The sequence below is a fragment of the Arthrobacter sp. KUASC02 genome (assembly GCF_059739395.1).
Genome location: NZ_AP046053.1, coordinates 3750787 through 3806536, shown reverse-complemented (window position 1 = coordinate 3806536; position 55750 = coordinate 3750787). Strand labels below are relative to the sequence as shown.

The window sequence follows — 55750 nt, the reverse complement described above, 5'->3', positions numbered from 1 at the left end:
CCCAGCCCCACTCCGGGGATGGACGTGTTCCGCACGTTGCCGGTCCGGAAGAACTTCGTAAACACCTCGGCCTGGTCCTTCGCGCTCATTCCCATGCCTGTATCGCTGACCCGGCACACCAGGTCCGGTCCGTCCGAGTCCAGCGACACCACAACGTCGCCACCGTTTGGCGAGTACTTGATGGCATTGGACACGAGGTTGTCCAGGACCTGTGACATGCGCCCCGAATCGACGTGGGCATCCAGCCGGTCGGGGGCGTCGGCGACGAGCCGTACCTTGGCGGCAGCGGCGCGGGGGAGGGCGGCACTGACGCTGCCGCGCACGAGCTCGGCCACATTCACGGCCTGCGGGCTGACGATGAGTTGCCCGTTCCGGCTGGACAGCAAGTCCGATACAAGCCCCAACAGCCGCTGGGAGTTGCGGCGGATGATCATGAGCGCCTCACGGTGCGAATCGGGTACACCGTCGTGGTCGTCCAGCAGGAGCTCCACGTAGCCCAGGATCGAGGTCAGCGGAGTGCGGAATTCGTGGGAAACGTTGGCCACGAAGTCGTCCTTGGCGGCAAGGGCGTTGACCAGGTCGGTGACGTCGCTGAACACGATCACCGAGCCGGCGAAGGTGCCGTCCTGGTCCCGCATGGCGCGGGCGCTGGTGGTGATGGCCCGCTGGTCACTGCCGCTGCCAAGCCACACCAGATTGTCCGTGAAACTTTCGCCCATCACGGCGCGGCGGACCGGCCGCTCGTCGACCGGGACGGTGGTGGTCCGGTCCGCTCGGAACACCAGGAGCTGGGACTCGTTGGGGTCGCCGTTTCCCGCCGGCGCGGCGAGCCGGTGGTTCTCCCGCTGTTTGCGGTTCATCAGGATGTCGTGCCCGTCGGCGTCCACAGCCAGCACGCCCAGGTGAACCGTCTCCAGCACGGAATTCAGCAGTTCTTCCTGCCGTTTGCTCTCCTTGAGTGTGACCCGCAGCTGAGCGTCCTTCTCTTCCAGGTCCCGCTGCTGCCGGACCATGCTCAGCGTCAAGACGCTCACCGAGACACCGATCCCCAGCATCATCACCGGCAGCAGCAGGGTCCGCGCCAGGTCCTGCCCGGTGACGTCGCCGCGAAGGAACAACGGCACCCAGATAATGCCCAGGGGGCCGAGGAGCGAGACCAGCAGCGAAGCCCGGGGGTACAGCCCTGAGGCGCATAGCCAGATGACGGGAAAGACCGCCAACAGGCTGATGCCCGTCAGGCTCTCTTGCCCACCCTCCCGGCCCAGCGCGATCGAGATGAAGTCAAGGATGGGAATCACCAGGAAGCTGGTAAACGGCAACCGGTCCCAGGGAGTGAAGTAGCACAGCGCAAGGATCAGGACCTGCGTGGCCAGGAACGCGAGGAACAGGGGATTGCCCAGTGTGACCGGAAAAAACAACAACATCAGGACGGCCGTGAGCGCCGCCGTGATGGACAGCGGCATCTGGCTCAGGGTGACCCGTCCCCGCAGGGAGTACTCGTGAAAGGGCCGGCGGAAGAACAGGATCCGGCCAGACTTGATGTCCCAGGTGACGTTGCCGCTCATGGCAGGCTAAATTTCGACGTGCGGTTTACTGGACGCATACCCCCACGATATCCGGCGGGCGCTATACTTCTGACGGTATCGAGCGGACTGAGGGGGCTGCGATGAGTGAATCACGTGTGGGTCTGGTTATCGAGGATGATCACGACATCCGTGAACTGGTGCGGGTTGTGCTTGTCCAGGCCGGGTTCGATGTCCAAGTGGCCAGTAGCGGGGCGGCCGGCGTGGTTGCCGCCAAGGAGCTCAATCCCGCAGTCATCACCCTGGACCTGGGCCTCCCTGACATTGACGGCTTTGAAGTCGCCCGCCAGATCAGGGAATTCTCCGACGCCTATATTGTGATGCTGACCGCGCGGGCGGAGGAACTGGACACCCTCATCGGCCTGGAATCGGGCGCGGACGACTACCTGACGAAGCCCTTCCGTCCCCGCGAACTGCGCGCACGAGTCGCCGCCATGATGCGCCGTCCGCGGTCGACGTCGGACTCCGCCTCCGGTGGCAAGGCACCTGCCGTGGCTGCCGGCAACGGCCGGACGCTGACGCACAACGGGCTTGAGTTCAGCTACGACGCGCGGACCGTGAGTGTGGACGGACGCGAATTGCATCTGACCCGCACCGAGTTCGACCTGCTGCACGCGCTTCTTGAGGCGGGCCGGATGGTGCGGACCAAATCCGAACTGGTGAAGCGGCTGCGCGACGAACCGTACGACGTCGGGGGCTACATCTCCGAGGCGGACGAGCGGTCCGTGGAAGTGCACATGGGTAACCTCCGCAAGAAGCTGGGCGACAGTCCGCAGAACCCGCGCTGGCTGCAGACTGTGCGCGGTGTGGGTTACCGCCTGGCTCCTGCCGAGCGCTGATACGCGGAGCTGGACCCGGGTGGCCGCGACTGTGGGCTGGGCCAGGCCGCTGCGGCGGGTGCTGGGTTAGGCCGCTGCGGCGGCCGAGAGGCCGGCCACGGTCTGGTCGGTGCACGCGTCCATGCTTTCCAGGAGCGCGAGCTGAAGCCGGGGCGGCTGCTCCGGCACGGCTTCCGGATGGGATTCCAAGTGCTTGAGGATGGTTTCGAGCTCATCCGCGAGCCGGCCCAGGTATGCCGCGCCCACCATCATGCTGGAGGTTTTCACGCTCAGGACGGCGTCCATGGCTGCGTCGAGGTCCATGGCTTCCACGGCGTGGCGGAGCCGGTCGAGCCGCCGGGGCAACTGCTGGATGTAGCTGTTCACGAACACGGTGCAGTACTCGGCGTCGGGCTCGAGTTCACAGCGGAGTGTTTGCAGCACGGAGGGGTCGACGTACGGCTGGCCGGCGCCATCCTGTCCATCCATTGGACACCCCTTCCCTTGGGCCTGCACAACCGGGATAGCGGGTGCGGGACACATCCTTGCCTCTTTTACAGTAGGGCTCCCACGGAGCTGGAATGCGCTTTCCGGAAAAATTTGCGCCAATCTTGATCGGGGAAGGCCGGTTGAGCTTTAGGATCGGGACAAGTGTCTGCCGGCACTGAACTGACCTGTGGCTTCTCAGGCCACCAGCCGATTGCGGGGACGCTGTGTTCAGGATAGTGAAAATGCTCGTTTCGGGCCTGGCGGTGGCACTGGGCCTCAGCTTGGCGGCCATTCAGCCCGTCCAGGCAGCACCGGCTGCCGCCCAGGTGTACCTGAACCCCAATACCGGGCCCGTCGGATCGGCGGTGACAGTGAGCGGAACAGGATTCAAGGCTTCCACCACGGGAACCGTGATAATAGGCTCCACCACGTTTTCCTTCAAGACGGCGGCAGCGGGCACCTTCAGCACCTCAATCACCATCCCCGAGGCGGCCACGGGGGCGTTGACCATCACAGCGAAAACCTCCTCCATCAAGTCCTCGGCAGTGTTCACCGTGACTTCTTCGGCCCCGGCCATTCCTCCGGTGAGCACGGCGGCGCTCCGCTTTGGGGCGGCCACGCCGGGCGGCCCGCTGGCTGGAGCCGAGCTGGACGAAGTGGCGCGGATATCGGGGGAGAGCCCGTCCACCGTGTTGTTCTACAAAGACTTCCTGCAGGCACCGCCCATCGCGGAGTTGAATGCAGTGCGGTCCCGCGGAGCCGTCCCCTTGATCACGTGGGAACCGTGGGCCTGGGGCGGCGGCCTGGCGCAGCCAACGTACGCCCTGGACAGGATCGCCGCGGGCGACTTTGACGCCTACATAACGCAGTGGGGGCAGGCGCTGGCATCGTGGGGTCAGCCGGTCCAGCTACGGTTCGCCCACGAGATGAACGGCAACTGGTACCCGTGGGCGGAGGGTGTGAACGGCAACCAGCCCGGCGACTATGTACAGGCGTGGCGGCACGTGCACGACGTCGTTGCAGCAACCGGCGCCAGCAACGTGGACTGGGTATGGAGCCCGAACGTTCCGTACTTTGGCTCGACCGATCTTGCCGGACTGTTCCCGGGCGCCGGCTACGTGAACGTTGTTGCCCTCGACGGCTATAACTGGGGGACGTCGGCGTCGTGGAGCAGTTGGATGTCGCCGCAGGATCTCTTCGCGCCAGGCATTGCGCAATTGCGGACACTTGCGCCCGGACTCCCGATCCTGATCGCAGAGGTTGCGTCGGCCGAAGCCGGCGGCTCAAAAGCGCAGTGGAATACCGACCTGGTGAGCTATCTGGCAGCCCAGGCGGACGTGGAGGGCTTCGTCTGGTTCCATATGCAGAAAGAAACGGACTGGCGCATCAACAGCAGCGACGCGTCGGCGGCAGCGTTCAACGCTGCGTTGGCAGCCCGCCGCGCGTCGTAGGGCGGTTTATGGGGCGGGGTAGGCCCGCGTCAGGCGAGGAACTGCTCCAGCTGTTCTTCCAGGGCAGAGGCGTTCTTGAGTTCGCATTCCCAGACGGTGAGTACTTTCCAGCCGGAGGCTTCCAGGAGCCGGCGCTGTTCGGCGTCGCGGTTCCTGGTGCGGGTCCGTTTCGCCTCCCAGAACTCCGCGTTCGCCTTGGGAGCGTGTTGCCCGGCCTTGCAGTCGTGGAAATGCCAGAAACAGCCGTTGACGAAGATGACCTTATGCCGCCCCGCGAACACCAGGTCCGGATTGCCCGGGAGTTTGCCGCCGCGGGCGCTGCCGTGCAACCGGTAGCGGTAGCCCTTGGCGTGCAGGAGGCTCCGCACGAGCAGCTCCGGTTTGGTGTTCTTGCCCCGGATCCTGGACATGTTCCAGCTGCGCCGTTCGGGAGTCAGCTGGTCAGCCATGAATTAAGTCTAGGCGGCTGCCGTCCCTAGATTTCGCGCTCCGGATGTTCCCCGAACTGGAAGTGCCGTCCGCTGACCGCAACTGGCTCAATCTCAACGTAAAAGTCCTTCAGCGTGGGCACCCACGGCTTCAAACCGAGCGATTCCGCCACCGCGATGTCGGCCGACTGGTCCAGGACCCGCGCTGTTCCGCGAAGCACCACGGACCAGGCCTCGTCTGACATGATGCCGTCCGTCTCAAAGAGGACTTTGGCGTTGATGGTCAGCTCTGCAAGCTTGTTCCCCGGAGCTGTCCGGAGATACAGCTTGCGGCCGCCCACGGCGTAGTTGACCGGGAAGATATCCGGTTCGCCGCCCACGGTCACAACCAGCCGGCCGTGCTTGGTGCCCTCCAGGAGCTTCCACGACTGGTCATCGTCAAGGTTCAGAATGGGATTGCCGTCTTCGTGTGTGAACATCATGAGCCCTATTGTTCAGCCGGCGGCAGGCGATGGCCAGTGTCTTAAGGACGCATTCTCATTACGGTGACGCCGTGCCGGGAACATTCCGCGGTCCAGCCGAGCGGTGTCACCTGCACCTTCATGCGGCGCCGGCAGGCGGCGCAGTAGCGCGGCGGTTCCAGCGTGAGCCGCTCACCGCAGCGGAGGTGAACGTCCGACGTCGGGCCGGCGCCGTCGTCGGACGGCTCGCCGCAGTGCCCGCAAAACTGTGCCGGATCGCTGGTTGGGCTGGTCGAAACCCCGGTGGTTAAGTTCGTCTGCACGGCGGTCATAGTGTCTTTTGGAGTTCCTTGATGGGCATGTTCAGGTCCACGAGGAGGTTCAGGTCGGCGTTGGCGGGGCGGCCGAGGGTGGTGAGGTAGTTGCCGACGATTACGGCGTTGATGCCGCCGAGGAGGCCTTCGCGGGTGCCGAGGTCGCCGAGGGTCAGTTCCCGGCCGCCGGCGTAGCGCAGCACGGTGCGGGGCATGGCGAGGCGGAACGCGGCGATCGCGCGGAGGGCGTCCTTGCCGTCCATGATGCCCTGGTTTTCCAGCGGGGTGCCGGGGCGGGGGTTGAGGAAGTTCAGCGGGACTTCGTGGGGTTGGAGGGCGGCGAGCTGGGCGGCGAGTTCGGCCCGCTGTTGCAGGGTTTCGCCCATGCCGATCAGGGCGCCGCAGCACAGTTCCATGCCGGCGGCCTTGACCATGTTGCAGGTATCGAGGCGTTCTTCGTAGCTGTGGGTGGTGACGACTTCGGGGAAGTAGCTGCGGGCGGTTTCGAGGTTGTGGTTGTAGCGGTGCACGCCCCATTCGGCGAGCTGGTCCACTTGGCGCTGGGTGAGCATGCCCAGGGAGCAGGCGATGTTGATGTCCACTTCCTCGTTGATGCGGTCGATCGCGAACTTGATCTGGTTCATGAGTTTGATGTCGGGGCCGCGGACGGCGGCGACGATGCAGAACTCGGTGGCCCCGGTCGCGGCGGTTTCCTTGGCGGCTTTGACGAGTTCGGGGATGTCGAGCCAGACGCCACGGACGGGGGAGTCGAAGAGGCCGGACTGGCTGCAGAAGTGGCAGTCCTCGGGGCAGCCGCCGGTCTTGATCGAGATGATGCCCTCCACTTCGACGTCCTCGCCGCAGTGTTTCAGCCGGACTTCGTGGGCCAGCTGGAGGGCCGCGGGAAGGGCAGCGTCCGGGAGGCGGAGGATCTTTTCGAGCTGCGCCTGGGTCAGGCCGATGCCGTCTTCGAGGACCTGCCGGCGGGCGGTTTCAAGGATTTTCGAGCTTGTTTCGTCGATGGTTGGAACGGCTGCCTGAATCGTCATTGAGGGGTCCTTTTCGCGGGGACGGCTGGTCGCCTCTGACGCTAGTTTGGCTTTTTGTTGGCTTTTTTGTGGGAAGTAAACAAAGAGCAGGCGCTGAACTTGGGCAGCTGTTTTCGGGGTGGAGTCTGGGCGGTGTGACTTCCTAGCGGAAGCAGCGGGTGATACACCGGAGGCTGTGGATAACTTTGAGCGCCAAAGTGTGACCTCAGTTACCCTTTAACCATCGTCCGGATTTATTGCGGGCGTTCGGACGTCTTGAAACTATCGGGGGAATAGCTGCCCATGACATCTCGTACTTTGCCTTCCGCACGGTTGCGCTATTCCACCGCTGCAGTTTTCGTCGCTTCTGTCGTGGTTTTGTCGGCGTGCGACGGGGGCGGCACTACGCCTGGGAACGAGGGTACGTCGGGGTCCGCCTCGGCTTCCGCTTCTGCCTCGTCCACGCCAAGCCCGACGCCGACTCCCACCGCGGCCTACAAGCCCGCCGACGCCAAGGGAAAAGCCCAGAACGTTCCCGTTCCGGTGCTGCCCGAAGCCGCCAAGGCGGAGACGAAGGAAGGGCTGGAGGCTTTCGCGGCTTATTGGTTCAAGTTGCTTAGCTACGGCTACGAAACTGGCGATGTATCTGGGCTGGAGGCTATTACCAGCTCGGCGTGCAGCTCCTGTGAGCGAGCAAAGAAGGTGATTACTGGTTGGCACGAGAACGGCAGGTGGATCGTCGGAGGAAAAGTGGACACTCCGGCGATAAGTACTACTTTTCGGATGGCTGCCGATGGTAATTATCAAGTGCCCGTCCAGGTCTCCCAAGGCGCTCTTTCCTATTACAACGCCGATGGCACCTTGCACAAATCTGACCCTAAGCCTGATGACAAGGGAAATCTGATGCTGGCAGTTTTCAAAGACGGTTCCTGGTACGTCAACAACATCCAGCCCATAGTTGGCTAGCGAAATGAGGGCGCTCCATCGAGCTGCGCTAACAGTTGCCCTGTGTTTCGTAGCCATCCTCAGTGCCCCGGGGTTCACTTTCGCAGCTGAGCCAGAGCCGCCGATTACCGGCGATTGGGGAACTGACGAGGTCAAAGTCGGGGGTTGGTCTGTGGGCCCTAGCGGGGAATTTGTCTGGGCTGAACCGGGCACCTTGCCGGCTGACCCCAACCAGTACAAATACGAACTCCAGTGCCACTTGGGCGGTGCCGATTTCGATACACCTTGTTTATCGCGACAGTTGGAATGCAAGAACGGGCCCGACGGCAAAGATGGAATACCAGTCGTGTGGTTGAAATCGCCAATTGGAATTCCTAACCCCGCCTGGACGTTCCATTCGGGCCCCACCTGCCTTTTCGATCCGCGACCCGAGGACCTGCTTCCGCGCATTGCGGCATTGATTCAGAACGAGTTCCAGAAGCTTCCCGTGGCCGCAGGAACCGTCACGGCCCAACCGAGCCCGCATACCCTTCGCGGAGCCGAGACGAATTTCTTCACGGACTCGGCAGAGCAGACTTTCGACATCACCATCCTGGCTCAGAAGGTGCATGTTGTGGCGACCCCGGCCCAATACACCTGGAGCTACGGCGACGGAACAACACTTGGCCCCCAGCAATCCGCAGGCGGCCCTCTGCCGCAGGACCGCTGGGGTGAAAAGACCCGCACCAGCCACGTCTACACGCAGACCGGCGATTTCCAAGTGGTGCTCACGACGCACTTCCAGGGGACTTACTCCGTCAACAACGGCCCGCCACTGCCAATCCCTGGTCAAGGCCAGTTCAGTTCGCCGCCTCAGACCATCAGTGTGTGGCGTTCCATCACCCGCAACTACGCCGACGACTGCATCAAAAACCCGCAAGGCCAAGGCTGCCCGGGAGCTGTGCCGCCTACCCCCTAGCCGGTCAGCTCCTGGCTAGACCAACCCCCTAGCCAGCCCAGTCCGCCCCCGGCTAGGTCTGCAGTTCCCGGTCCACCCGCTCCATCCGGGCCCGGACCAGCTGAAAGCGAGGATCGCCGGGCCCGATCAAGCTGGCAATGGCCGCCGCGCCTTCGGTATCTGACGCACCCATGTCGCTGGCGCACCACTGCATGATGAGTTGTGCGTCGCCGCTGGAGCGGACCGACGCGCCCACGGCTTCATTCAGCTCGTCCCGCATCAGCTCGATGGACAGGTTCACCGAACGGTTGAGCAGCTTCGCAGGGTAGGCGCCCAGTGCCTGGGCCACCCGGCCTTCCCTCAGGTGGCCGGCAACGACCGATGCGTCCGTGACCACATGAACTGCCGACGAGAAGCGGTACGGGTTTGGTTCCACCACGTTGCCGAGGATCCCGCGGATTCGATGCATCTCGGTCCGGATAGCCGTGGCCGCGCCGTCCTCGCCGTGCAATCGGTACGCCAGCTCATCGGCACTCCACCCCTGGGACCTGGAGGCGAGCAGGGCCAGGATCTCTGCACGGCGCAGCGTCAGCGGAAGGCGGGTGCCGCCGTCGAGCTCGGCGCTGGGAGCGTCACCCAGCAACCTCAGCATCAGCGTCGAACGTACCCCGCCCATATGCGTGCCGCCGATTTGCTCCCTGGCCGCGGGAGCGCCGGCAGACTTCAACAACTCCTCCGCCAGCCGCACCCCGCAGCGCACCATGCGGAGGCTGTCCGGTGTCACCGATTCGAAGGGGCCGGAAACATCGAGTACTCCCACCACTTCGCCCGTGAACGGGTCGCGGATGGGTGCAGCCGTGCACGCCCAGTCGTGATGCGTGCGCACCAGGTGTTCGGCGGAGAATAACTGCGCCGGCGCGCCGGTCACGAGGGCCTCGCTGATGGCGTTGGTCCCGACGCCGGATTCGGACCAGTCGGCGCCCTCCACAAACTCGAGCGAGTCGGCCAGCCTCAGCGCTTGCCGGCTGCCCACCCGCCACAGCACCTCACCCAGCCGGTCCGTGACGATCAGCAGGTGGCGCCCCGCCGACGACTCGTCCGCCAGCAGCTGGGACAACGCCGGCATCACGGCGGCCAACCGGTGCCCGGCGCTGAGCGAGCGTGCCTCGGATACGTCGTGCCGGTGAACCGGCCTGTGTTGATCAGGGTCGATGCCCAGCGCCAGCGAACGCTGCCAGGACTTGATCAGGCCCGGAGAAATTGAGGGATCGGGGTTGCCCGAAATGGTGGCTTCGTGGGCTTTGCGCAGCGTGCGCGCATACTCCGCCGGAGCGGTAAACCGCAGGTCGCGAAGATGGGTGATCGCGCCGGTGCCCGTCCGCATCCGCAATCTCCCAACTCGTCATCGAATCGTGCTCGGACCGCCCGAAGAAAACGGGGAGGGGGCCGTGTCACTCGATTGTAACCCTAGGGGGCTTTTACTTGTGATGCGGGTCACGGCCGGGCGGGGCGACAAAACCGGACGCGGCCCACCGCAAGCAACGGAAAGAGGAATCATGCCTGAGACACCAAACGGCATCGTGGAGGCCTGGCTGGCGCAGTTCGATGAGGCGCTGCGCAGCAAGGACACCGACGCCGCAGTACAGCTGTTTGAAGACGAACCCTATTGGCGCGACTTTGTATCCTTCACCTGGAACCTCAAGACGCTCGAGGGCAGGGCCGAGATCAGGCGCATGCTGGATGCCACGCTCGCGGACGTTCAGCCCACCAACTGGGCGCTCGCCGAGGATGCCACGGGGGACGCAGCGAACACCGAGGCCTGGGTGGACTTCGAAACCTCCCAGGCGCGGGGCTACGCCCACTTGCGGCTCCGCGACGGCAAGTGCTGGACGCTTCTCACCACCATGAAAGAGCTGAAGGGCTTCGAGGAGAAAAAGGGCCCCAACCGCGAGAAGGGTGTGGCGCACCAGATCAGCAAGGGCCGTAAATCGTGGCTGGAACTCAAGGAGGAGGAGGAAGCCCGCCTGGGATACGAAGACCAGCCATACACCGTGATCATCGGCGGAGGCCAAGGCGGCATTGGACTCGGCGCACGGCTGCGACGGCTGGGTGTGCCCACCATCATCATCGAGAAGAACGAAAAACCCGGCGACTCCTGGCGGAACCGGTACAAGTCCCTCCACCTGCACGATCCCGTCTGGTACGACCACCTTCCCTACATGAAGTTCCCTGATGACTGGCCCGTTTTCGCGGCCAAGGACAAGATCGGCGACTGGCTCGAGAACTACACCCGGATCATGGAACTCAACTACTGGTCCAAGACCGAGTGCACCAACGCCCGCTTCGATGAAGCGTCCCAGGAGTGGATCGTGCAGGTAATGCGCGACGGCGAACCGGTCACCTTGCGTCCCAAACAGCTGGTCTTCGCCCTGGGCGTCTCCGGATATCCGAACGTTCCAACGTTCGACGGCGCCGAGTCCTTCCTGGGACAGCAGTACCACTCGTCCAAGCACCCGGGCGGCGGAGACTGGACCGGCAAGAAGGCCGTGGTGATCGGGTCCAACAACTCGGCGCACGACATCTGCGCCGACCTGTGGGAACACGGCGCGGAGGTCACCATGGTCCAGCGGTCGTCCACACACATTGCCCGGAGCGAGTCACTCATGGACCTGGCCCTTGGCGACCTGTATTCGGAGAAGGCTCTCGCCAACGGTGTCACCACGGAGAAGGCCGATCTCCTCTTCGCGTCCTTGCCGTACCGGATCCTGCCCGAAGCCCAAATCCCCGTTTACGAGGAAATGGCCAGGCGCGACGCCGACTTCTACTCGCAGCTTGAGGCTGCCGGTTTCGACCTGGACTTCGGGGTGGACGGTTCGGGCCTGTTCCTCAAGTACCTGAGGCGCGGCTCGGGCTACTACATCGACGTCGGCGCCTCCCAACTGATCATTGACGGCCGGGTCAAGCTCGCTAACGGGCAAGTCACCAAAATCACCGGGAACGCCGTGGTCATGGACAGCGGAGCGGAGCTCGAAGCCGACGTCATCATCTATGCCACCGGCTACGGATCCATGAACGGCTGGCTGGCCGACCTTGTCTCACCCGAGGTGGCTGACGCCGTCGGCAAATGCTGGGGCTTCGGCTCGGACACGCCCAAGGACCCGGGGCCGTGGGAGGGGGAGCTGCGCAACATGTGGAAGCCCACCAACGTTGAGAATCTCTGGATTCACGGCGGCAACCTGCACCAGAGCCGCCACTATTCCAACTACCTCGCCCTGCAGCTCAAGGCGCGGATGGAGGGACTGCCCACGCCGGTTTACGAGCTCCAGCCCACACACCACACGCGCTGACCAAACTGAGCAGGGGGGCCGTGACAACCACAGTTCCCCGGGACCACACTGGGGTGACGGACCCCTGCTGTGACAGTCCAACGACATGCCGTGGATGCGCCTGACCGGGTGCATCCACGGCCCCGTAAGCGAAGGAAAACACCATGAAAGCAGCACGTTTCCACGCCCGCGAAGATCTCCGGATCGAAGACGTTCCGGAGCAGGAACTGCGGCCCGGTGCCGTGAAGATCGCCGTCGCCTGGTGCGGTATCTGCGGTACGGACCTCCACGAATTCCTGGAAGGCCCCATCTTCACCCCGCCGCCCGGACACCCCCACGGGCTCTCCCACGAGGAAGCCCCGGTCACCCTGGGACATGAGTTCTCCGGAACCGTTGAGGAACTGGGCGACGGCGTTACCGGCCTGTCCGTCGGAGACAGCGTGGTGGTGGAGCCCTACTTCGTTTGTGACGAGTGCGGTCCGTGCCGGGCGGGCAACTACAACCTGTGCACCAAGCTGGGCTTCATCGGGCTTGCCGGCGGCGGCGGGGGACTCAGCGAAAAGATCGTGGTTGATACGCGCTGGGTCCACCCGGTCGGCGATATTCCGCTCGACGAAGCCGCACTCATTGAACCCCTCGCCGTGGCCTATCACGCAGTGGGCCGAAGCGACGTCGAAGCCGGGGACGTCGCCGTCGTCGGCGGTGCGGGTCCCATCGGGCTGCTCACGGCGGCGGTCCTGAAAGGGCTGGGAGTCACCACTGTGGTGACCGAACTGTCCGCCGCGCGCAAAGAAAAAGCCACGTCATCCGGCGTCGCGGATCATGTACTCGACCCCAGCGCCGTCGACGTCAAGGCACGGGTGCTGGAACTGACCGGGGGAGCAGGGGCGGACGCAGCGTTCGAATGCGCCGGTGTGAATGCGGTGCTGGACACTATGCTCGACGTCGTGAAGCCCGCAGGTGTGGTGGTCAACGTGTCCATCTGGGGACGCCCGGCCACCGTGGACATGCAGAAGATCGTCCTCAAGGAGATCGACCTGCGCGGAACGATTGCCTACCGCGGCGACCACGCGGCCGCCATCAAACTTGTCCAGGATGGAAAAGTCGACCTCAAACCCTTCATCACGGGACGGATTGCCCTGGACGATCTCGTGGACAAGGGCTTCGACACCTTGATCCACCACAACGACACGGCGGTGAAAATCATCGTGCATCCGTAGTGATCCGAGTCTCATCCGGAATAGTTGCAGGCGCCTCGCAGTTGGGCTCAGTGGACCCAATCCGCTTTGAAAGGAACTGCGCATGCTGTTTTCCCCGTTGACTCTCGGCGAGCTCGAACTGCCCAACCGCCTGGTGATGGCCCCGCTTACCCGTCTCCGCTCCGGCGAAGCGGGGGTACCCGCCCCCATCGTTGTCGAGCACTACCGCCAGCGCGCCTCGCTTGGCCTGATCGTCAGCGAAGGCACGTACCCGAGCCCTGCAGGACGCTCCTACCCGGGGCAGCCAGGCATCGTCACGCCCGAGCAGATTGCCGGCTGGAAAACGGTCACGGACGCAGTGCATGCCGAAGGCGGCCGGATCTTCGCACAGATCATGCACGGTGGCCGGGTTTCGCACGAGGACATCAACGGCGGCCACCAGGTGGTCGCGCCGAGTGCCATCGCCGTCGAGGCAGAGTCCCGCACGTACAAGGGCAAGCAGCCACACCCCGTGCCGCACGCCCTGACCACCGCTGAGCTGCCCGGCGTCCTCCAGGAAATTGTCCAGGGATCGCTGAACGCGATCGAGGCAGGGTTCGACGGCGTTGAGCTGCACTCCGCCAACGGTTACCTGCTGCACGAATTCCTTGCGCCGTCGTCGAACCAGCGCGACGACATCTATGGCGGCTCTCCCGAGAACCGGGCGCGCTTCGTCATCGAGGTTGTGCAGGCAGTGGTTGCGGCCATCGGTGCCGACCGCGTCGGCATCCGGATCTCGCCCGAGCACAACGTCCAGGGTGCCCTCGAAACGGATGCCGCGGACGTCCGCGCAACGTACTCCCGGTTGGTTGACGCCATCTCGCCGCTGAACCTGGCCTACCTGAGCATCCTGCACAAGGAGCCCGCCGGCGACCTGGTCCAGTACCTGCGTTCCCGGTTCAACGGACCCTTCCTGGTCAACACCGGCTTCGGCGTGATCACCACCCGCGAAGAGGCCATCGCACTGGTTGCCGACGGCCATGCCGACGCCGTGGTGGTGGGCCGTCCGGCCATCGCCAACCCCGACCTTGTGCGCCGCTGGCGAGAAGACCTGCCGGTCAACGAACCGAACCAGGCCACGTTCTACGCCGACGGAGCCGAAGGCTACACGGACTACCCGTTCTACGAGGAGTCCGCGAACTAGCCACTTAGGGCCCCGGGCCCTGGCATAACAGACTGGTACCACAGGCGGGCGCAACCCCTTTGCGCCCGCCTGTTGTGTTGTCCGCTGCTTTGTGACCGGCCGTGCAGGCCGCGTCGGAGGCTGGCCTATAGGATCTGAACATGCACCGTCCGTCCCAAAGCACCAGTCCCGGCAGTCGAAAAGGCAAGCCCGTGAGCCGTCAGGTGCTGGCCGACCACGTCTATGAGGAACTGCTGGAATCCCTGATGGACGGCCGGCTTGAACCGGGCGCCACCGTCAGCATTGACGGCACGGCGCGTGACCTTGACGTCTCGCCCACCCCCGTTCGCGAGGCCCTGGCCCGGCTGGAACACACCGGAATGGTCCGCCGCGTTGCCCTCAAGGGCTACCGGGTGGCGCCCGTCTTCACCCGCGAGGACTTCGCCGAGCTGATGGAAGCGCGGCTCGCCATCGAGCCGGTGAATGCCAGGCTCGCCTGCGCGCGGCTGACCCCGGAAAGCCTGGCCCAGCTGGAACAGGCAGTGACCGACCTGAAAACCGCACCGCGAGGGCCGTCCTTCGCAGAATTCCGTGACTACCTGGAAGCCGACGAGCGGTTCCATCGGCTCATCGCCGAGCAGACCGGAAACCAGTTCATGGTGGCCGCCTACGCGGCGCTGGGAGGCCAGGTGCAGCGGTTCCGGCTCTTCGGCGGCGTGGGCATCACGGATGCGGAGAACGCCATCGCCGAACATCAGGCCGTCCTTGATGCGATGGCCTCGGGAGACCCCGAGTCGGCTGCGGCTGCCATGGCCGAGCACGTGGGCAAGGTCCGCGGCCGCGCCATAGCTGACGCCCCGGAGGCCTGATCCCGGCACCCCCAACTGAGTAGCAGCAGGTGTCGTTTTGGAGCGTCAAAACGACACCTGCTGCTACCTAGTTGGGCCATAACCACCAGAAATGTGACCTTGACAACTTTGTGTCGATAGTAAATCCTATAGGAAACAGGATTCGCACAAAGGAGTGAACACCATGGCCTACACCGCCGAGAACTGGCCCATTACTGCGGCCCTGCTTCAGTTCCCGGGCACCGACGCCCAGGGAACCCACATCAACGACGCCGACGCATCGGCCTGGGCCAACGTCCTCACTGAGGTCAAGGAAGCCGGCTTCGCCCACGCGGACCTCACGGACAGCTGGGTGCGCCCCGGCGATCTCAGCACGGAGCGCCTGGCCGAGTTCAAGCAGACGGCAGACGCCGTGGGCATCGGCGTGCCGGTCATCTCCGCCATCCGCCGCAGCGTCATCGAAGAAGGCAACTGGGAAGCCAACCTTGCCTACAGCCACCGCACCATCGACGCCGCCGCCGAACTGGGCTGCGAAGTCGTCTCGTTCGGACTCCACCAGGCCATTACGCCCGAGCAGCAGAAACAGCTCTGGTTCTGGACCGTCGAAGGCTACAAGGACCCGGCCGGAAACAAGGAAGCCTGGGGCAACGCCGTCAGCCGCCTCCGCGAACTTGGCCGGCACGCAGCCGAAGTCGGCGTCCTGCTCTCACTCGAAATGTATGAGGACACCTACCTGGGCACCGCGGATTCCTCGGTGCAGCTGGTCCAGGACATCGGACTGTCCAACGTCGGCCTCAACCCGGACCTCGGCAACCTGATCCGGCTCCACCGGCCCATCGAGGACTGGCGCGAGATGGTGGCCAAGACCCTGCCGTACTCCAACTACTGGCACATGAAGAACTACATCCGGGATGAGGACGCGGCCCGCGACATGTACGTCGCCATGCCGGCGCCGATGGAAAGCGGCCTTATCAACTACCGCGAAGCCTTCAAGCTCGCGCTGTCCGTCGGGTTCCAGGGCATCCTCTGCACCGAGCACTACGGCGGCGACGGCCTCAGCGTGACGGCCAGCAACCAGGACTACCTCCGCCGCCACGTCCTCCCCAAGACGGACGGCTACGCGCTGGGCCAGAGCCAGGTGGCCCAGGGCCGGCAGCAGCCAGCCGCCGCACTCGCCGTCGTCTAAGCAGGCCGTCGCCCCAAGCAGGGCGTGAGCCCGACACCGCTTTTCCCAACACGGATTCGATGAGGAAACCATGACCCAGATCTTCGACAACCCCGCTGATTTCGCGGATGAGGCACTGGAAGGCTTTGTCGCAGCCAACCGCGGCTACGTTGCCCGCGTTGACGGCGGCGTGGTCCGCTCCACCGGGGTGCCCGCCGGGCAGGTGGCCCTGGTGGTGGGCGGCGGCTCCGGCCACTACCCGGCCTTCGCCGGCCTGGTGGGGCCGGGCCTCGCCACCGGCTCCGCCTGCGGCAACATGTTCGCGTCCCCGGCGGCCGGCCAGGTCTACCGGGTGGCCAAGGCGTCCAACGCCGGCGGCGGCGTGCTGCTGAGCTATGGCAACTACGCCGGCGACGTGCTCCACTTCGGCCAGGCCCAGCTGCGCCTCAACGCCGAAGGCATCGAAACCCGCACCGTCCTCGTCACGGACGACATTGCCAGCGCCCCGCTGGACCAGATCGAGAAACGCCGCGGCATCGCCGGCGACCTGACGGTCTTCAAGATCGCCGGCGCTGCGGCCGAAGCGGGACTGGACCTCGACGCCGTCGAACGCCTGGCCATCCGCACCAATTACCGCACCCGTTCCCTGGGCGTGGCATTCGACGGCTGCACCCTCCCGGGAGCGGACACTCCGCTGTTCCACGTGCCCGCCGGCCAGATGTCGCTGGGCCTGGGCATCCACGGCGAACCGGGCATCTCCGAACACCCCATGCCCACCGCCTCCGAACTCGCCGAGCTGCTTGTCTCCCGGCTCCTGGCGGACAAGCCCGACGACGCCGGGAACCGCGTGGTGGCCATCGTCAACGGCCTGGGCACGGTCAAATACGATGAGCTGTTCCTGCTGTTCGGCAAGATCGACAAGCTCCTCACCGCTGCGGGCCTGACCGTGGTGGAACCGGAATGCGGCGAGCTGGTCACCAGCCTGGACATGTCCGGGCTCTCCCTGACCTTGCTCTGGCTGGACGATGAACTGGAGCAGTTCTGGGCGGCTCCGGCCGACACCCCCGCTTTCCGCAAGGGCAACCTGGCCCCGCGCGCACTCCGCGAGCTGGCCGGCCCGGAAGACGCCGTGGCCGGCGAAGTGGAAAACACGACGCCCGCAGCAGCTGAGCTGGGCCTGCTGGCAGCCGCCGTGCTCGCCCAGGTGCAGGGCGTCGTCGTCGAGCATGAAGAGGAACTGGGCAACCTGGACGCCATTGCCGGCGACGGCGACCATGGCATCGGCATGCGCCGCGGCGTGGACGCGGCAGCCGCGGCAGCACAGGAAACCTCGGCAGCCGGGGCTTCGGTGGAACGCGTCCTCACCGCCGCCGGCGAAGCGTGGAGCGAACGCGCCGGCGGCACCTCCGGTGCGCTGTGGGGATCCGCGGTCATCGCTGCCGGGCTCGCCCTCGGCAACAAGGATTCGTACCGCGGAGAGGATGCGGCGGCCGCCGTCACCGCCTTCGTGGACGCCATCACCGAACTCGGCAAGGCGGAACCGGGGGACAAGACCATGGTGGACGCGCTGCTTCCCTTCCGGGACACATTCCGCACAGCGTTCGACGGCGGAGCCCCGGCACGCGGGGCGCTCGCCTCGGCAGCGGCTGCTGCAGTGAACGCAGCCGACGCCACCGCGGCGCTCCGGCCGCTCAAGGGCCGCGCGCGTCCCCTCGCCGAAAAGAGCCTGGGCCATCCCGATCCCGGCGCCGTCTCCTTCGGGCTGATCGCCACCCGGATCTCGAACTACCTCGATTCTGAACTGAATAATTCCGCCCTGACGGATTCACAACTTGCCGCGTCCGCGGCCGGAAATGGAGCACCAGCATGAGCACCACCCCGGGCACCAGCCCCAGCAACACGACTTCCGGGAGCACCGCAGGCTGGCGGATCGTCGTCGGAAACGATGAAGCCGGCGTCGAATACAAGGAAGCGCTGAAGGCCCTGCTCGAAGCCGACAGCCGCGTCGCGTCCGTGCTGGACATCGGCGTGGGCGCCAACGACTCCACCGCGTACCCGCACGTCGCCGTCGACGCCGCCCGCAAAGTGGCCGACGGCGAAGCGGACCGTGCGCTGCTGATCTGCGGCACGGGGCTGGGCGTGGCCATCGCGGCCAACAAAGTCCCCGGGATCCGTGCCGTCACGGCCCACGACGGCTACTCCGTGGAGCGCTCGGTCCTGAGCAACAACGCCCAGGTCCTCACCATGGGCCAGCGCGTCATCGGCCTGGAACTGGCCAAGAAGCTGGTGGGCGAATGGCTCGACTACCGTTTCGACGAGACCTCATCCTCCGCCGCCAAGGTGGACGCCATCTGCTCCTACGAGCCCGACTACACGAAGGCAGTCTGATCATGACCAATACAGTAAGCACCCCCAACGCGGCAGCCGTAAACAGCGCCCGGAAGATCGCCGTCGTCGGCTCCGGCTACATGGGCGGCGGGATCGCGCAGGTCCTGGCGCTCGGCGGAGCCCGCGTGGCACTCGCCGATGTGTCCGCCGAAGTAGCGCAGAGCAACTACGACCGTCTCCTGACGGAATCTGACCAGTTCGTGGCCGACGGCCTGTTCCCTGCCGGTTCCACCGAAATCCTGAAGCAGAACCTCTGGGCCGCCAAGGACATCGAGGAAGCCGTGGCCGATGCGGACTTCATTGAGGAAGCCGTCCCCGAAGTCATCGCCATCAAGCACCAGACGCTGGCCCGCATCAGCGCAGCGGCCAGGCCGGACGCCATCATCGGCTCCAACACCTCCACCATTTCCATCGCCGAACTGTCCGAGCCGGTCACCAACCCGGAGCGGTTCCTCGGCGTGCACTTCTCAAACCCCTCACCGTTCATCCCCGGCGTCGAGATCATCCCTCACGCCGGTACGTCGGCAACCACCGTCGGCGCGGTCCGCGACCTGGTGCACGCAGCTGGCAAGCAGGCCGCCGTCGTCAAGGACGTCACCGGCTTCGTTCTCAACCGCCTGCAGTACGCGCTCTTCCACGAAGCCGCGCAGCTGGTGGAGCAGGGCATTGCCACCGCGGACGACGTGGACACTCTGGTCCGCACCACCTTCGGCTTCCGGCTGCCGTTCTTCGGTCCTTTCGCGATTGCCGACATGGCCGGGCTGGACGTTTACAACTTCTGCTACAAGTCGCTCCAGACCGACTTCCCGGAGCGGTTCGCCACCCCGAAGATCCTCACGGACCTGGTGGAAGCGGGAAAGCTGGGCACCAAGACCGGCGCGGGCTTCCTCAACGTTCCGGCAGAGCGCACGCCTGAGCTGATCGCCTACCGCAATAAGGCCTACGTGGCCATGCAGCAGCTGCTCGAAGACCTCGGCCCCGCGCCCATCAACTAACTCCGCCCCTTTACTTCACCCAGGAGCCACCCACATGAGCATCTTCCCCGCAGAACGCACGGCAATCGTCACAGGAGCCGTCTCCGAGCGCGGTATCGGCCGGGCCACTGTCAACTACCTGGCCGCGCAGGGCTGGAACATCGGCATCATCGACCTTGACGACGCACTCTGCAAAGCCATCGCCAAGGAACTCGCAGCCCAGTACGGCGTGCAGGCCCACGGCGTCGGCGCCAACGTCGGCGATGAGGCATCGGTCCGCAGCGCGATCGACGAGATCGAAGCCGAACTGCCGCAAATAGTGGCCCTCGCCAATGTGGCCGGGGTCAGTTCACCCGTTCCGTATCTGGAACTGGACGCGGCCGAATGGGACCGCGTCCTGAACATCAACCTCAACGGCGTCCACTACGCCACCCGCCACGTAGCCGAGTCCATGGTGAAGAACCGGATCGGGCGCATCGTGAACATCTCCTCCGTGTCGGCCCAGCGCGGCGGCGGCACCTTCTCCAAGACGCCCTACTCGGTGGCGAAGGCCGGCGTGATCGGGCTGACCCGCTCCACTGCCCGGGAACTGGGGGAGTACGACATCACAGTCAACGCGATCTCCCCGGGCCCGATCGACACCGACATCATGGGCGGCACGCTCAGCCAGGAACGCAAGGACGAACTCACCAAGGACCTCGTCGTCAACCGGGTCGGGTCCACCCGCGACATCGCAGCAGCCATCGCCTTCCTCATCAGCGAGGACGCCGGCTACATCTCCGGCCAGACGCTGAATGTGGATGGCGGACTCTACATGCACTAGGGAAGGCCAGCCATGGCACAGCACAGCAACCCCGCAGGACTGACCGCAAAAGCACGGCCGGCAACGCCACGGCCCGCAACGGGGCTCAGGTCCTGGAGCCGCGGACGCCAGATCTACCTCGCCGTGGGCATCCTCGCCTGCCTCGCCGGGATCATGATCATCGCGTTCTCCCGCTAGGACCCGAAGTACCCCCTTCGTTCGCAACTGATTTACTCAAAGAGGAGTTTTGATGTCCCTAACAGCAACGTCCACGAAGGAGCTCCTGGATTCGCCGGTCCTCAAATCGGCGATTTCCAAAGCTTCGTTCCGGCTCATGCCCATGCTCGTCATCCTGTACATCGTGGCCTTCCTGGACCGCACCAACGTGGGTTTCGCCGAAGCGGCGCTCGGTGTGGACCGCGGAGTCACGGCCGGGGCCTACGCCCTTGGCGCCGGCATTTTCTTCATCGGCTACGCCCTGTTCGAAATCCCCAGCAACCTGCTCCTGACCAAGTTCGGCGCCAAAGTGTGGCTGGCCCGCATCGCCATCACCTGGGGCATCGTGTCCGCGTGCTTCGCCTTCGTCCAGGGCGAGACGTCCTTCATCATCCTGCGCTTCCTGCTCGGCGTGACTGAGGCAGGCCTGTTCCCGGGCGTCATCATGTTCCTGGCGGCCTGGTTCCCGAACAAGGTGCGTGTGAAGATGTTCGCCATCTTCTACCTCGCCCAGCCGTTCTCCCAGATGATGGGCGCCCCGCTGTCCGGCTGGCTGATCAACATCGGCGACCAGGTCCCCGGCGTGGCCGGCTGGCAGGTCATGTTCTTCGTCGAAGGCATGCTTGCAGTCGTGGCCGGCATCGCCGCGTACTTCTTCCTGATCAACAGCCCCCAGGACGCAAAGTTCCTGAACCCCGGGGAGAAGAAGGCGCTGCTGGATGTCATGGCCCTGGAGGATACCGTCAAGGAAGAAACCGGTCCCCGCGGCGTGCTCGCGGCCATGAAGAACCGCAAGGTCTGGTACTTCACCGTCATCTACTTCTGCCTCCAGGTGGCGGTCTACGGCGTGACGTTCTACCTGCCGCAGCAGGTGGCCCAGCTGACCGGCCAGAAGGTGGGATTCGCCGTCGGCCTGCTGGCGGCCATCCCGTGGTTCTTCGGCATCTTCGCCTGCTACTTCATCGGCAAAGCCGCCAACACCATCGTCCGCCGCCGGGTGTGGGGCACGGGGCTGTTCATCTCCACCGGCCTCTGCATCTTCGGCTCGGCCTGGGCTGGCGCCAACCATATCCCGGCACTGGGCATCATCTTCATCACGCTGGCGGTGTGCAGCTTCCTGTCGATCGGGCCCATCGCCTGGTCCTACCCGACGGCGTTCCTCACCGGCACGGCGGCGGCTGCGGGTATCGGCCTGATCAACTCCCTGGGCAACCTGGGCGGCTTCGTGGCCCCGATCCTGCGCACCACGGTGAACCAGGTGACGGCGTCCGACACCGGAACGATGGGTGTTTACGCCCTGGGTGTGCTGCCGTTCCTGGCGGCCGCGATGATGTTCGCGACCAAGCGGTTCCAGAACAAGGCAGACGAACTGCTTGAGAAGTAGCAACAGCTTGGAAAGTAAAAACAGCTGCGTGACGTATGTCGGGGTCAGCACCAAGATGTACCTGGGTTACCGGGACAGCCTGGAATGGCTCGAGCGCCTGCGGTACGAAGTGGACTCCCGTCCGGCCCTCGCGGCCGGGCGGGTTGTCCCGTTTGTGATCCCGTCCTTCCCGGTGCTCCCTGCGGCCGCCGCCATGGTGGAGGGCTCGCCGTTGCTCCTCGGCGCGCAGAACTGCAGCTGGGCGGACGGCCCGTGGACCGGTGAAGTGGCCCCGTCGATGCTCGCCGAGCTGGGCGTCCGGCTGGTGGAGATCGGCCATGCCGAGCGCCGTGCGCACTTCGGCGAAAACGACGCCGTGGCGGCGCTCAAGGTCCGGGCAGCGGACGACGCCGGGCTGACGCCGCTGCTGTGCGTTGGCGAAGACTCCGCCGCTGCTGCCGGTGATGCGGCCGATCATGTGTTCCGTCAGATCGAGGCTGCCGTCGGGGGCGACTGGGCGCTGGCGTCGCGCATCGTCATTGCCTACGAACCGGTCTGGGCCATCGGTGCCGCCGAGCCCGCGGACGCGGGCTACGTGTCCGACGTCGTGAATCACCTCCGTGGCCTGCTCGCCCGGCCCGGGCTTGAGGGACTTCCGGTCATTTACGGCGGTTCGGCTAAACCCGGCCTGCTTCCCAGGCTGGGCGGCGTTTCCGGACTGTTCCTGGGCCGGTTCGCACACGACGCCGCGAACTTCGGCAGGGTACTGGATGAGGCCTTGCTCCCTGCGTCCTAGTTTGTGGCGGACCGCCGCCTAGCTGGTAGCCGACCGCTGGCACAATCCAATGAAACCGCCCAGCTGTTCGAGCCCTTCCGGATGGGTGGGCAAGTAGTTGGTCAGTTCCGGTGCCCGCACCACCACGGCGCGCCATTTGCCGCGGGATACCGCCACGTTGATCCGGTTCCGGGAGAGCAGGAATTCCATCCCGCGCGGAGCCTCGGCCACCGCAGAGCAGGCCATGGACACTATCACTACGGCAGCTTCCTGGCCCTGGAATTTGTCCACGGTGCCCACTCGGACCGCGGTGTGGCCGGCCGCGTCGAGGGCGTCCCTGATCAGGTTCACTTGGGCGTTGTAAGCCGCCACCACCAGGATGTCTTCCTGCCCCAACGGGCGGCCGCCGGATTCATCGTGCCACACCAGGCCAAGGTGCCTCTCCACCTGATGAACCACTTCAGCTGCTTCCTCCGGGGAGGATGTGATGTTGCCGCCGTGCGGGACCATCACGGTTTCGATTCCGGCAGGAACGCCCTCCAGGCTCCGCAGGTCCGCCGCGTGTGCTGAGCGCAGCCTGCCCTCGTAGGAGAGCTCCGAAACGGCTTCGCACAGGGGGGACGCCATCCGCCACGAGTCGGCCAGGAAATACCCCAGCTCCGGCGGAAGCGTGGCACGGCCCGCGGAGATCCAGCCGAGCGCGGATTCGTTGACCGGCTCCGGGTGGGTGCCCTGGCTGACCTGGGGGAGCTGCTGCGGGTCGCCGAGCAGCAGCAGCCGCGGGCTCGCCTGGGCAACAGCGAGGGTATTCGCAAGGGAGAACTGCCCGGCCTCATCGATCACCAGAAGATCGAGTGAGCCGGCGGGAACCGTGGAGCCGGTCATGGTCCAGGCGGTGCCGCCCACCAGCGCGCCGCCCGGCGAACTGAGCAGCCGTTCAACGTCTGCGGCGTCCCGGTGGTGCCACGGCAGGGCACCGTCGTGTTTCACGTCCTTGGCGACACGGCGCGGGTCCACTCCGGCTTTTGCCACGGCAGTGCAGAGCAGGTTCTCCACCACTGCGTGTGACTGGGCAACCACGCCCACTTTCCAGCCGCGGGCCACAAGCCGCGCGATGACGTGCGAGCCGACGTGCGTTTTGCCGGTGCCAGGCGGCCCCTGGACCGCGAGGTACGAATGGTCGAGCGCCTCCACCGCGGAAGTGATGGCGTCAATGAAGCGGTCCGGTCCGCCAGCGGGTGCGGGGAGAGGGCCGCCTGTCACCAGCCGCGGCGGAACCCGGCGCACCAGGTCCAACGCCGGGTGCTTCCGGAAGATTGGTCTGCCCGGCGCCCCGGCCTTTGACGGTGCGGCCTTTGGTTTTGCCCCGGCCTTTGGCGGTGCGCCTGCTAGACCCGCGGCGTCTGCCGAGCTGTCCGGAAGGCCCGCAGCGACCTGGTCCGCCAGCAGGGCCAGCGCTTCCTCCAGGCTCTTGGTGGCGACGGGCTGGTCTTCGGTCAGGGCGATGGGCAGGCTGTTGTGCGGTTCGATTTTCCGGTGCAGCCTGTCCCGGATCACCACGGTGTCCCGCCCGTCTTCGTGACCGATCTCCAGGACCTCCGTCCCGAACCATCCGTTGCGCCCCGACCCGTCGCTGCCCGTGCCCTCAAGCCCTGCCGGCAACGGACGGTCGTACATCCGGAACCACTTGCTGCCCTCGCGGAGGTCCGAGCCGGCGGTCATGTTTCCGGTCAGCTGCACCCTGCGTTCCGGGAGCCTGGTGCCCACCTTGTGCCAGTCATCGAGGATCCGGGCTTCCTCCACGAGGAAGACGTTACGGTCCTGCTGGTGGGTGTCGGGGCCGTTTTCGCAGCGGTCAAAGTGTGCCCACCAAAATGCCTTGCGCTCGCGGCGGTGGTAGCTCACGGCCGCATCCACCATGGCGACAGCCTGAATATCGGAATCGGGGCCGCTGACCCCACCCTCTGCGGCGCGTAAGTCACCCCCTGCGGTGTGTGACTCCGCCGCCCGGGCGAGGAACGCCCGGATGGCCAGTTCAGAACGCCGAACCGCGGCACCGTCGTCGGACTCAGATGCCGCCCGCCCTAAATTTCCGGAGCGCCGCGTGCTTCCGGGTGCCCCATCGTTTCCGGCAGGCCCGGCGTTTCCCGGGGCCGGGCGGATTCCCCGCTCGGCGGCACGCCCCAGCAGCCAGTCGCGGAGCTCCAGCGTGGAGAGGCAATCGTATTGGTTGTAGTCGGAGATCCCGGCGAGGATGGCCGCGGCGTCCTCGGACAATCCGGCGTCGCGCGCTTCGCAATAATCGGCGTATGCCACCACGGACGCGCCGGCGTCCTTCACCTCCCCGGAGCGGAGGTTGCTGCCCATGTAGAGCGGCTCGAGTTTCTTGATGCTGTACGAGTTCTCGGAGATGCGGATGCTGTTCCGCACGGTCTGGTACAGGTCCACGAGGAGTCCGTCCCGCAGCCAGTTGTCCACCACGTCCTCACCGGCGACGTGCATCACCGACAGTTTGCGGAGCGCCGTCTTCTCGTAGGCGGCGTAGTGGTAGACGTGCATGTCCGGGTAGTGGCGCCGCCTGTCTTCCACATAATCCAGGAAATCGAGGAAGGCCTGCTTCTCGGCGGCGCGGTTGTGGGCCCAGAAGGGCTTGAACACGGTACTGCGATCCGGTTCCAGCGGCGCTTCGATAACTCCGAACAGGTACTCGAGCCCCCAGACGCCGGTGGCGCTGTCCTGCCACAGCGGATCCCCTTCGAAGTCGAAAAAGATGTCGCCGGGGCTCGGCGGGGGCAGTTCCGCCAGCGTGTTCTCCGGGATCACCCGGTAGCTGATGCTGTGCTGTTGGCCGTCCTTGACGTAAGTTACGGAACCGTCTGCCGTGCCGGTGTTGCTTTGCATCCTGGCCTGGTCCTGCATCCGCAGCAGGGAGGGGCTGGCGCCGGGCAGCGCGGCATCGGCCAGCTGCTTGACCGTGAAGATACCTTCCGCGTGGAGCTTTTTCCGCTGCGCCGAGTTCATCCGAGCGACCTGGAGGAGGTCGTCCGTCGCTTTGACCTGTTCCTGGCAGTAATCGCACCTGCCGCAGGCAACGACGCCGGATGCACCCCAGCTGACGGCGTCGGGCTGGTTGCGGTGGCCGGTGGTCAGCGCAAGAAACCTGTCCCGGCGCTCGCGGAACACCGGGAGGATGTCGGCGAGCTTGTGGCTGCTACGGACGTAGTCGAAGCCGCCTCCCGCAGTTTCCACGGTGGCACCAAGGATGAGGGTGACCGCGGGGTCCGGCGTGATTCCGGCGTGCAGCAGCTGGTCGCCGTACGCTGCAAGCTGGAGCAACGCGGTCACCTTGGCATGGCGGGCCAGTTTGGTGTCGTACACGGCGTAGCTGCCGTCATCCTGTTTGACCAGGAAGTCGGAGCGGCCGTGGAAGCGGCCGTCGAAGAAGGCGGCCTGGAAGACGACGTCCGCCCCGGCCCGCAGCGCATCGATGGATTCGGCATGCTTGGCCTGCAGGGTGGCGCGGTCCATTGCGGTGGCGGCTGCGACGTCGTACACACCGCGGCCGGTGGCGGGATCCCACGGGCCGAACTCATCAAGGAACCTGTCCAGGACCTTGTGCTCGTGAACGTCACCAAGCTTCGCCGTGCGGGCCAGCATCTCGTCGGGCTCGAATTCGGCTTTGGGGCACCTGCCCAGTTTTTCATCGAGTTTTCGCAGCAACTGGTACTCGCACGTGGCCGCGGTCACCAGATCGCTCGCGGAGAAGACCAGATCCCGTGCCAGATCCGGTACTTCCGGTTCAAGAAGAAACACTGCGCCTCGTTGCTGTAGATGTTGCGGTGCCGGTTGTTGTGAGTTGCCGCTGATGCCTTATTGCCAAGCTACCAAAGGGCCCTGACAATTTGGCTTGGGCTCTCCCTGCCGGCTCTGCCGCTGCGCGCCAGCCTCTGGCCCGGGCAGGTGCGGTCGGCGTAAAGTCTGAGGAACATGACTGAACAGCAGCCTTTTGACGTCGTCCAACGGTTTCCGGATTTTGAAGTGCGCCGTTACCCGGCGCACGCCGTCGCCGAAGTAAAGGTGAACGCGACGTTCGACAGTGCGGGCAACGCCGCCTTTCGGCTTCTATTCGGGTACATCAGCGGTAACAACACCGCACGCGAGTCCGTGTCCATGACCGCCCCGGTCCTGCAAAGTCCCGCGCCGTCCCGGAAACTGGCAATGACGGCGCCCGTGGTCCAGAGCGGTGCCCCCGGCGACAGCGAATTCGTTGTTGCGTTCGTTCTTCCCGCCAGCATCACCGCGGCAACAGCTCCCGTTCCGAACAATCCACAAGTGGAAATCCGGGCCGTACCCGGCTCGGTGGCTGCCGTTCTGGGATTCTCCGGCCGGGGGACCGAAGCTGCGTTCGAGAAGCGGAACAGTGTCCTGCAGGAAGCCCTGGCCCAGGCCGGCCTCAGGCCAGTCGGAACGCCGCGGTTCGCACGCTTCGACCCGCCTTTCAAACCCTGGTTCCTCAGGAAGAATGAAGTGGTCCAGGATATCGAGGAGTCGGCGGGACTTGCCGGCCAGAGGGAAGGGGCCTCATGAACGGTCAGCCCAGTGAGTACGCCGCCTACAACGAAGACGCGTTCGAAGCTGCAGTCCGGGCAGCGCAGAAGAGCCTTAGTGAAGGCGGCATCCCCATCGGCGCCGCCCTGGCGAGGGGCAACGAAGTGATCGCCAGCGGTCATAACGAGCGCGTGCAGCACGGCGATCCGATTGCACACGGCGAGATGTCCGCACTCCGCGCAGCAGGGCGCCAGCGGAGCTACCGGGACACAACCCTCTACACCACGCTTGCCCCGTGCGCCATGTGCACCGGAACGATCATCCAGTTCAAGATCCCGCGGGTTGTGGTGGGCGAGGCGCGCACCTTCCCGGGCGAATTCGAGCTGCTCCGTTCGCGCGGCGTGGAAGTGCTGGTGCTGGACGACCAGCGCAGCTTCGACATGATGCGCAGCTTCCAGCAGGATCACCCGGAGCTGTGGGCGGAGGACATCGCCGAGGACGCGCTGCCGGAACCGGCCTAGGGCCTGTAACTCTCAAGGTGGCGGAGAAATGGACCGAAATCACGCAGCGCTGAGGGCAGTGAAGGCATTCCACACGCTGGCCTGGTTCCTGATTGAAGCCTGCATGGTCTACCTCCTCTATGCCGGCGTCCGCGGGCAGACGGACAAGCGTTCCGGGGTGGCCGCGTGCGTCGTGGCCGGTGAAACGATGATCTTTGCCGCCAACGGCTTCCACTGCCCGCTGACCGCCGTGGCCAAAAACCTGGGAGACGAGACGGGGTCGGTGACTGACATTTACCTGCCCAAATGGTTCGCGAGGAACCTCCCGGCGATCCACGTTCCGTTGCTCTTGCTGGCGGTGGCGCTGCACCGCCGGAACATCATCGCCGCGCGGGCACGCAAACAGGCCGCGCTCCTGACCGGGCGGCCCGCCCGGTAACCAAGCAGCCCGGTAACCAAGCCCGTTGGTAACCAATCCCGCCGGCTACAGGAACGCCTCGCGGCCGGTCCCTTCCCGCAGCAGGAGTTTGCCGTTCTCGATGGACACAAGGAGGCTCTTGGGCCTGCCGCTGAGCTTGACGCCCCCGGACAAGCCCCGGCTGGTGACATCGACGCCGATGGTGGCACCGCGCGCCGGAACCTCGATCGCGACCTCTTCGGCGATGCCAAGCAGCGGATTCGTGGAAAGTTCGGTGTCACGCCTGGCCTGCTTGCCGTTGACGAAAACAGTGACGTTGTCCTCCTCAAAGCCGCCCTGAAGGATGATGAGCAACTCCTGCATCGTGGACCGCCTCCGTAGATCGTCGGGCTCCCCCAACTGCCACTACATCACTTCTTTTCGCCTGTGGATAGCCCCAGTTTTGGCTGTCGCGGGGAGGGCACAGAGAGGACACAGCGGCACAGTGTCGGTCCGGTAAGGCAAAATGATCTGGGTGAACCACATCCCGCGGCGCCCGTCCCCTTCCCCGGCCACAACACCGGCCAGCCCGGCCGCCACCATGTCTGCCGACTCTACTGCCGGGCACATCGCAGCCCAGATTGCCGGTGAGCTGGGGGTCAAGGCTTGGCAGGTCAAGGCCGCGGTGGAACTGCTCGACGGCGGCTCGACCGTTCCCTTCATCGCCCGGTACCGCAAGGAAGCCACCGGGACGCTGGACGACACCCAGCTCCGCGACCTCGAGGAGCGGCTCCGGTACCTCCGCGAACTGGAGGACCGCCGTCGGACCGTCCTGGAAGCGATCGCCGCCCAAGGCAAGCTGACACCGGAACTGCAGGCCGCCGTCGTCGGCGCCGACACCAAATCCCGGTTGGAAGACATCTACCTTCCCTTCAAAACCAAGCGGCGGACCAAGGCCCAGATCGCCCGTGAGGCGGGGCTCGAGCCCCTCGCGGATGCCCTTCTCAAGCGCCCGGAACTGCACCCGGAGCGCGAGGCCGCCAAGTACTTGAACCCTGAACATTCCATCGAGGACGCCGCAGCAGCGCTGGCGGGTGCCCGGGCCATCCTCGTTGAGCGGGTGGCCCAGGACCCTGATCTCGCCGCGACCCTCCGCGAACGGCTCTGGACCCAGGGCCGCATGGTGTCGCGGGTGAAGAAGGGCCAGGAGGCCGAGGGGCAGAAGTTCAAGGACTACTTCGAGTTTTCGCAGGCGCCGTCGGGGATGCCGTCGCACCGGGTCCTGGCGTTGCTCCGCGGGGAAAAGGACGGGGTGCTGGAGCTGGATCTCGCGGAGGCGGAGCCGTCCGACGACGACGCCCTGGCCGCCGCCCGCGGCCGGTATGAATCCGCTGTGGCCAGGTTCCTCGGGGTTGCGGACCGCGGCCGGCCCGCCGATGAGTGGCTGCTGCAGACCGCGCAGGTGGCGTGGCGCTCACGGGTGCTGGCCCGGCTGACGGCCGACCTGAGGGGAAAGATGTTCGCCGCGGCCGAGGACGAAGCCGTGCGGGTTTTCGCCGCCAACCTCCGCGACGTGCTGCTCGCCGCGCCGGCCGGCAACCGGGCAACGCTTGGATTGGACCCGGGGCTGCGCACCGGCGTGAAGGTGGCGGTGGTGGACGGAACCGGCAAGGTGGTGGCCACCGACACGGTCTACCCGCATGCCCCGGCGCGCAAGTGGGACGAAGCCCTGGCCACGCTGGTCCGGCTGGCGCGCCAGCACGCCGTGGAACTCGTGGCGATCGGCAACGGGACGGCGTCCCGCGAGACCGACAAGCTTGCCCTCGAACTGATCAAGAAGCTGTCCGCGTCCGGAGCCGCGGGGCCGGAAAAGCTGGTGGTGTCCGAAGCCGGCGCGTCGGTGTATTCGGCGTCGGCCCTTGCTGCGGCGGAGCTGCCCGGCATGGACGTCTCCCTGCGCGGGGCGGTCTCCATCGCCCGGCGGCTGCAGGATCCGCTGGCCGAGCTGGTGAAGATCGAGCCGAAGTCGATCGGCGTCGGGCAGTACCAGCACGACGTCACGGCGGCGAAGCTGGACCGCAGCCTGGATGCCGTGGTGGAGGACTGCGTGAATGCCGTGGGCGTGGACGTCAACACGGCGTCGCCTGCGCTGCTGAGCCGTGTGGCCGGCGTCGGGCCGCTGCTGAGCGAGAACATCGTGGCGTACCGGAACGAGCACGGACCGTTCGCCAAGCGCAGCGATCTGAAGAAGGTACCGCGGCTGGGGGCCAAGGCGTTCGAGCAGTGCGCCGGGTTCCTCCGGATCACCGGGGGAGCGGAGCCGCTGGACGCTTCAAGCGTGCACCCGGAAGCTTATCCGGTGGCGCGGAAGATCCTGGCGGCCGCCGGCGGCGGGAAGTCCGCTACCGGGAAGTCAGCTGCCGGGCAGGCAGCCCTTGGCGGGTCAGGTACCGGCAGCCTCGCCTCCCTCAACGCGCAGGATTTCGTGGAAGGCGCCTTCGGACTGCCCACGGTGCAGGACATCATGGCCGAACTGGAAAAGCCGGGCCGGGACCCGCGGCCGGCCTTCGCTGCGGCAAAGTTCTCGGAGGGGATCGAGAAGATCTCCGATCTCCGGCCGGGCATGATCCTGGAGGGAACTGTCACCAACGTGGCCGCATTCGGGGCGTTCGTGGACGTCGGGGTGCACCAGGACGGACTGGTGCACGTGTCAGCACTGGCCAACCGCTTCGTGTCCGATCCGCGCGAAGTGGTGAAGTCAGGACAGGTGGTGCGGGTGAAGGTCCTCGAAGCCGATCCGGAGCGGAAGCGCATTTCGCTCACGCTGAGGCTCGACGATGAACCGGTACCTGCCAGTGGGCGGGCGGCTGCCGGCGGCCGGCAGGGCAACAGTGAACCGCGGCAGGGGAACGACGCCCGTCCGCCGAGCAACGACCGCCAGCCGCGGAGCAACGACCGCCAGCCCCGGAGAGACGGCGCCGACGCCAAGCGGACGCCGCCAAAGCCCGCGCCAGTCAACACGGCCATGGCAGAGGCGCTGCGGAAGGCGGGCGTGGGCAAGTAGCCGGCAATCCGCCGTCGCGGTTCATCCGTCCCACCGCAGACGGCCGTGGCTACAGTGGTCCCCATGACCTTTACCCGGCCTGAGCCGTTCACCACGCGCCCCACCCTGCAGGGTACCTTCGGGATGTCCGCCTCGACGCACTGGCTTGCGACGGCGGCTGCCCAGGCGGTGCTGGAACGTGGCGGGAACGCGTTCGACGCCGCCACCGCCGGGGCGTTTGTACTCCACGTCGTAGAGCCGCACCTGAACGGTCCGGGCGGTGACATGACCGCGGTGTTTGTCACCGCTGCGGAACCGGGTAAACCGGTGGTCCTGATGGGGCAGGGCCCCGCCCCGGCGGGAGCGACGCCCGAACACTATCGTTCGGAGGGCCTGGAACTGGTGCCCGGTTCGGGCGCCCTGGCCGCAGCCGTGCCTGCCGCCGTCGACGCCTGGCTGCTTCTGCTGCGCGACCACGGGACCTGGGAGCTGCCGGCGGTGCTGGAGTTCGCGATCGGCTACGCGCGCGACGGCCATCCGGTGCTGGGACGAGTGGGCGCAACAATTGCGGCGGTTTCCGAACTGTTCCGGGAACATTGGCCCACGTCGGCCGAACTGTGGATGCCGGGGGGACGAATCCCTTCTGAAGGGGAACTGGTCCGCAATCCGGTCTACGCGCAGACCCTTGAACGGCTGGTGGAGGCGGGGGCGGCAGAGCCCGCCCGTGAGGCACGCATCGACGCCGCACGCCATGAATGGCGCGCGGGTTTCGTCGCGGCAGCGATGGTGCAGTCCGTGCAGATCCCGCACCGGCATTCGTCCGGCACCGACCATCGGGGCGTGATGGCACTGAGTGACCTGGCGGACTTCGAGGCAGGCTACGAGGCCGCTGCGACTTGTGAATTCCGCGGGTACACCGTCGCCAAGACAGGTCCGTGGGGCCAAGGGCCGGCGCTGCTGCAGACCCTCGCGATCCTGGACGGATTCGCGGACGAGTACCTCGACCCGTCCACCGAACTCGGCGCGCACACCATCTTGGAGGCCGAGAAGCTGGCGCTCGCGGACCGGGAGGCGTACTACGGCGACACTGAGGTTCCGCTCGACTACCTGCTGTCCGCCGAGTACGCCGGGGAGCGCAGGCAGTTGATCTCGGAGCGTGCGTCGCATGAGTTCCGGCCCGGCCGGGTTCCCGGACGAGACCCGTTTACCCCGCCGCTCCGGACGGAGTACGTGCCGCCGGCACTTGCGAACGACGACGACGGGACTCGCGTTGGCGGGCACGGTGTCGGCCCGGGAGTGGGGGAGCCGACCGTGCTCGCCACCGGCGAGACACGCGGTGACACCTGCCACCTGGACGTGGTGGACCGCTGGGGAAATATGATTTCGGCGACTCCGTCAGGCGGGTGGCTGCAGTCCTCCCCGGCGATTCCCGAGTTGGGTTTCTGCCTGGGAACGCGGTTGCAGATGACCTGGCTTGAACCCGGGACGCCGTCGACGCTCACGCCCGGGAAGCGGCCGCGCACCACGCTGACGCCGACCCTGGTGCTGCGGAACGGCAGAGCTGTCACTGCGCTGGGCTCGCCCGGCGGCGACCAGCAGGACCAGTGGCAGCTGCCGTACCTGCTGAGGACCATCGTCGGGGGCTACTCCCCGCAACAGGCCATCGACGCGCCGACGTTCCATACGACGTCGATGCCGGGGTCGTTCTGGCCCCGCACCTGGGAACCGGGCGGCGCCGTCGTCGAGGACAGGCTGGGTGAGGACGTCATTGCGGGCCTGGAACGCCGTGGCCACCGGATCACGCGGGCCGGCGACTGGACGCTGGGACGGCTGTCCGCCGTCGTACGCGATCCACTGACGGGAGTCCTGCAGGCCGCAGCGAACCCCCGCGGCGCGCAGGGCTACGCGGCGGGGCGGTAGCCGCCAGGGTGGCCGATCCTGCGGCTGCCGTGGTTCAGCCCCGGCTGACGATATCCACCGAAATCTCCACCGCCGGAACGGTTCCCCTGTTCTCGAGCCAGTGGGTGGTGTTCCGGTCCTCGGGCCATCCCACTCCCGGCCCGTAGTCCGTGGCGACCCCGTTTCGATGGTCGGTGATGGTGCCCTGCAGGATGTACACGGTGCCGGGCCGGCCCACGTGGTCATGAACCGGGCCGAAGACTCCGCCGGGATCGATGGTCACCTTACGCGTTCGAAGTTGGCGCCCCTCCATGCCGTCGATCTCTCCATCAAGGTCAACCGTTGCAAGGACCTCCACGGTGACGCCTTTCGTCTCAGGTGCCACTCGATCGTTGCTCATTGTGCTCCCATCCTTGTGCGTCCATACCTAATGCTGGTGGTCCAAACCAGCGTGCGCCCTAAGACACACCGAAGTAACGGGGGTCCCTCTGCAACCGGCTCCATCAGGCCGCTCAGCGTCAGGCTGAACGCAGGGTTTTGAAGTAGGTGTTTCGTCGCGGCACTTCGGCCGTACGCGAGGCCGCAGAAGTTGCCTGAGCACTCGCCGCGCAGAGAAGCGCGAACGGACACTTGCGGCCCCAGGCCCCAGGCTCCAGCCCCGACCCCCGCCGCCCGGCCATCCCCTATGCCCGCAGCACCCGCGGCTTGCCGAACTGGGTCCGGACGCCGGGGGAGAACAACACGGACTCGGGTGGCCCCGCCACCTCGAGGCCGGCCGCGCTGATCAGCCCGTCCTCAAGCACCGTCAGCTCAGCGCGGTACAGCGGCCAGGCTGTGTGTGTATTGGGGATGTACAGCGTGCGGCCGCGGAAGCGGGAGTGCAGCCCGAATCTCGCTGTGAGATGGATGGATAGCGGATCCGCGGCCACGTCGTCGAGCGCCGGAACAACCGCAAAGTCGCTCGTCGCCCCGCGGCGGTACCGGCGCACCGAATAGCCAGTTGACGGGTCTTCTGGACCGCCCCGGCGGAAGCGCGCGTGCGACCAGACATAGGGAATCCCGGCGGCGCGTGCGGCCAGCACTACAGCCAGCCGGTCCGCGTCCAGGCTCAGGAAGACGACGCCGCGGGTGCCGTCAGGTTCCCTCGAATAGAGCCGGACGTTGATCTCGTTGAAATCCCCGAAGAACGGCACCCCCGGGCCTCGGCCGATACCCGCCTGCTGCATGCGGAAGCCGATCAGCCCCACCCACGCTGATCCGTCGAATTCGTCCGGCACCACCCCGGGCGGCATGAACGCTGCAGCCGCCCCAACGGGGATGCGCCAGTGCAGGAACACTGCATCCGTCCACCGCTGGTCCATGATCACGGGAGAGGGCAGCTCCGGCGGCTCCGGCCAGGGGTCACGGAATTCCACGGCGGACAAGAGCTTCAGCCGTCCGTGGATGAGCTCGACGAGCCTGCGGAGGCCGCAGCACCCGCGGGCTGTTTCTGCCAGGGCCAGCGGCCCGTGATTTCGAGCTCCAGAGAGAAGCTCAGGAAGGTCCGGATGAGCACGATGATCGCCAGCACGCCCACACTCTCGAAGGTAGGCGTCACGGCCACCGTGCGGATGATGTCCGCCGCCACCAGGAGTTCGAGCCCCAGCAGGATGGAGCGGCCCAGCAACTGCCGGTAGGAACGGTAGACGGAGAGCGGTTCGGAGCCTTCCGGCAGGCGCTTCGGCTGGAAGCCGCGTAATGCCATGGGGATGGAGACGACGGCGCCGATCACCATGACGGCGACGCCGGCAAAGTCCATGAACCTGCCGACCGATTCGATGATGTGCTGGAAATCCACTGTTCCCCCTACGAGGTCTCGGACACGATCAGGGATTCGGAACCACATAAGTGCGGCTGCATCACGGGTGCCTCACGCCCTCGCCGGCGAGGATGGCCCGGTACCCTTCACGGAAGGTGGGGTACGCAAATTCGAACCCGGTGCTGCGGAGCAGTGCGTTGCTGCACCGTTTGTTCCCGCCCCGGGAAGGCTCGCCCCCGCCGGAACCAGCCGAAACGCCCGACGGCGGCAGCGGCAGTCCCAGCTCGTCGGCCAGGAAACGCTGGACCTCGCCGAGCTCCGCGGGATCGTTGTCCACGCCGAGGTAGACGGGAGCGGGCTCGGCGGCCATGGTGCACAGGTGCACGATCGCCGCGGCAGCGTCGTCCCGGTGGATGCGGTTGGTGTAGCGGGGTTCCGCCGGCGCTGTGGCCGCCGTTCCCGAGCGCACCTGATCGATCAGCCGTGTCCGCCCCGGCCCGTAAATGCCTCCCAGCCGCAGAACCACGGGAGAGATTCCGGTGCCGAGCAGCCGCTGGCGCAGCAGATCCTCCGCCTCGCGGATGATGCGGCCGGAGAATCCGCCGGGTTCCGGCGTCGTGCGTTCATCCACCCAGCCGCCTCCGGCGTCGCCGTACACGGCGGTGGACGAGACGAACAACACGCGCCGAAGCCGCGACGGTGACGCCGCGCCGTCGCGCTTCCGGTCGAGGTCCAGTGCGTCCAGGACGTTCGACAGCCCGTCCACGTAGGCGGCCCGGTAGGCCGCCTCCGTGGGGGAGTCAGCCGCGACGGCGACGACGACGGCGGTGGTGTCCGCCGGGATGGGCGGCAGCGGCGGTGTGGTCAGGTCAGCCCGGGCACCCTCGATGGCGGCCGGAAGCTTGTCGGGCGAGCGGCGCCAGCCCACCACGCGGTGTCCGGCCGCCGCGAAACGCAGCCCGGCCTCGGTACCAAGATCGCCGCAACCGGCCAAAAGAACAGTCATACCGGCCAGTCTGCCAGAGCGGCGCCGAAGGCTTAGCTACCGACGCTTGCCTACGGCGCCGGAACGGGGAAGAACAGCCGCGGGTCCTGCAGCAGGGCGGGGTAGTCGAACGACGAACGTTCCACGACCTCAGTGACCTGGAAGTTCCGGGCGAAGCGGCCGTCCACCGTAATGGGACGTCCCTGCACCTTGCCCAGAGCAAACGTGGCGCCGCCATTGAACGGGACCGCGAGGGCCGTATTGCCGGGCAGCGTGCGGAAGGCTTCTTCCTGCTGCTGGCGCTTCTTCGTGGGCTTCTTCACGAGCTGCTTCGGGGGCCGCTTCTTGGGGTTCTTGGCGGGGCGGCGGGAGGTGTCGTCCGCGTAGACGAATTCGTAGTCGTCAGCCTGGGCGGCGGCCTTGGCGGCACGGCCAACCTCGGGCAGGCTGACGACGTCCAGCTTTTGAGGGTCGGTGTCGCCCACGTTGGCCCGCAGGATCCAGAGCCGGTCGCCTACAGGATCTTCCGGGAGGAACTCGTGCCGGGGTTCGGGCCAGACATACTCCAGGTCCGCCGGCGTTCCGGGGAACAGTTCGCTATAGAAGCGGGGTTCCTTCTGCAGCAGCCGGGAGCGGTGGCTGAGGTGAACGTCCGGCTCGCCGAGCCATGGCGGCATGGGGATCTTGGCCGCGTAGGCAGCGTGGTCCGCCTGCGGCGCGAATTCAAGGATCTTGGCGCGGGTGGTGTCTTCGCCGCCGCGGGCGATCCACTCGTCGGCCATTGCCAGGCCGTACATGGTCAGCGCGGGGACGTAGCCCATCCACATGCGGATGGCCGGGTGCGATTGCCAGCCGTACTCCGGGATCACCAGCGCACGCAGTGTTTGCAGCGCCTCGACACGCTGCTTGCCGAGCCGGACGCGGTCCAGGACCGCGGCGCTCTGCTGGAAATCTGGATAGGGAAGGAAAGTCTGCATCCTTCAAGTGTGGAGGTGCCGGGGTCCCAGACCAAATGCCGACGACGGCGGCGCACCGCCCCCGCGCCGGCCGTTGACCGGGTAGGCTGTCAGCGGCTGGCGGGAAGTGCGGCGTAGTCTACTGGACCGTATGGTGAGACGACGGAGACAACACGGTCACAATTTGACTAAGATGACCGCAATCAAAACACCCCTCAGCCACCCTCCGGAAGATACGAAATGACACTTACCCAAGCAGTTCCGTTCACGCCGAAGTTCGGACAAATGCTGAGCCCGGAAGCCAACGGCATCCTGGTGCTTGATGAATTCACGCTGGACCCGGAAGCGGCCCGCAAGGAGCAGCACGGTTTCCGCGCCGCCCTTGGTTCTGTGGCACTCACCCTCCGCCGCATCGTTGCCCTCCGCCTGTTCATTGCGGTGGTGGCCATCGCCAACCTTCCGCTGTTCCTCCTCTCCACCGGCTGGTGGATTTACGCAGTGTCCCTGACCGTTGTGGTGGCAGTGCACGCGGCCGTTTCGTGGCTGAACAGCCATGAACCGAAGGTCCGCCAGCGGCACTCGCTGGAACTGCACCTGCACCGGGAACGCAGCGACAACTACCGCAAGGTGCGCGACGCCGTGAAGTTCGTGATCGATTCGCCGGCGCGCATGAACGAGCACCTGTACCTGGAACTCCTGGCCGCCAAGCGGGTTGCCCTGCACCTGCACATCGGCACCGTGGCCGTCTTGGACACCAGCGACGACTCTGCCTGGAAAGTCCGGATCGTCCGCGAACTGCCGCAGACGGCATTTACGCAGGCCGCCTAGAAAGCAGCAGGAACCAACCAACTTAAGAAACAACGACGCCGGAGCTCCCCGCCAAGGGGAGGCTCCGGCGTCGTTGTTAACGCTGTGCTGCTTGAACGCTAGGCAGGCAGCTGCAGGACCTGGCCTTCAAGCACCAGGTCGGGATCCACGATGGTGTCCGTGTTGGCGTCGGCAAGGGTCTGCCAGCCGCCGGTGATGTTGAGCTTCTCCGCGATGGTGCTCAGTGTGTCGCCGGCCTCGACCGTGTAGGTCTCGCCACTCAGTGGAACCTGCGCTGCGTGCCGGGGCGCGGCCTGGACGGGCGCGGCCTGGACGGGCGCCGGCGCGGCCTGGACCTGGACTTCGGCGGGCGCCGCCGGAGTGACCGGAACGCTCGGGGCGGGTGCTCCGCCGCCGCCGCTCAGGCCCAGCTTGGCGGCGCAGGCGGGCCAGGCGCCCCAGCCCTGGCTGGCCTGGACGTTTTCGGCGACGGCGATCTGCTGCTCGCGGGTGGCGTTTGCCGCCGATCCGGTGCCGCCGTAGGCCGCCCACGTGCTGTCCGTGAACTGCAGGCCACCACTGAAACCGTTGCCCGTATTGGTGCTCCAGTTGCCGCCGCTCTCACACTGGGCGAGGGCGTCCCAGGTGCTGCCGCTGGTGGCGGTGGGCACGGCCGCGTTGGCGGCTGTGGCGGACAATGCGAGTCCTGCCGCTGAAACGGCGGCCAGCGTGACTCCGCGGCGCGCGGCGGTCCCCAGTTTGGATTTGCCCATGGACGTGTTCATGCGAGTGGAAGTGTTCATGAAAGTGGATGCTCCTGAGGGCCACCTGCGCTCGGTCCGTCCCCGGACGTTGTCGCGCCACTGCCCGCCCCTGACGAACTAGAGGTCATTTACGGTGTCTGCCGGCCGGGCAGTAACTGGTGGTGGCAGCACCGGGCATTCGTTGTCCCGCTTGGCGGGATTACGTTCCACGCTAAAACAGTGCCGCCCCGTTATCAAATCGAAATAGATACCGGGGTGCAGGCTGCCTGTCTGGGCGTGAGCACTGGCGCCGGTCAGTGCTGCAGCGCCGTGGCCAGGTACGGCGCCGTCCGGCTTTGCCTGGAACGCGCGACGGCGGCCGGGGTCCCGGACGCCACGATCTCCCCTCCGGCATCGCCACCGGCCGGGCCGAGGTCGATGACCCAGTCCGCGGCAGCCACCACGTCCATTTCGTGCTCCACCACAATGACCGTATTTCCGGCGTCCACCAGGCCATGCAGCTGCACCATGAGGAGCTGGACATCCGCCGGGTGGAGTCCCGTGGTGGGCTCGTCCAGCAGGTAGAGGGTGTGGCCGCGGCGGGCGCGCTGGAGTTCCGTGGCCAGTTTGATCCGCTGCGCCTCGCCGCCGGAGAGTTCGGTGGCGGGTTGGCCCAGACGGAGGTAGCCCAGGCCAACGTCGCGCAGGGTCTGCAGGCTGCGGGCGGCGGCCGGAACGCCGGCCAGGAATTCCGCCGCGGCGTCCACGGTCATGGCCAGTACTTCGGCCACGTTTTTGCCGTTGTAGCTGACCTCAAGGGTCTCCGGGTTGTAGCGCGACCCCGCGCATTCGGGGCAGGGGCCGTAGCTGCCCGGAAGGAACAGGAGTTCCACGGCCACGAATCCTTCGCCCAGGCAGGTCTCGCAGCGTCCGCCGGCCACGTTGAAGGAGAACCGCCCGGCGCCGAAGCCCCGGGCACGGGCCTGCTCGGTGGCGGCGAATTCCTTGCGCACCGCGTCGAAGAGCCCGGTGTAGGTGGCGAGGTTGGACCTCGGGGTGCGGCCGATCGGTTTCTGGTCCACCCGGACCAGCCGGTCAACCCGTTCCAGCCCGGAGACCGGGCCCACTGCTTCGGATATATTAAGCGGCTCGCCGGACCCGGCGTCCGCGGAGCCCGGGAGCCCTGCATCCGAGTCGTCCGCAGTGTCCGCGGCGGCACCGCCTTCGGGTTTCAGTCGGGCTCCGACCACTTCGGCGAGAACCTGGCTGACCAGGGTCGACTTGCCGGAGCCGGACACGCCTGTGACGGCGGTCAGGATGCCCAGCGGGAACTCCGCGTCGAGGCTGCGCAGGTTGTGGCGGGTGATGTCGCGCAGCTCCAGCCAGCCGTCCGCCTCCCTGCGGGTGGATTTGGGGACTGCGGCTTTGCCCTCCGGGAACAGGAACGGCCTCGTGACGGACGCATCCACGTCCGCGAGCCCGGCCACGGGCCCGCTGTACAGGATCTCGCCGCCGCCTTCACCGGCACGCGGGCCAACGTCCACCAGCCAGTCGGCGCGGCGGACCACATCCATGTTGTGTTCCACCACGAACACCGAATTCCCCGAGGACTTGAGCGCTTCGAGCACGGCCTGCAGGGGTTCGGCGTCCGCGGGGTGAAGCCCTGCGGACGGTTCGTCCAGCACGTACACCACGCCGAACAGCCCGGAGCGGAGCTGGGTGGCGATCCGCAGGCGCTGCATTTCACCGGGGGAGAGCGTGGGAGTCGCCCGGCCCAGGGCGAGGTAGCCAAGGCCCAGCTCCAGCAACACGGTGATCCGCAGCAGGAGGTCGCGGGTGATGGCCACCGCCACTTCATTGGTCTCGCCCGATGCCGCAGCACGGCTGGCTGTCCCCGCGTCCGTGACCTGGCTGGTGGGCCGGATCAGCTCTGCCAGTTCACTCATCGGCACGGCGTTAAGGTCGGCGATGGTGTGGCCCGCAAAGGTCACGGCGAGGGCCTCCGGGGTGAGGCCGCTGCCGCTGCAGCGCTCGCATGGACCTGTCTCCATGAACCTGAGGACGCGCTGGCGCATGGTGTCGCTCTTGGAGTCGGCCAGGGTGTGGAGCACGTAGCTTTTGGCGCTCCAGAAACGGCCCTTGTACGGCTTGGCCACGCGGTCCCGCTTCGGCGTCACCTCCACTACCGGCTGCTCCTCGGTGAAGAGGATCCAGTCGCGTTCCTTCCTGGGCAGCTTCCGCCACGGAATGTTGACGTCGTAGCCGAGGTGGCTGAGGATGTCGCGGAGGTTCTTGCCCTGCCACGCGCCGGGCCAGGCGGCGATGGCACCGTCGGCGATGCTCAGGGAGGTGTCCGGCACCAGGGACGATTCGCTGACTGTGTGGGCAACTCCGAGGCCGTGGCACACAGGGCAGGCGCCTGCAGCGGTGTTGGGCGAGAAGGCGTCCGAATCCAGTTGCGCCACGCCGTCCGGGTAGGTTCCGGCGCGGGAGAACAGCATGCGCAGCGAGTTGGACAGTGTGGTCACCGTGCCGACGGTGGAACGGCTGCTCGGTGTGCCGCGCCGCTGTTGAAGCGCGACGGCGGGAGGCAGCCCGGTGATCAGCTCCACCTTGGGGTTGTGCCCCTGCTGGATGAGGCGCCGCGCGTACGGGGCCACGGACTCGAAGTAGCGGCGCTGGGCCTCGGCGTAAATGGTGCCGAAGGCGAGGGATGACTTGCCGGAACCGGAGACGCCGGTGAACGCCACGATGGCATCGCGCGGCACGTCCACATCCACGTTGCGAAGGTTGTTTTCGCGGGCTCCGCGCACCCGGACGAATCCATCCGCGGGGTGGTCCGGGGTCAGGAAGGGCATATTGGAAGCCTGCTTGTTGTGTTGCATTGGTTCGACTCTATCGGTGCGGGGGCGCTGCGGGCATATCCTTACCGGATGGAAACTTACGACGGCGCGCCCGAACCCGGCGGCGCGCCAGCACTCGGCGATGCACCCCTATCCACTGCTGAAGAGGCCAACACGGAACATGCTGCGAAGGACCGGCCCGCGGAGGAACAGGCCGACACCGAAGCAGCGGCCGGCCAGCCTGTCGTCGAGCAACCCGTCAAGCTGTTGCCGGTGGCGGAGCTGCACCTCCACATCGAGGGGACCCTGGAGCCGGAGCTGATTTTCGCCCTCGCTGAACGGAACGGCATCGAGCTGCCGTATGCGGACCTCGACGAGCTGCGGGCCCGTTACGAGTTCACTGACCTGCAGTCCTTCCTGGACCTGTACTACGCCAACATGGCCGTGCTGCAGACGGAGCAGGACTTCGCGGACATGACCCGCGCCTACCTGGAACGTGCGGCGGCCGCGGGAGTGCGGCACGCCGAAATCATGATCGACCCGCAGGCGCACGTATCCCGCGGAATCCCGCTTGAAACCTGCGTCAACGGGGTTGCCTCCGTGCTGGCGAACTCCCTGGCGGAGTTCGGCGTGTCCACCCTGCTCATCGCCGCGTTCCTGCGCGACCTGTCCGAGGAATCGGCCCTCGGAGTCCTGGAGCAGCTGCTGGCCATGAACGCGCCCATCGCCGGAATCGGCCTGGACTCGGCCGAGGTGGGCAACCCCCCGGCCAAATTCGAACGGCTGTTTGCGCGGGCGAAGGAAGCCGGGCTGCACCGCATTGCGCACGCCGGCGAGGAGGGCCCGCCGTCGTACATTATCGATGCGCTGGAACTGCTGGACGTGGAGCGGATCGACCACGGCATCCGCTGCATGGAGGACCCCGACCTGGTGGAACACCTTGTCGCGGAGCGTGTGCCGCTGACCGTGTGCCCCCTGTCCAACGTCCGGCTCCGCGCCGTGGACACCCTGGCCGAGCACCCGCTTCCGGCCATGCTGGCCGCGGGACTGAACGTCAGCGTGAACTCGGACGACCCCGCCTACTTCGGCGGATATGTGGACGACAACTTCGTGCAGCTGCAGACCGTCCTGGGGCTGTCCGAGTTTGACCGGGTCCGGCTGGCGTCGAACTCCATCCGGTCCTCGTTCGCGGACGACGAGCGCAAAACCGAACTGCTGGCGGAGCTCGGTTACTCCTAACCCCGTGCGTAGGCCCGGGCCCTAGGCCCGGGCGGCCGGTGCCGCCAGGCTGCGGGCGCTGCGGGTGGTGATCCACCACCCCAGTGCCGCCATGGCCAGGCCGATCGGGATTCCGTAGGGCGGCAGGCCGGCGTTGTAGCCCAGGACGCCGGCCACAACGAAGGCCGCACCCACCCAGGCCGGGAACATGCGGGCCCGCCAGCCGGCAATCCCGAAAACCATCCAGCCAAGGGCAAAAAGGACGTAGCTGGAGAACCCGCCGATCACCAGCATTCCCGACCCGCCGGCCAGGATGGCCCCGGGCGCGACGTCGGCGATCCACGGGCCGGCGAAACCGTCGAACCACATGTTGCCCGCCATGTCCATGGTGCCCACCAGGGCAAAGCAGAAGGCGACGGCGCCCAGGGCCCCGGCCTCGGCGTGGACCCTCAGGTAGACGCAAACCAGCGCCAGGAGCAGCCCGATGAAGACCACAAAGTAGAGCGCGTTGGTCACCTGGAACGGGGTTTCGCGCATCATCGCGATCCGTTCCTTGCTGGTGTCGGCCGCGAGGAGCCGCGAAACGTCGACGGCCGCGAAGGTGAGGCCCGCAGCCACGGCGATCGGGCCGGCGCCGGAGGCGAGTGGTGATGACATGACTTCTCCAATCAGGGCCGGGGTGGCGGCGCCGGGATGCTCATGGCGCCGGCGGCCCGGGGACGGTGCGGCCGGAGCGCACGGGGAGGGGGCGGACGTCGGTCGCTTCCCTGGGTGCAGTGCGCCAGGCCGGGCGGTCCAACAGAACGGTGCCGAGGACGGAGGCGGTGACCACCGCAAGGTAGATCACTTCCGCCCTGGTTAGGTCGGACCCCGTGAATCCGTACGAGCCCATGGTGAACGTGCCCTGGCTGTTGTGGAAGAGCAGCGTCAGCAGCACGCTCCCGCCGGTGCGGTTGAACAGCCAGACGTAGAGGAAGGTGATCACGAAGGTTATCGGCAGGCCGATAATGCTCAGGCCGCCGAAGATGATCAACGGCAGGTGCCAGACGGCCACCGCCACCCCGAGCAGCGTTGCTGACAGCAGCGGGGTCCGGGCGGCCTGGAGCAGCGGGACGGCGTAGCCGCGGAATCCAGGTTCTTCGCCCAGCGGCCCGTCCATCGGATTGATCAGGCGCACCCCGAAAACCATCAGCAGCCCGGACCAGGTCAACTGGGACAGCCCCGGTGCCGCGGCGCCGAAGACGATATTGAGGGAGCCAATGACCAGTACCAGCAGGGCCGGGAACAGGAGGGCCACGGCGTACCAGGCCCAGTGCACCCGCCAGCGGATGAGCCGCCGACCCCACATACGGTAACCGGCACGGCCCTCAGCAAGGCCGATCACTATGACAGCGGCAGCCAGCGGACCGACCGGCAGGAATTCCATCCGCGGCATCATCCCCATGGCATACACGGGCCAGGAGGACCAGGAGATTGCATAGGAGAGGCCGAAGAAGAACAGAAGCCGGTGGCGCTGGAACCAGTTGCGGAAGCGCGGCATGACGGGCTCCGGACGCTCAGGGCGGGTGGGTCCCATTCTCCGCCCATCCGCATTTTGATACCAGCCCCCGGGGGACGCGGGGCGAGCGTGGGCTGAATGCTTGCGGGGCCCTGCCATACCTGCTAATCCTGAGGAAAGGTCCTGTCCGTGGGGGACGCTCCTCCCGTGGGACATCAGTTCAAAGCAGCACTGATCAGCAGGTTCCGAGTCAGGGAGGGCGCAGCATGCCGCGCAAGAATCCGCACGTGGAAGAAGCCGACGAAAACAACCTCGAAGTCGGGAAGCCCAAGGACTGGGCAGCCGGCATTCCCGGTGTCTACCATTCGATGCAGCCGGCCCTGAAACACATGGGCGTGGGGCGTGCCGGTAAGACACTGCTGGGGCTGAACCAGAAAGACGGCTTCGACTGCATGAGCTGCGCCTGGCCGGATCCCGGGCACCGCAAGACCTTCGAGTTCTGTGAGCAGGGCGCAAAGGCGGTCACGTGGGAGGCGACGCCGGTGGTGGTGCCGTCCGAGTTCTGGGCCGCGAACCCGGTCACCGAACTGCGGGAGCGGTCCGAGTACTGGCTGGGGATGCAGGGCCGGCTCACCGAACCTGTGTACAAACCGGCCGGGGACGACCACTACCGGCCAGTCAGCTGGGACGAGGCCTTTTCCATCATCGGCAGCAAGCTCCAGGGCCTGGACAGCCCGGACCAGGCCGCGTTCTACACCAGCGGCCGGACCTCGAACGAGGCCGCCTTCCTGTACCAGTTGTTCGTGCGGGCCTACGGAACCAACAACCTGCCGGACTGCTCCAACATGTGCCATGAGTCCTCCGGCTGGGCCATGGGCCAGACCATCGGCGTGGGCAAGGCCACGGTCTCCTACGACGACTTCGCCAAGGCGGACCTGATCATCATCATGGGGCAGAACCCGGGCAGCAACCATCCCCGCATGCTCACCGCCCTCGAGGACGCCAAGGAAGCCGGCTGCGAGATTGTGGCCATCAACCCGCTGCCGGAAGCCGGGCTCATGCGCTACAAGAACCCGCAGAAAATCAACGGGATCGTGGGACGCGGCACTGAACTTGCTGACCAGTACCTGCAGATCCGTCTGGGCGGGGACATGGCGCTGATGCAGGCCCTGTCCAAGCGTGTGCTCGACGCCGAGGCCAAACGTCCCGGGAACGTGCTGGACCACGAGTTCCTCCGGGAACACTGCGAGGGCCTGGACGAACTCAAGGCGCACCTGGGGTCCCTGCAGGAATCAACCGTGCTTCGCGCCACCGGCCTGAGCAGCATGGAAATCGACGAACTCGCCGAGCGGTATCTGCGGGCCGGGAAGGTGATCATCACCTGGGCCATGGGCATCACGCAGCATAAGAAGGCCGTGCCCACCATCAAGGAGATCATCAACCTGCTGCTGCTACGCGGAAACATCGGCAAACCCGGTGCCGGCGCGTCCCCGATCCGCGGCCACAGCAACGTCCAGGGGGACCGCACCATGGGCATCTGGGAGCAGATGCCGCCCGCGTTCCTGGATTCCCTCGCCAAGGAGTTCACTTTCGAACCGCCGCGCGAACCCGGGGCTGACGCGGTGGAAACCATCCGCCAAATGCGCGACGGCGGGATCAAGGTTTTCGTCGCCATGGGAGGAAACTTCGTGGCGGCCATCTCGGACACCCACGCGGCCGAGGCCGCCGTCGCGAACACCGACATGACGGTGCAGATCTCTACCAAACTCAACCGTTCGCACGCGGTCACGGGCGAGGAAGCACTCATCCTGCCCACCCTGGGGCGGACGGAAATCGACCTCCAGGAATCCGGGCCGCAGTTCGTGTCCGTGGAGGACACCGTCTCCGCCGTACACGCCTCCGAGGGAAAGGTGAAGCCGGTGGCCCCCGGGCTGCTGTCCGAAGTGGCGATCGTTACCCGGCTGGCCCGGGCCACCGTGGACAGCCGGATCAATGCGGACTGGGCCGGCTTCGAACGGAACTACGACCTCATCCGGGACCACATCTCCCACGTGGTGGCCGGCTGCGAGGACTACAACCGGCGGATCCGGGACTGGGGCGGATTTGTGCTGCCCAACGGGCCGCGTGATTCCCGGACATTCCACACCCCCACGGGGAAGGCGATGCTGACAGTCAACGAGTTGGAGTACGTGGAGCGGCCGGCCGGGACGCTGATCCTGCAGACCATGCGCTCCCACGACCAGTTCAATACCACCATCTACGGGCACAATGACCGGTACCGCGGGGTAAAGAAGGGCCGGGACGTTGTATTCGTCAGCCCGGAAGACATCTCCGAACTGGGACTGGCCGACGGGCAATACGTGGACATCCACGGCGTGTACGACGACGGCGCTGAGCGGGTAATCAGGAAGTTCCGGGTGGTGTCCTACCCCACGGCACGGGGATGCGCCGCGGCCTATTACCCGGAAGCGAACGTCCTCGTGCCGTTGGAGACGGTGGCGGAGGGCAGCCACACGCCAGTTTCCAAAGCCGTCATCGTGCGCCTGACGCCGAGCCCGGAGCCGAGTCCGGCGTGAGCGGGGCCAGCCCGCAAGGAGGACAGCATGAGTGATTTCCTTGTTTACCTCGATACCTCCGACGTGCGGCCCGGGAAACTTGGCGAGCTCAAGGTCGCCATGGAGGACCTCGCCCGCTTTGTCGAAGCCAACGAGCCACGGATCATTGCCTATGACGTCTACTTTTCGGACGACGGCACCCGCATGAACGTCCTCCAGGTCCACCAGGACCTGGCGTCGCTGGAATTCCACTTGGAGGTGGCCGGTCCGCGGTTCCCGCCGATTGCGCCCCTCGTCCGGCTCCGGACCATCGAAATCTTCGGCGCGGTCACGGAGGAGCTGGTCAAACAGCTCGAAGCGAAGACGCAATTGCTGGGCGGCACCGTGATGATCCGCAACCTCCACGCAGGTTTTGCCCGGGTGGCGGCTTGATAAATACGAGCCCGGGCCCTTTGTCAACAGGCCCAAAGTCCTGATGTTTCCGCCGCTCAGCTGAGACTCTAGGATCACTTGTGCTGCATTCGGCGTCATAGTCGGTCACGACACACGTTGTTAACGTCCATAGTCGCCTCTATTTACAGTTCACTGGCAAAATGCTGAGTGATCACCTGCTCGAAAGGACAAATATGCCCACGGCTATTGCAGACACCACCACTGTTCGACTCAAATCAGTGCTCGACATCCTCGCGGAAAGCGTCCTGTCAGGCGAGACCCTCGGCGCGGGCGCAGTCCTGGCCCAGGCCACGGTCCGTGTACCGCTGAACGAGAAGGAAAGTGAGCTGCTCAGCGGAGGCATCCCCCGGGGACACAAGGCGCTGACCACCGCCACCAGCAAGCTCGTGAAGGCAGGCTGGCTCGTCAAGGGACGCAGCGGCTGGACCATTACCGACGACGGCCTCCGCGCCACCGTCGCATTCCCGGATCCGGACACCTTTGCCACGGCCCTTGCCGAAGGCACCCCGGTCCCCGCTGACGTGCCGGTTCCCACGGAGCTCCCCGCCAAGGCTGCAGCTCCGAAGGCTGCCGCAAAAGCTCCCGCCAAGGCTGCCCCGAAGAAGAAGGCGCCGTCCAAGGCTGCCAAGGTGGTTGAAAAGGCTGCCGAGCTGATTGAAGATGCCGTGGAGCCGGTGAAGAAGGCTGTGCGCACCCGTAAGGCTGCTGCCAAGCCGGCCAAGGCCAGCGTAGAAACGCCTGCAGAGGCTCCCAGTGTGGAATCGATCGACCAGCCGGAGGCAGTCGCCATCGCGGGCGACTTCAATGTGCTCCTGGGCGCCCCCGCGAACTGGGCACCGCAGTACGACGAATCTCAGATGACACTGGATTCAGTGGACCAACTGTGGAAGCTCACCACCGACCTTCCCGCCGGGCACTACACGTTCAAGATCGCGCTCAACCGTTCCTGGGACGAGAACTACGGCGCGTTCGGAGCGTTTGACGGTGCAAACCACGAACTCCACCACCCCGGCGGCCGGATCACCTTCAACTACGATCACCGGACCCGCGACATCAGCCTGATCTAAGGTCCAGCCGCTGCACCTCCTCCAGTAGGCAGCTGACCCTGATCGGCTTAGAATCAACCCATCAGGGTCAGCTCCACTAAGGAGCGGTGCGGCGTGGACACTGTTGACATTTCAGGACTGCGGATCGGCTACCAGCGCGTGGGCCAAGGCCCTCCGCTGGTGCTCCTTCACGGCGCCTACGAGGACAGCCGCAGCTGGCGGCAACAGTTGGAGGGGCTCTCCAACGAGTTCACTGTCATTGCCTGGGATGCCCCGGGCTGCGGCCGGTCCGACGATCCTCCGGCGGACTTCTCCGGTAAGGAACTGGGCGATGTGCTCGCCGGGTTCCTCCGTGAGGTAGCGCCGCGGAAACCGCACGTCCTGGGGCTGTCCTGGGGGTCCGGGGTCGCCCTGGAACTGTACCGGGGCCACCCCCACATGGCAGCGTCCCTGCTGCTGGTGTCGGCTTACGCAGGCTGGGCCGGATCGTTGCCGCCCGAGGAAGTCGAGCGCAGGTACGCGCAGATCCTGGCCGAGCTGGACCAGCCGCCCGAGCAATTCATCCCCGTGTGGCTGCCCACGCTGTTCACCGCGCGGGCGGATCCCGCCGTCGTCGAAGAAGCCAGCGCCATCATGGCCGACTTCCATCCCGCCGGAATGCGGGCAATGCTGAGCGCAAGCGGCCACGCAGACTACCGTGACGTCCTTCCCACCATCAGCGTCCCCACACTGCTGCTTTACGGCGAACACGACGTGCGATCGCCGCTGGCAGTGGCGCACGACATGCACCGCCAGATCCCGGGTTCACAGCTCACGGTGATTCCCGACGTCGGGCATATGGTCGCTGCTGAAACGCCGGCGGCGTTCAACACCGAGGTCCGCCAGTTCCTGCACAGCATCGGTGACTGAACGCACACGGGCGACTGAACAGACCCCCCTGCATGAGCGGTTGGCGAGCGAAATCCTAGAACCGCGTGGGGTCGGGATTCGGCGACGGCGGCCCCGGCGGCATGGGGCCCGGGTCCGGGATGGGGAGCGGACCGGGCGCCGGTGTCGGTTCCGGGCCGGGATGCGGCGGGCGCGGCTCCGTGGGGTCCGGCCTGCTGGGCGGGAACGGGTTGTCCGGATCCGGCGGTCCCGTGGGGCCAGGCTCCGGCGGGAACGGATCCGGCTCCGGCAGCGGTGGAATAGTCATGATGCTCTCCTTGCTTCGCTGGTGTAACGGCCTTGGGGGTGAAATTCAGTTGTTGTGTTGCCGGCGGAAGACCTTCAGCTCCCAGGGGCGCAGCGTAATCGCAGCATGCGTCCCGGCACTGTGCTTCCCGGCGCTGCCGGATGGGTAGTTACCGAGGACCAGCTCGGCCGGGTAGTGGCCCAGCTCGGGCTCATCCGCGCCGGCTTCGGTATCGCCCCAGCCGCCGCCGTCGAGCTCCACTGTCCGGTCTTCACCCGAGAAGTTGCCCAGCACCAGCAACTGGACGCCGGGAGCCGCGGCAGCAGCCGCATCCTCAGCGGCATCGGCAGCCGGCCCGGTTCCCGGCAGTGTCCGCCGGAAGGCGTACACGTGCTCGTCGTCCGGAAGCAGCATGGTGAAGTCGCCCTCCGCCACCACGGGCTCGGCGTGACGCAGGGCGATGACCTCGCGGTAGAAGCTGAAGACGGAGTCCGGGTTGTCTTCCTGCTCCGCGGCGTTGATGTGGCTGGTGTTGGGGTTGACGGCTATCCATGGCGCTCCCGTGGTGAACCCGCCATGCCGGGTGGCGTCCCACTGCACCGGGGTGCGGGCGTTGTCCCGGTTCAGCGGTGCCAGCGCGGCGAGGACCTCAGCGTCAGTGTGGCCCAGATGGGTGGTGGCTTCGCGGTGGTGGTTGAGCACCTCGATGTCGCGGTAGTCGCTGATGGCGCCGAAGCTCATGTTCGTCATGCCCAGTTCCTCGCCCTGGTAGACGTACGGCGTACCGCGGTGCAGGTGCAGGATGCCGGCCAGCATCTTGGCGGAGAGCTCGCGGTACTGCCCGTCGTCGCCGAAGCGGGACACGGCGCGGGCCTGGTCGTGGTTGCCCCAGTAGAGGCTGTTCCAGCCGCGCTCGGCCAGGGCTGCCTGCCAGCGGCCCAGGGACTTTTTCAGGTCCGTCAGCCGCAGCTTCTTGGGCCGCCACTTGTTGCCGTCCTCCTGGTCCAGCGCGACGTGCTCAAACTGGAACACCATGTCCACCTCGCGCCGGGCAGGGTCCGTGAACAGGACAGCATCTTCCACAGTGACGCCGGGCATTTCGCCCACGGTCAGCAGCGGCTTGTCCCGGCCGGCGAAAACCTCCAGGTGCATCTCGTGCAGGAACTCGTGGATCCGCGGACCGGACATGAAGTGCGGGCTGCCGTCGCCAAACAGCAGGCCGTCCGCCCGCGGCCCGTCCGGCAGCGCGGTGTCCTTGGAGATGAAGTTGATGACGTCCATCCGGAAGCCGTCCACGCCGCGGTCCAGCCACCAGTTCATCATCTCGTAGACGGCGGCGCGGACCTCGGGGTTTTCCCAGTTGAGGTCCGGCTGCTTCCGGGAGAACAAGTGGAGGTAGTACTCGCCGGTGGCCTGGTCGAATTCCCAGGCCGGGCCGGAGAATGCCGAACCCCAGTTGTTCGGTTCCGCGCCGGTTGCGGGCGCTGTGGCGGCTGTACCCGCTGTACCGGCCGTTCCACCGCCGCCTTCCGACGTCTCCCGCGGCGGCCGCCACCAGTACCAGTCGCGTTTGGGGTTGTCCTTGGCGGAACGTGATTCCACGAACCACGGGTGCTCGTCCGAGGTGTGGTTGACCACCAGGTCCATCACCAGTTTCATGCCCCGCGAGTGCAGCCCGTCAGTCAGTTCCTGCAGGTCAGCCAGGGTGCCGAAAATGGGGTCAACGTCGCGGTAGTTGCTGATGTCGTAGCCGTTGTCGTCCTGCGGTGAGGTGTAGATGGGGGAGAGCCAGACGACGTCGACCCCCAGCTTCTGCAGGTAGTCCAGCTTGCTGATGATGCCGGGGAGGTCGCCGATGCCGTCACCGTCGGAGTCCGCGAAGCTGCGCGGATAGATCTGGTAGACCACCGCTTTGTGGAACCATCCGGGATCCGTGGTCACCTCGTCGTCGTTGTCCGGCGCCTCGCTGACAGGGGGTTCCGTTGCGGGGTCCGCGTGGGTGGTCATGGCCTGGTCTCCTCAGTTGCTTGCGGCTGGTCTGATGATGGGGCTCGGTTTGATTATTGTTCAGATCCGCCGGGCAGGAAAGGGGCCCCTAGCTCCGTGCGGAGAGGGTCTTGTCGCGGTCCTCGAAGACCTCTTCGCCCGGGCCGGTGAACGCGCGGGACCGCTCGATCGCTTCGACCGAGCCGGTAAAGAGCTGGGAGTCCTGCGGATCCGACTGCTGGCGCGCGTGCACCGGCCGCCCGGACTCGACAGTCTCGCTGGACTCGACTGACTCGCTGGACTCGACTGCGGGCTGTCGGGGCATCGCCCGGGAGGGCGCAGGCTGCACGGGTTCCCAGCGCATGTGCGGCAGCGACTCCGGGTGGCCTTGCTGCAGGAAGGTGACCATGGCCTCGCGGATGAGGCAGCGCAGGTCGAAAAGGGCGGCGCTGTCCGCGGCGCTCACCAGGATCCGCACCCGGACGTAGCCGCCGGTGGCATCGGTGATCTGCAGGATACCCACGCGCTCGTCCCACAGTGCCGTTCCGTCCAGCACGGTCCGCAGTTCGGCGCGCATGTCCTCGATGGGTGCTCGCCAGTCGAGATCGAACTCCACGGTGCCCATCACCTCGGACTGCCGGCGGGTCCAGTTCTCGAACGGTGTGGTGGTGAAGTAGGTGGAGGGCAGGATGAGCCTGCGGTCGTCCCAGATGTGGACCACCACGTAGGTCAGGGTGATCTCCTCGATCCGTCCCCACTCCTTCTGGACCACCACAACATCGTCCACCCGGATCGCGTCAGTGAAGGCGAGCTGCATGCCGGCGAACACGTTCACCAGGGAGGTCTGCGCGGCGAGTCCGGCCACGATGGAGATCACGCCGGCAGAGGCCAGCAGTCCCGCGCCGAGTGCCTGGATCGCGGGGAAGGTCAGCATGACGCTGCCAACCGCCAGCACCACGATGAGCGCAACGGCGATCCGTCGGGCCAGGATCATCTGGGTCCGCAGGCGGCGTGCCCGGCGGTTGTCGGCCACGTCCACGCTGTAGCGGCTGAGGACCAGGGCCTCAACGATCAGCAGCACGGCCACGGCGAGCCAGGCAAGGGAGCCCATGAGGGCAATCAGGAGGAGGTGGTCGACGGCGGACCGCCACCCGCCGTCGTCCGTCGTCAGCGCCAGGGCGATCCGGACGCCGATCAGGCAGAGGGCCAGGCGGAGGGGGAGCCGGGCCACCCGGGAGGTGGACTGCAACTCCGGACGGCGCCGGTTGAGCCGGAGGACGGTCTTTCGGATCAGCCAGGAGAGGACCAGTCCAGCCGCCACGGCGAGCGTCATGGCCAGGAAGGGCATTGCCGGGGTGAGGAATTCTTGCATTGGTTAAGCTCTATCAAGCTTCAGGGAAGAGCCTAAATCCGGGAGGGGCTCGGGCGTGGCGATAACATTTGGACATCGATTGGATTTATTGCTAGGGCTGAGGCCCTCCGCAGTCCAGAATTGAGGAATTATTCGCGGTCTCATGAGATTCAGGAGAACAGATGCACCGCTCAGCACCCTCGGCCATCGCCGTCTCGGGGGCCCTATGCCTCGCTTTTCTGCTGGTTGCCTGCGGCCCGCCCGCCTCGTCACCGTCGACGACGTCTCCGGCAGCCACCGCCACCCCGACAGCTTCGACCACCGCCACCACGTCGACCACCGCCACCGCCTCACCGTCGGCTTCCTCCACACCCGAAGCAGGGTGGAAGTCCTACACGACCGCGGACGGCCTGGCCTTCGATTATCCGGAAGACTGGAAGATCACCGAGAAGGCCGGCGACGCGGCCCCCGGCGGGGTGTTTCTGAACATCACCAACGCCAACGGCAAGAACCTGGCGGACCTCCGGACCAACATGGTCACCGGTTCCGAATGCACCGTCAAACAGCCGTTCGGTGTGTATGAATCAGTGCCCCTGCCGGCACTGGAGCAGAGCGGCAGCGTGCCCCGGTACACCTTCGAGACGAGGACGGACACCACCGCCACGGACCCCAAGCTCATGACCCTGTTCGCGTACGGCATCACCACGGCGCCCGAACCCACCGGAACGGAAGCGTGCCCCATCTTCCACTTCTTCACCTGGCCGCCCAGCGGTGCGATGTTCGGTGGCGTCTACGATCCGTTCGACACCACCCCCGGCAATGAGATGCACGTGGACACCCCCGAGGTGTACATGGGTACCCAGGAGTACAAGAACATCAAGAAGATGATCACTTCCCTGCGGCCCGCCTAGGCGGACAGGGCCAAACCAGGAAGCGGCCGTTGCGCACTGCGGGGCAACCCGCGGTGCGCAACGTTTTGGCGGCAAATTGCCCCCGCCCCGGGCGAGTCGCCTGCGGGCGGGGCCACAATGAGTTCCTCAGCTGGATGAGGAGGATTGCATGCGCCGATCAATGAGGCCCGGCTTTCGATCGTCCGGACCGGCACGTCCCGGAACAGCACGTTCGGGAGCAGCAGTTGCTGCAAGCGCCTGCCTCGCAGTGCTCGTGGCAGCCTGCGGGCCGCCACCCGCCCCGCCGGACCCTGGATCCGCGACGGCCACGGCACCTGCCACTTCAGCGGGCGGAACGTCGGGCGCGACGGCGAACGGGACTGCAAGCGGTACCGCTACCGGTTCCGCGAGCGGGACAGCCGTGCCGCCAAGCGCGACGGCGGGCGCCCCGCCGCCTGAACCGGCGCCGTCGAGCACGTCCCCGAGCCTGTTGCCGTCCCCCACCCCGTCCGGCTGGAAGACGTTCACGACGTCGGACGGTGGCTTGACGTTCGACCACCCAGGTGACTGGACCATCAAGGATCCGGCCGGAAAATCGCCGCTGGGCGGAGAACACGTGGACGTCCTGAACGCGGCAGGGAAGCCGATGGCTGTGCTGGAGACCAGGATCGTGACCGGATCGGAGTGCGTGCAGCAGTACCCGTTTGCGGTGCTGGATTCCGAGCCCATGACAGCCCTGGCCGAGAAGGGCGTGGCGGACGGGAACGCACCCCGCTTTATGTTCGAGATCCGCGGAGACGCACAGGCGCCCGCTCGGACCCCCGAGACCTTCGCGGCCTACGGCATCACGATGGTTCCGGAGGAGATCGGGACGTTGGCCTGTCCCATTTTCCTGCTGTTCCGGTGGCCGCCCAGCGGGGCCATGTTCGGGGCCGGCTACGACCCGGCAAACAACACCACGCCCGGCGATCCGTCGCTCCCGTACTGGGAGAAGGCGAAGCTGTACGCGGAGACGGGGGAGTACCGGAATATCCGGCGGATGATCACCTCGCTGCGGCCCGCGAAGTAGCATCCGGCGGCCTGCGCGGGCTCCTTGACTGGCCCCGTGGGGCCGCGCAGACTCGAATCAGGACACGGTCCGATCAGTAGTCGGGATTCTGATGTACGCACTGGGGAAGCAGCGGCTCGCGAGCGGTGCGAAGGCAATGGCATCCGCCCTGGCGGCCGTGTGCGTGGCGGTCTGTGCGGCGCTTTTTGTTGCGCTGGGCCTGGGCGGCTGCACGCCGGTGCCGAACACGGAACCAACATCCACGGCAAGCACCGGGCTGCCCACGGCAACCCCGCCCCTCCCCGGTGAGAGCGGCCCTCCCGGCGGCCCTGCCGAAAGCAAGCCCGGCGCCGGCCCGGTCCCGACAGTGCGCCCGCCAGCATCGTCGCGTCCCACCTCCACTGTCTTCGAACTTGCCCGGCGGGCCAAGGAGATCCTGGAGACCTGTGTCCGGGGCGAGCTGACCTTCAGGCCGCCGTCGCCGATGCGGCAGGGGGAGACCAGGGAGTTCGTCCTGCACGTCACCCTGGGCGATCCCGGCGCGGGCCATGAGAAGAACATCCCCGGACCCAACCCGGTGCAGACCCGCGAGCCGATTGTGTGCGAAGAGATGCGCGCTGACCTGTCCGGCCCGGACATGACCATTGAGCGGGCCGGAAATCCGGGCGGTGAGATGCTGGTCCCGGAACAGGGCGTTGCGGAGTGGCGCTGGTGGATCACGCCCAAGGATCCGGGGCGGAAAACCATGACCCTGCAGCTGTTTGCCACTGCAGAGGACGGGCCGGACCTGAGCCTGGAGACGTTCCGGGAGGACATCCAGGTGGAGATTGAACTGGGCTATGTGCTGAGTTCACTCGTGAAGGACTGGGCGCAGCCGCTGGGCGTGACCATCCCGGTTCTCGTCGCTGCCATCGGCACCATGCTGGTGTGGTCGCGGTCCAAGCACGGCAAGGCCAAGCATGCCGCGAACACGAAGCCGGCGGACCCGCCGGGTGGGGAGCGGAACACCCCGCCGCGACGCTACATTGGAAGCATGGCTCACGCAGCAGATCAGGACCTGGGGCCGGACGTCCGCCTGCAGGCCCGCGTCGAGGGCGTCGTCCAGGCGGTCGGCTTCCGGTACTGGACCGTGCGGAAGGCTGAGGAGCTCTCGCTGACCGGAACGGTGCGGAACGACGTCGACGGTACTGTCGCCGTCGTCGTCGAAGGGCCGCAGGCGATGGTCCTGGAGTTCCGGCGCTGGCTGAGGTCCAGCGACGCGCCGGGGCGCGTGGACCACGTGGAGGAGTCCGTGTCGCCCGCGACGGGCGAGTTCAGCAATTTCGACGTGGTGTACTGAG

At 66.3% G+C, this 55750-nt stretch carries 52 protein-coding genes (1 of these 52 cut by a window edge); 30 read left to right on the top strand and 22 right to left on the bottom strand.

Translation table 11 applies throughout. The annotated features are described in order from the left end of the window. Positions 1–1565, bottom strand: the 5' portion of a protein-coding gene (locus AC6JAC_RS17480; RefSeq protein WP_028272081.1) for a sensor histidine kinase. Its footprint begins 103 nt before the window's first position; only the first 1565 of its 1668 coding nucleotides appear in the window; the start codon lies at positions 1563–1565; its stop codon lies beyond the left edge, outside the window. Positions 1566–1666: 101 nt separating this feature from the next. Between AC6JAC_RS17480 and AC6JAC_RS17475 the strand changes: the two genes are divergently transcribed. Beyond that, positions 1667–2422, top strand: coding sequence for a response regulator transcription factor (locus AC6JAC_RS17475; protein WP_028272082.1), 756 nt, complete (start codon positions 1667–1669; stop codon positions 2420–2422). A gap of 66 nt (positions 2423–2488) precedes the next feature. On the opposite strand, the gene AC6JAC_RS17470 is transcribed toward AC6JAC_RS17475, so the two are convergent. Then, positions 2489–2890 carry an Hpt domain-containing protein gene (locus tag AC6JAC_RS17470; protein WP_454697738.1) on the bottom strand — a complete coding sequence of 134 codons (402 nt, stop codon included), beginning with the start codon at positions 2888–2890 and terminating at the stop codon, positions 2489–2491. Between the two features lie 242 nt (positions 2891–3132). On the opposite strand from AC6JAC_RS17470, the gene AC6JAC_RS17465 reads away from it, so the two are divergent. Continuing rightward, positions 3133–4341: a glycosyl hydrolase gene (locus AC6JAC_RS17465; RefSeq protein ID WP_347898388.1), complete on the top strand. Its 1209-nt coding sequence runs from the start codon at positions 3133–3135 to the stop codon at positions 4339–4341. A gap of 29 nt (positions 4342–4370) precedes the next feature. Here AC6JAC_RS17465 and AC6JAC_RS17460 read toward each other — a convergent pair whose 3' ends face one another. The 4 genes from AC6JAC_RS17460 to bioB are packed head-to-tail and all read right to left on the bottom strand — an operon-like array spanning position 4371 to position 6593. Beyond that, positions 4371–4790: a very short patch repair endonuclease gene (locus tag AC6JAC_RS17460; protein ID WP_028272085.1), complete on the bottom strand. Its 420-nt coding sequence runs from the start codon at positions 4788–4790 to the stop codon at positions 4371–4373. A gap of 26 nt (positions 4791–4816) precedes the next feature. Beyond that, complete coding sequence (locus tag AC6JAC_RS17455) at positions 4817–5251, bottom strand: pyridoxamine 5'-phosphate oxidase family protein (RefSeq protein ID WP_028272086.1); 435 nt, start codon at positions 5249–5251, stop codon at positions 4817–4819. Positions 5252–5292: 41 nt separating this feature from the next. Beyond that, positions 5293–5562, bottom strand: coding sequence for a biotin synthase auxiliary protein BsaP (gene bsaP, locus AC6JAC_RS17450; RefSeq protein WP_454697740.1), 270 nt, complete (start codon positions 5560–5562; stop codon positions 5293–5295). Next, on the bottom strand, positions 5559–6593 hold the full coding sequence (gene bioB / locus AC6JAC_RS17445; RefSeq protein WP_497965768.1) for a biotin synthase BioB: 1035 nt from the start codon (positions 6591–6593) through the stop codon (positions 5559–5561). Before bioB ends, bsaP begins: the two co-directional genes overlap by 4 nt. Before the next feature lie 282 nt (positions 6594–6875). Between bioB and AC6JAC_RS17440 the strand changes: the two genes are divergently transcribed. Then, the gene (locus tag AC6JAC_RS17440; protein WP_497965766.1) at positions 6876–7538 is read left to right on the top strand and encodes a DUF6318 family protein; all 663 of its coding nucleotides are present in this window, start codon (positions 6876–6878) and stop codon (positions 7536–7538) included. A 325-nt stretch (positions 7539–7863) separates the two neighbouring features. Continuing rightward, positions 7864–8475, top strand: a complete 612-nt coding sequence (locus AC6JAC_RS17435; RefSeq protein WP_497965764.1) for a hypothetical protein — start codon at positions 7864–7866, stop codon at positions 8473–8475. A 52-nt stretch (positions 8476–8527) separates the two neighbouring features. Here the strand turns inward: AC6JAC_RS17435 and AC6JAC_RS17430 are convergent, their stop codons facing one another. Then, positions 8528–9838 carry a helix-turn-helix domain-containing protein gene (locus tag AC6JAC_RS17430; protein WP_497965762.1) on the bottom strand — a complete coding sequence of 437 codons (1311 nt, stop codon included), beginning with the start codon at positions 9836–9838 and terminating at the stop codon, positions 8528–8530. A gap of 172 nt (positions 9839–10010) precedes the next feature. Between AC6JAC_RS17430 and AC6JAC_RS17425 the strand changes: the two genes are divergently transcribed. The 12 genes from AC6JAC_RS17425 (at position 10011) to AC6JAC_RS17370 (ending at position 22693) form a co-directional block, all read left to right on the top strand. Continuing rightward, complete coding sequence (locus AC6JAC_RS17425; RefSeq protein WP_497965760.1) at positions 10011–11801, top strand: NAD(P)/FAD-dependent oxidoreductase; 1791 nt, start codon at positions 10011–10013, stop codon at positions 11799–11801. A 143-nt stretch (positions 11802–11944) separates the two neighbouring features. Next, the gene (locus AC6JAC_RS17420; RefSeq protein WP_497965758.1) at positions 11945–13000 is read left to right on the top strand and encodes a 2,3-butanediol dehydrogenase; all 1056 of its coding nucleotides are present in this window, start codon (positions 11945–11947) and stop codon (positions 12998–13000) included. A gap of 82 nt (positions 13001–13082) precedes the next feature. Further along, on the top strand, positions 13083–14162 hold the full coding sequence (locus AC6JAC_RS17415) for an alkene reductase (RefSeq protein WP_028272093.1): 1080 nt from the start codon (positions 13083–13085) through the stop codon (positions 14160–14162). A 140-nt stretch (positions 14163–14302) separates the two neighbouring features. Then, a complete protein-coding gene (locus AC6JAC_RS17410) occupies positions 14303–15010 on the top strand; it encodes a GntR family transcriptional regulator (RefSeq protein WP_497965756.1) in 708 nt (235 codons plus the stop codon). A gap of 163 nt (positions 15011–15173) precedes the next feature. Next, entirely contained in the window at positions 15174–16175 is a 1002-nt protein-coding gene (locus tag AC6JAC_RS17405; protein WP_497965754.1) for a sugar phosphate isomerase/epimerase family protein, read from the top strand. A gap of 70 nt (positions 16176–16245) precedes the next feature. After that, entirely contained in the window at positions 16246–18024 is a 1779-nt protein-coding gene (gene dhaL, locus AC6JAC_RS17400) for a dihydroxyacetone kinase subunit DhaL (protein ID WP_497965752.1), read from the top strand. After that, positions 18021–18542 carry a ribose-5-phosphate isomerase gene (locus tag AC6JAC_RS17395; protein ID WP_347898410.1) on the top strand — a complete coding sequence of 174 codons (522 nt, stop codon included), beginning with the start codon at positions 18021–18023 and terminating at the stop codon, positions 18540–18542. The genes dhaL and AC6JAC_RS17395 overlap by 4 nt, the downstream gene beginning before the upstream one ends. Before the next feature lie 2 nt (positions 18543–18544). Further along, the gene (locus AC6JAC_RS17390; protein WP_497965750.1) at positions 18545–19537 is read left to right on the top strand and encodes a 3-hydroxyacyl-CoA dehydrogenase family protein; all 993 of its coding nucleotides are present in this window, start codon (positions 18545–18547) and stop codon (positions 19535–19537) included. Between the two features lie 34 nt (positions 19538–19571). Continuing rightward, positions 19572–20339: an SDR family NAD(P)-dependent oxidoreductase gene (locus AC6JAC_RS17385; protein WP_497965748.1), complete on the top strand. Its 768-nt coding sequence runs from the start codon at positions 19572–19574 to the stop codon at positions 20337–20339. Positions 20340–20351: 12 nt separating this feature from the next. After that, positions 20352–20516, top strand: a complete 165-nt coding sequence (locus AC6JAC_RS17380) for a hypothetical protein (RefSeq protein WP_497965746.1) — start codon at positions 20352–20354, stop codon at positions 20514–20516. Between the two features lie 52 nt (positions 20517–20568). Further along, on the top strand, positions 20569–21918 hold the full coding sequence (locus AC6JAC_RS17375; protein WP_028272100.1) for an MFS transporter: 1350 nt from the start codon (positions 20569–20571) through the stop codon (positions 21916–21918). A gap of 28 nt (positions 21919–21946) precedes the next feature. Further along, positions 21947–22693 carry a triose-phosphate isomerase family protein gene (locus tag AC6JAC_RS17370; protein ID WP_454697751.1) on the top strand — a complete coding sequence of 249 codons (747 nt, stop codon included), beginning with the start codon at positions 21947–21949 and terminating at the stop codon, positions 22691–22693. An 18-nt stretch (positions 22694–22711) separates the two neighbouring features. Here the strand turns inward: AC6JAC_RS17370 and AC6JAC_RS17365 are convergent, their stop codons facing one another. Continuing rightward, on the bottom strand, positions 22712–26485 hold the full coding sequence (locus AC6JAC_RS17365; protein WP_497965744.1) for a TM0106 family RecB-like putative nuclease: 3774 nt from the start codon (positions 26483–26485) through the stop codon (positions 22712–22714). A gap of 174 nt (positions 26486–26659) precedes the next feature. On the opposite strand from AC6JAC_RS17365, the gene AC6JAC_RS17360 reads away from it, so the two are divergent. Genes AC6JAC_RS17360 through AC6JAC_RS17350 form a run of 3 tightly spaced genes read left to right on the top strand, consistent with a single transcriptional unit; the run spans position 26660 to position 28159 of the window. Further along, positions 26660–27259 (top strand): SOUL family heme-binding protein, encoded by a 600-nt coding sequence (locus AC6JAC_RS17360; RefSeq protein ID WP_454697753.1) that lies wholly within the window; start codon positions 26660–26662, stop codon positions 27257–27259. Beyond that, positions 27256–27741, top strand: coding sequence for a nucleoside deaminase (locus tag AC6JAC_RS17355; protein WP_028272104.1), 486 nt, complete (start codon positions 27256–27258; stop codon positions 27739–27741). The genes AC6JAC_RS17360 and AC6JAC_RS17355 overlap by 4 nt, the downstream gene beginning before the upstream one ends. 28 nt (positions 27742–27769) lie before the next feature. Next, on the top strand, positions 27770–28159 hold the full coding sequence (locus tag AC6JAC_RS17350) for a hypothetical protein (RefSeq protein WP_028272105.1): 390 nt from the start codon (positions 27770–27772) through the stop codon (positions 28157–28159). Between the two features lie 45 nt (positions 28160–28204). Here AC6JAC_RS17350 and AC6JAC_RS17345 read toward each other — a convergent pair whose 3' ends face one another. Beyond that, on the bottom strand, positions 28205–28501 hold the full coding sequence (locus tag AC6JAC_RS17345) for a hypothetical protein (RefSeq protein ID WP_028272106.1): 297 nt from the start codon (positions 28499–28501) through the stop codon (positions 28205–28207). Positions 28502–28718: 217 nt separating this feature from the next. Here AC6JAC_RS17345 and AC6JAC_RS17340 point away from each other — a divergent pair, with 217 nt between their 5' ends. Together AC6JAC_RS17340 and AC6JAC_RS17335 are read left to right on the top strand one after the other, a co-directional pair. Beyond that, a complete protein-coding gene (locus AC6JAC_RS17340) occupies positions 28719–31181 on the top strand; it encodes a Tex family protein (RefSeq protein WP_497966856.1) in 2463 nt (820 codons plus the stop codon). 63 nt (positions 31182–31244) lie between these two features. Continuing rightward, the gene (locus tag AC6JAC_RS17335) at positions 31245–33080 is read left to right on the top strand and encodes a gamma-glutamyltransferase family protein (protein WP_497965741.1); all 1836 of its coding nucleotides are present in this window, start codon (positions 31245–31247) and stop codon (positions 33078–33080) included. 34 nt (positions 33081–33114) lie between these two features. Here the strand turns inward: AC6JAC_RS17335 and AC6JAC_RS17330 are convergent, their stop codons facing one another. The 5 genes from AC6JAC_RS17330 to AC6JAC_RS17310 form a co-directional block, all read right to left on the bottom strand. Then, positions 33115–33459, bottom strand: a complete 345-nt coding sequence (locus AC6JAC_RS17330) for a cupin domain-containing protein (protein ID WP_028272109.1) — start codon at positions 33457–33459, stop codon at positions 33115–33117. A gap of 283 nt (positions 33460–33742) precedes the next feature. Next, positions 33743–34420 (bottom strand): YqjF family protein, encoded by a 678-nt coding sequence (locus AC6JAC_RS17325; RefSeq protein ID WP_028272110.1) that lies wholly within the window; start codon positions 34418–34420, stop codon positions 33743–33745. Between the two features lie 68 nt (positions 34421–34488). Then, a complete protein-coding gene (locus AC6JAC_RS17320; RefSeq protein WP_028272111.1) occupies positions 34489–34896 on the bottom strand; it encodes a DUF1622 domain-containing protein in 408 nt (135 codons plus the stop codon). A 61-nt stretch (positions 34897–34957) separates the two neighbouring features. Further along, positions 34958–35863, bottom strand: a complete 906-nt coding sequence (locus AC6JAC_RS17315) for an NAD-dependent epimerase/dehydratase family protein (protein ID WP_497965739.1) — start codon at positions 35861–35863, stop codon at positions 34958–34960. 50 nt (positions 35864–35913) lie between these two features. Next, complete coding sequence (locus tag AC6JAC_RS17310; RefSeq protein WP_497965737.1) at positions 35914–36819, bottom strand: MSMEG_6728 family protein; 906 nt, start codon at positions 36817–36819, stop codon at positions 35914–35916. Positions 36820–37038: 219 nt separating this feature from the next. On the opposite strand from AC6JAC_RS17310, the gene AC6JAC_RS17305 reads away from it, so the two are divergent. Then, positions 37039–37626 carry a hypothetical protein gene (locus AC6JAC_RS17305; RefSeq protein WP_454697768.1) on the top strand — a complete coding sequence of 196 codons (588 nt, stop codon included), beginning with the start codon at positions 37039–37041 and terminating at the stop codon, positions 37624–37626. A 98-nt stretch (positions 37627–37724) separates the two neighbouring features. On the opposite strand, the gene AC6JAC_RS17300 is transcribed toward AC6JAC_RS17305, so the two are convergent. Both AC6JAC_RS17300 and AC6JAC_RS17295 read right to left on the bottom strand, forming a co-directional pair. After that, positions 37725–38408: a transglycosylase family protein gene (locus AC6JAC_RS17300; protein ID WP_497965735.1), complete on the bottom strand. Its 684-nt coding sequence runs from the start codon at positions 38406–38408 to the stop codon at positions 37725–37727. Positions 38409–38662: 254 nt separating this feature from the next. Then, complete coding sequence (locus tag AC6JAC_RS17295; RefSeq protein ID WP_497965733.1) at positions 38663–41233, bottom strand: excinuclease ABC subunit UvrA; 2571 nt, start codon at positions 41231–41233, stop codon at positions 38663–38665. 48 nt (positions 41234–41281) lie between these two features. On the opposite strand from AC6JAC_RS17295, the gene AC6JAC_RS17290 reads away from it, so the two are divergent. Then, positions 41282–42430, top strand: a complete 1149-nt coding sequence (locus AC6JAC_RS17290) for an adenosine deaminase (protein ID WP_497965731.1) — start codon at positions 41282–41284, stop codon at positions 42428–42430. 21 nt (positions 42431–42451) lie between these two features. Here AC6JAC_RS17290 and AC6JAC_RS17285 read toward each other — a convergent pair whose 3' ends face one another. Further along, positions 42452–43066 (bottom strand): hypothetical protein, encoded by a 615-nt coding sequence (locus AC6JAC_RS17285; protein ID WP_028272118.1) that lies wholly within the window; start codon positions 43064–43066, stop codon positions 42452–42454. Between the two features lie 40 nt (positions 43067–43106). Then, entirely contained in the window at positions 43107–43985 is an 879-nt protein-coding gene (locus AC6JAC_RS17280) for a CPBP family intramembrane glutamic endopeptidase (protein ID WP_497965729.1), read from the bottom strand. A gap of 188 nt (positions 43986–44173) precedes the next feature. On the opposite strand from AC6JAC_RS17280, the gene AC6JAC_RS17275 reads away from it, so the two are divergent. The 4 genes from AC6JAC_RS17275 (at position 44174) to AC6JAC_RS17260 (ending at position 48870) form a co-directional block, all read left to right on the top strand. Next, entirely contained in the window at positions 44174–46483 is a 2310-nt protein-coding gene (locus tag AC6JAC_RS17275) for an FdhF/YdeP family oxidoreductase (RefSeq protein ID WP_028271975.1), read from the top strand. A 27-nt stretch (positions 46484–46510) separates the two neighbouring features. After that, on the top strand, positions 46511–46894 hold the full coding sequence (locus AC6JAC_RS17270; RefSeq protein ID WP_028271976.1) for a hypothetical protein: 384 nt from the start codon (positions 46511–46513) through the stop codon (positions 46892–46894). 194 nt (positions 46895–47088) lie between these two features. Further along, the gene (locus AC6JAC_RS17265) at positions 47089–47982 is read left to right on the top strand and encodes a pullulanase X25 domain-containing protein (protein ID WP_028271977.1); all 894 of its coding nucleotides are present in this window, start codon (positions 47089–47091) and stop codon (positions 47980–47982) included. A gap of 93 nt (positions 47983–48075) precedes the next feature. Then, positions 48076–48870 carry an alpha/beta fold hydrolase gene (locus tag AC6JAC_RS17260; protein ID WP_497965726.1) on the top strand — a complete coding sequence of 265 codons (795 nt, stop codon included), beginning with the start codon at positions 48076–48078 and terminating at the stop codon, positions 48868–48870. Between the two features lie 55 nt (positions 48871–48925). On the opposite strand, the gene AC6JAC_RS17255 is transcribed toward AC6JAC_RS17260, so the two are convergent. The 3 genes from AC6JAC_RS17255 to AC6JAC_RS17245 all read right to left on the bottom strand — a co-directional run bounded on the left by AC6JAC_RS17255 (position 48926) and on the right by AC6JAC_RS17245 (position 52493). Continuing rightward, a complete protein-coding gene (locus AC6JAC_RS17255) occupies positions 48926–49156 on the bottom strand; it encodes a hypothetical protein (protein ID WP_156037167.1) in 231 nt (76 codons plus the stop codon). Positions 49157–49201: 45 nt separating this feature from the next. Beyond that, a complete protein-coding gene (locus AC6JAC_RS17250; protein WP_231511310.1) occupies positions 49202–51142 on the bottom strand; it encodes an alpha-glucosidase in 1941 nt (646 codons plus the stop codon). An 88-nt stretch (positions 51143–51230) separates the two neighbouring features. After that, positions 51231–52493 carry a mechanosensitive ion channel family protein gene (locus AC6JAC_RS17245; RefSeq protein WP_028271980.1) on the bottom strand — a complete coding sequence of 421 codons (1263 nt, stop codon included), beginning with the start codon at positions 52491–52493 and terminating at the stop codon, positions 51231–51233. Positions 52494–52654: 161 nt separating this feature from the next. On the opposite strand from AC6JAC_RS17245, the gene AC6JAC_RS17240 reads away from it, so the two are divergent. Continuing rightward, complete coding sequence (locus AC6JAC_RS17240; RefSeq protein ID WP_051628994.1) at positions 52655–53383, top strand: hypothetical protein; 729 nt, start codon at positions 52655–52657, stop codon at positions 53381–53383. Positions 53384–53509: 126 nt separating this feature from the next. On the opposite strand, the gene AC6JAC_RS17235 is transcribed toward AC6JAC_RS17240, so the two are convergent. Further along, positions 53510–53890, bottom strand: a complete 381-nt coding sequence (locus AC6JAC_RS17235; protein ID WP_497965723.1) for a hypothetical protein — start codon at positions 53888–53890, stop codon at positions 53510–53512. A 16-nt stretch (positions 53891–53906) separates the two neighbouring features. On the opposite strand from AC6JAC_RS17235, the gene AC6JAC_RS17230 reads away from it, so the two are divergent. Continuing rightward, entirely contained in the window at positions 53907–54431 is a 525-nt protein-coding gene (locus AC6JAC_RS17230) for a hypothetical protein (RefSeq protein ID WP_231511312.1), read from the top strand. 1012 nt (positions 54432–55443) lie between these two features. Beyond that, positions 55444–55749, top strand: a complete 306-nt coding sequence (locus tag AC6JAC_RS17225; protein ID WP_051629004.1) for an acylphosphatase — start codon at positions 55444–55446, stop codon at positions 55747–55749. The last annotated feature ends 1 nt before the right edge of the window (position 55750 follow it).

What these genes read in the sequence shown, in the direction of transcription:
- AC6JAC_RS17475 (WP_028272082.1), top strand. Translation starts at nt 1,667, where the DNA reads ATGAGTGAATCACGTGTGGGTCTGGTTATCGAGGATGATCACGACATC.
- AC6JAC_RS17470 (WP_454697738.1), bottom strand. Translation starts at nt 2,890, where the DNA reads ATGGATGGACAGGATGGCGCCGGCCAGCCGTACGTCGACCCCTCCGTG.
- AC6JAC_RS17465 (WP_347898388.1), top strand. Translation starts at nt 3,133, where the DNA reads ATGCTCGTTTCGGGCCTGGCGGTGGCACTGGGCCTCAGCTTGGCGGCC.
- AC6JAC_RS17460 (WP_028272085.1), bottom strand. Translation starts at nt 4,790, where the DNA reads ATGGCTGACCAGCTGACTCCCGAACGGCGCAGCTGGAACATGTCCAGG.
- AC6JAC_RS17455 (WP_028272086.1), bottom strand. Translation starts at nt 5,251, where the DNA reads ATGATGTTCACACACGAAGACGGCAATCCCATTCTGAACCTTGACGAT.
- bsaP (WP_454697740.1), bottom strand. Translation starts at nt 5,562, where the DNA reads ATGACCGCCGTGCAGACGAACTTAACCACCGGGGTTTCGACCAGCCCA.
- bioB (WP_497965768.1), bottom strand. Translation starts at nt 6,593, where the DNA reads ATGACGATTCAGGCAGCCGTTCCAACCATCGACGAAACAAGCTCGAAA.
- AC6JAC_RS17440 (WP_497965766.1), top strand. Translation starts at nt 6,876, where the DNA reads ATGACATCTCGTACTTTGCCTTCCGCACGGTTGCGCTATTCCACCGCT.
- AC6JAC_RS17430 (WP_497965762.1), bottom strand. Translation starts at nt 9,838, where the DNA reads ATGCGGACGGGCACCGGCGCGATCACCCATCTTCGCGACCTGCGGTTT.
- AC6JAC_RS17425 (WP_497965760.1), top strand. Translation starts at nt 10,011, where the DNA reads ATGCCTGAGACACCAAACGGCATCGTGGAGGCCTGGCTGGCGCAGTTC.
- AC6JAC_RS17420 (WP_497965758.1), top strand. Translation starts at nt 11,945, where the DNA reads ATGAAAGCAGCACGTTTCCACGCCCGCGAAGATCTCCGGATCGAAGAC.
- AC6JAC_RS17415 (WP_028272093.1), top strand. Translation starts at nt 13,083, where the DNA reads ATGCTGTTTTCCCCGTTGACTCTCGGCGAGCTCGAACTGCCCAACCGC.
- AC6JAC_RS17410 (WP_497965756.1), top strand. Translation starts at nt 14,303, where the DNA reads ATGCACCGTCCGTCCCAAAGCACCAGTCCCGGCAGTCGAAAAGGCAAG.
- AC6JAC_RS17405 (WP_497965754.1), top strand. Translation starts at nt 15,174, where the DNA reads ATGGCCTACACCGCCGAGAACTGGCCCATTACTGCGGCCCTGCTTCAG.
- dhaL (WP_497965752.1), top strand. Translation starts at nt 16,246, where the DNA reads ATGACCCAGATCTTCGACAACCCCGCTGATTTCGCGGATGAGGCACTG.
- AC6JAC_RS17395 (WP_347898410.1), top strand. Translation starts at nt 18,021, where the DNA reads ATGAGCACCACCCCGGGCACCAGCCCCAGCAACACGACTTCCGGGAGC.
- AC6JAC_RS17390 (WP_497965750.1), top strand. Translation starts at nt 18,545, where the DNA reads ATGACCAATACAGTAAGCACCCCCAACGCGGCAGCCGTAAACAGCGCC.
- AC6JAC_RS17385 (WP_497965748.1), top strand. Translation starts at nt 19,572, where the DNA reads ATGAGCATCTTCCCCGCAGAACGCACGGCAATCGTCACAGGAGCCGTC.
- AC6JAC_RS17380 (WP_497965746.1), top strand. Translation starts at nt 20,352, where the DNA reads ATGGCACAGCACAGCAACCCCGCAGGACTGACCGCAAAAGCACGGCCG.
- AC6JAC_RS17375 (WP_028272100.1), top strand. Translation starts at nt 20,569, where the DNA reads ATGTCCCTAACAGCAACGTCCACGAAGGAGCTCCTGGATTCGCCGGTC.
- AC6JAC_RS17360 (WP_454697753.1), top strand. Translation starts at nt 26,660, where the DNA reads ATGACTGAACAGCAGCCTTTTGACGTCGTCCAACGGTTTCCGGATTTT.
- AC6JAC_RS17355 (WP_028272104.1), top strand. Translation starts at nt 27,256, where the DNA reads ATGAACGGTCAGCCCAGTGAGTACGCCGCCTACAACGAAGACGCGTTC.
- AC6JAC_RS17350 (WP_028272105.1), top strand. Translation starts at nt 27,770, where the DNA reads ATGGACCGAAATCACGCAGCGCTGAGGGCAGTGAAGGCATTCCACACG.
- AC6JAC_RS17345 (WP_028272106.1), bottom strand. Translation starts at nt 28,501, where the DNA reads ATGCAGGAGTTGCTCATCATCCTTCAGGGCGGCTTTGAGGAGGACAAC.
- AC6JAC_RS17340 (WP_497966856.1), top strand. Translation starts at nt 28,719, where the DNA reads ATGTCTGCCGACTCTACTGCCGGGCACATCGCAGCCCAGATTGCCGGT.
- AC6JAC_RS17335 (WP_497965741.1), top strand. Translation starts at nt 31,245, where the DNA reads ATGACCTTTACCCGGCCTGAGCCGTTCACCACGCGCCCCACCCTGCAG.
- AC6JAC_RS17330 (WP_028272109.1), bottom strand. Translation starts at nt 33,459, where the DNA reads ATGAGCAACGATCGAGTGGCACCTGAGACGAAAGGCGTCACCGTGGAG.
- AC6JAC_RS17325 (WP_028272110.1), bottom strand. Translation starts at nt 34,420, where the DNA reads ATGGACCAGCGGTGGACGGATGCAGTGTTCCTGCACTGGCGCATCCCC.
- AC6JAC_RS17315 (WP_497965739.1), bottom strand. Translation starts at nt 35,863, where the DNA reads ATGACTGTTCTTTTGGCCGGTTGCGGCGATCTTGGTACCGAGGCCGGG.
- AC6JAC_RS17310 (WP_497965737.1), bottom strand. Translation starts at nt 36,819, where the DNA reads ATGCAGACTTTCCTTCCCTATCCAGATTTCCAGCAGAGCGCCGCGGTC.
- AC6JAC_RS17305 (WP_454697768.1), top strand. Translation starts at nt 37,039, where the DNA reads ATGACACTTACCCAAGCAGTTCCGTTCACGCCGAAGTTCGGACAAATG.
- AC6JAC_RS17300 (WP_497965735.1), bottom strand. Translation starts at nt 38,408, where the DNA reads ATGAACACTTCCACTCGCATGAACACGTCCATGGGCAAATCCAAACTG.
- AC6JAC_RS17295 (WP_497965733.1), bottom strand. Translation starts at nt 41,233, where the DNA reads ATGCAACACAACAAGCAGGCTTCCAATATGCCCTTCCTGACCCCGGAC.
- AC6JAC_RS17290 (WP_497965731.1), top strand. Translation starts at nt 41,282, where the DNA reads ATGGAAACTTACGACGGCGCGCCCGAACCCGGCGGCGCGCCAGCACTC.
- AC6JAC_RS17285 (WP_028272118.1), bottom strand. Translation starts at nt 43,066, where the DNA reads ATGTCATCACCACTCGCCTCCGGCGCCGGCCCGATCGCCGTGGCTGCG.
- AC6JAC_RS17280 (WP_497965729.1), bottom strand. Translation starts at nt 43,985, where the DNA reads ATGGGACCCACCCGCCCTGAGCGTCCGGAGCCCGTCATGCCGCGCTTC.
- AC6JAC_RS17275 (WP_028271975.1), top strand. Translation starts at nt 44,174, where the DNA reads ATGCCGCGCAAGAATCCGCACGTGGAAGAAGCCGACGAAAACAACCTC.
- AC6JAC_RS17270 (WP_028271976.1), top strand. Translation starts at nt 46,511, where the DNA reads ATGAGTGATTTCCTTGTTTACCTCGATACCTCCGACGTGCGGCCCGGG.
- AC6JAC_RS17265 (WP_028271977.1), top strand. Translation starts at nt 47,089, where the DNA reads ATGCCCACGGCTATTGCAGACACCACCACTGTTCGACTCAAATCAGTG.
- AC6JAC_RS17255 (WP_156037167.1), bottom strand. Translation starts at nt 49,156, where the DNA reads ATGACTATTCCACCGCTGCCGGAGCCGGATCCGTTCCCGCCGGAGCCT.
- AC6JAC_RS17250 (WP_231511310.1), bottom strand. Translation starts at nt 51,142, where the DNA reads ATGACCACCCACGCGGACCCCGCAACGGAACCCCCTGTCAGCGAGGCG.
- AC6JAC_RS17245 (WP_028271980.1), bottom strand. Translation starts at nt 52,493, where the DNA reads ATGCAAGAATTCCTCACCCCGGCAATGCCCTTCCTGGCCATGACGCTC.
- AC6JAC_RS17240 (WP_051628994.1), top strand. Translation starts at nt 52,655, where the DNA reads ATGCACCGCTCAGCACCCTCGGCCATCGCCGTCTCGGGGGCCCTATGC.
- AC6JAC_RS17225 (WP_051629004.1), top strand. Translation starts at nt 55,444, where the DNA reads ATGGCTCACGCAGCAGATCAGGACCTGGGGCCGGACGTCCGCCTGCAG.